The organism is Mesorhizobium sp. M0772 (genome assembly GCF_040320135.1).
Classification (GTDB): domain Bacteria; phylum Pseudomonadota; class Alphaproteobacteria; order Rhizobiales; family Rhizobiaceae; genus Mesorhizobium.
This window is the reverse complement of sequence record NZ_JAMYPB010000044.1, coordinates 1-56,876: the sequence shown is the minus strand read 5'-3', so window position 1 is coordinate 56,876 and position 56,876 is coordinate 1. Positions and strand designations below refer to the sequence as shown.

General features: G+C 63.2%; 50 protein-coding genes and 1 tRNA gene. 20 read left to right on the top strand and 31 right to left on the bottom strand.

Translation table 11 applies throughout. From position 1 onward, the window contains the following. Window positions 1-178: 178 nt before the first annotated feature. The gene (locus NKI06_RS24110) at window positions 179-1,228 is read right to left on the bottom strand and encodes a threonine aldolase family protein (RefSeq protein ID WP_023686416.1); all 1,050 of its coding nucleotides are present in this window, start codon (window positions 1,226-1,228) and stop codon (window positions 179-181) included. A 509-nt stretch (window positions 1,229-1,737) separates the two neighbouring features. On the opposite strand from NKI06_RS24110, the gene gltB reads away from it, so the two are divergent. Continuing rightward, window positions 1,738-6,489: a glutamate synthase large subunit gene (gene gltB / locus NKI06_RS24105; protein WP_352987437.1), complete on the top strand. Its 4,752-nt coding sequence runs from the start codon at window positions 1,738-1,740 to the stop codon at window positions 6,487-6,489. Window positions 6,490-6,629: 140 nt separating this feature from the next. Next, window positions 6,630-8,084: a glutamate synthase subunit beta gene (locus NKI06_RS24100; protein ID WP_023710939.1), complete on the top strand. Its 1,455-nt coding sequence runs from the start codon at window positions 6,630-6,632 to the stop codon at window positions 8,082-8,084. Here NKI06_RS24100 and NKI06_RS24095 read toward each other — a convergent pair. After that, window positions 8,081-9,286, bottom strand: a complete 1,206-nt coding sequence (locus NKI06_RS24095; protein ID WP_023820653.1) for an SGNH/GDSL hydrolase family protein — start codon at window positions 9,284-9,286, stop codon at window positions 8,081-8,083. The two genes, NKI06_RS24100 and NKI06_RS24095, sit on opposite strands and share 4 nt — an antisense overlap. Before the next feature lie 102 nt (window positions 9,287-9,388). Continuing rightward, window positions 9,389-10,612 (bottom strand): lytic murein transglycosylase, encoded by a 1,224-nt coding sequence (locus NKI06_RS24090; RefSeq protein WP_352987435.1) that lies wholly within the window; start codon window positions 10,610-10,612, stop codon window positions 9,389-9,391. A 206-nt stretch (window positions 10,613-10,818) separates the two neighbouring features. Here NKI06_RS24090 and galU point away from each other — a divergent pair, with 206 nt between their 5' ends. After that, window positions 10,819-11,724, top strand: a complete 906-nt coding sequence (gene galU, locus NKI06_RS24085) for a UTP--glucose-1-phosphate uridylyltransferase GalU (RefSeq protein ID WP_023714035.1) — start codon at window positions 10,819-10,821, stop codon at window positions 11,722-11,724. On the opposite strand, the gene NKI06_RS24080 is transcribed toward galU, so the two are convergent. Then, window positions 11,725-13,509, bottom strand: coding sequence for an outer membrane beta-barrel protein (locus tag NKI06_RS24080; RefSeq protein WP_352987434.1), 1,785 nt, complete (start codon window positions 13,507-13,509; stop codon window positions 11,725-11,727). It abuts the gene before it with no gap. A gap of 150 nt (window positions 13,510-13,659) precedes the next feature. Here NKI06_RS24080 and NKI06_RS24075 point away from each other — a divergent pair, with 150 nt between their 5' ends. After that, a complete protein-coding gene (locus tag NKI06_RS24075) occupies window positions 13,660-14,655 on the top strand; it encodes a KpsF/GutQ family sugar-phosphate isomerase (protein ID WP_023671954.1) in 996 nt (331 codons plus the stop codon). An 87-nt stretch (window positions 14,656-14,742) separates the two neighbouring features. Here the strand turns inward: NKI06_RS24075 and NKI06_RS24070 are convergent, their stop codons facing one another. The 12 genes from NKI06_RS24070 to NKI06_RS24015 all read right to left on the bottom strand — a co-directional run bounded on the left by NKI06_RS24070 (window position 14,743) and on the right by NKI06_RS24015 (window position 29,043). Next, window positions 14,743-15,207 (bottom strand): NfeD family protein, encoded by a 465-nt coding sequence (locus tag NKI06_RS24070; RefSeq protein WP_023671953.1) that lies wholly within the window; start codon window positions 15,205-15,207, stop codon window positions 14,743-14,745. 37 nt (window positions 15,208-15,244) lie between these two features. After that, entirely contained in the window at window positions 15,245-16,195 is a 951-nt protein-coding gene (locus NKI06_RS24065) for an SPFH domain-containing protein (RefSeq protein WP_352987432.1), read from the bottom strand. Between the two features lie 157 nt (window positions 16,196-16,352). Then, a complete protein-coding gene (hemH, locus tag NKI06_RS24060) occupies window positions 16,353-17,417 on the bottom strand; it encodes a ferrochelatase (protein WP_352987431.1) in 1,065 nt (354 codons plus the stop codon). Window positions 17,418-17,573: 156 nt separating this feature from the next. After that, on the bottom strand, window positions 17,574-19,601 hold the full coding sequence (locus NKI06_RS24055) for a bifunctional metallophosphatase/5'-nucleotidase (protein WP_023695712.1): 2,028 nt from the start codon (window positions 19,599-19,601) through the stop codon (window positions 17,574-17,576). Window positions 19,602-19,797: 196 nt separating this feature from the next. After that, complete coding sequence (locus NKI06_RS24050; RefSeq protein ID WP_023683250.1) at window positions 19,798-20,175, bottom strand: Omp10 family outer membrane lipoprotein; 378 nt, start codon at window positions 20,173-20,175, stop codon at window positions 19,798-19,800. 188 nt (window positions 20,176-20,363) lie between these two features. Continuing rightward, a complete protein-coding gene (locus NKI06_RS24045) occupies window positions 20,364-21,809 on the bottom strand; it encodes a homospermidine synthase (RefSeq protein WP_023828222.1) in 1,446 nt (481 codons plus the stop codon). Between the two features lie 127 nt (window positions 21,810-21,936). Further along, complete coding sequence (locus NKI06_RS24040; RefSeq protein ID WP_352544935.1) at window positions 21,937-23,175, bottom strand: hypothetical protein; 1,239 nt, start codon at window positions 23,173-23,175, stop codon at window positions 21,937-21,939. A 2-nt stretch (window positions 23,176-23,177) separates the two neighbouring features. Further along, window positions 23,178-24,101: a heme-dependent oxidative N-demethylase family protein gene (locus NKI06_RS24035; RefSeq protein WP_023751326.1), complete on the bottom strand. Its 924-nt coding sequence runs from the start codon at window positions 24,099-24,101 to the stop codon at window positions 23,178-23,180. 52 nt (window positions 24,102-24,153) lie between these two features. Continuing rightward, complete coding sequence (locus tag NKI06_RS24030) at window positions 24,154-24,816, bottom strand: aminotransferase class IV family protein (RefSeq protein ID WP_031192935.1); 663 nt, start codon at window positions 24,814-24,816, stop codon at window positions 24,154-24,156. Continuing rightward, window positions 24,765-25,910, bottom strand: a complete 1,146-nt coding sequence (locus tag NKI06_RS24025) for an aminodeoxychorismate synthase component I (protein ID WP_352987430.1) — start codon at window positions 25,908-25,910, stop codon at window positions 24,765-24,767. The genes NKI06_RS24030 and NKI06_RS24025 overlap by 52 nt, the downstream gene beginning before the upstream one ends. Window positions 25,911-26,073: 163 nt before the next feature. Next, window positions 26,074-26,790 carry a helix-hairpin-helix domain-containing protein gene (locus NKI06_RS24020; protein WP_352987429.1) on the bottom strand — a complete coding sequence of 239 codons (717 nt, stop codon included), beginning with the start codon at window positions 26,788-26,790 and terminating at the stop codon, window positions 26,074-26,076. A 414-nt stretch (window positions 26,791-27,204) separates the two neighbouring features. Next, window positions 27,205-29,043 (bottom strand): M3 family oligoendopeptidase, encoded by a 1,839-nt coding sequence (locus NKI06_RS24015; protein WP_352987428.1) that lies wholly within the window; start codon window positions 29,041-29,043, stop codon window positions 27,205-27,207. A 145-nt stretch (window positions 29,044-29,188) separates the two neighbouring features. On the opposite strand from NKI06_RS24015, the gene NKI06_RS24010 reads away from it, so the two are divergent. The 3 genes from NKI06_RS24010 to NKI06_RS24000 all read left to right on the top strand — a co-directional run bounded on the left by NKI06_RS24010 (window position 29,189) and on the right by NKI06_RS24000 (window position 33,137). Further along, window positions 29,189-30,727, top strand: coding sequence for a sigma-54-dependent transcriptional regulator (locus NKI06_RS24010; protein ID WP_023671940.1), 1,539 nt, complete (start codon window positions 29,189-29,191; stop codon window positions 30,725-30,727). Between the two features lie 389 nt (window positions 30,728-31,116). Then, entirely contained in the window at window positions 31,117-32,943 is a 1,827-nt protein-coding gene (gene mepK / locus NKI06_RS24005; RefSeq protein ID WP_352987427.1) for a peptidoglycan L,D-endopeptidase MepK, read from the top strand. Between the two features lie 120 nt (window positions 32,944-33,063). Then, window positions 33,064-33,137, top strand: a tRNA-Gln gene (locus NKI06_RS24000). A 137-nt stretch (window positions 33,138-33,274) separates the two neighbouring features. On the opposite strand, the gene NKI06_RS23995 is transcribed toward NKI06_RS24000, so the two are convergent. Next, window positions 33,275-33,913: a 2-dehydro-3-deoxy-phosphogluconate aldolase gene (locus NKI06_RS23995; RefSeq protein ID WP_352987426.1), complete on the bottom strand. Its 639-nt coding sequence runs from the start codon at window positions 33,911-33,913 to the stop codon at window positions 33,275-33,277. 174 nt (window positions 33,914-34,087) lie between these two features. Here NKI06_RS23995 and trhO point away from each other — a divergent pair, with 174 nt between their 5' ends. Next, complete coding sequence (gene trhO / locus NKI06_RS23990) at window positions 34,088-35,014, top strand: oxygen-dependent tRNA uridine(34) hydroxylase TrhO (protein WP_352987425.1); 927 nt, start codon at window positions 34,088-34,090, stop codon at window positions 35,012-35,014. A 23-nt stretch (window positions 35,015-35,037) separates the two neighbouring features. Here the strand turns inward: trhO and NKI06_RS23985 are convergent, their stop codons facing one another. Next, window positions 35,038-35,307 carry a YybH family protein gene (locus tag NKI06_RS23985; protein WP_352987424.1) on the bottom strand — a complete coding sequence of 90 codons (270 nt, stop codon included), beginning with the start codon at window positions 35,305-35,307 and terminating at the stop codon, window positions 35,038-35,040. Window positions 35,308-35,602: 295 nt separating this feature from the next. Here NKI06_RS23985 and NKI06_RS23980 point away from each other — a divergent pair, with 295 nt between their 5' ends. Both NKI06_RS23980 and NKI06_RS23975 read left to right on the top strand, forming a co-directional pair. Further along, window positions 35,603-36,340 (top strand): tellurite resistance TerB family protein, encoded by a 738-nt coding sequence (locus tag NKI06_RS23980; protein ID WP_023671935.1) that lies wholly within the window; start codon window positions 35,603-35,605, stop codon window positions 36,338-36,340. Between the two features lie 333 nt (window positions 36,341-36,673). Continuing rightward, window positions 36,674-37,435, top strand: coding sequence for an SDR family oxidoreductase (locus NKI06_RS23975; RefSeq protein ID WP_023671933.1), 762 nt, complete (start codon window positions 36,674-36,676; stop codon window positions 37,433-37,435). Window positions 37,436-37,447: 12 nt separating this feature from the next. On the opposite strand, the gene NKI06_RS23970 is transcribed toward NKI06_RS23975, so the two are convergent. Then, window positions 37,448-38,632, bottom strand: coding sequence for a pyridoxal phosphate-dependent aminotransferase (locus NKI06_RS23970; protein WP_352560377.1), 1,185 nt, complete (start codon window positions 38,630-38,632; stop codon window positions 37,448-37,450). A gap of 83 nt (window positions 38,633-38,715) precedes the next feature. On the opposite strand from NKI06_RS23970, the gene NKI06_RS23965 reads away from it, so the two are divergent. The 4 genes from NKI06_RS23965 to denD are packed head-to-tail and all read left to right on the top strand — an operon-like array spanning window position 38,716 to window position 41,655. Next, a complete protein-coding gene (locus NKI06_RS23965; protein WP_352560378.1) occupies window positions 38,716-39,402 on the top strand; it encodes a GNAT family N-acetyltransferase in 687 nt (228 codons plus the stop codon). Between the two features lie 14 nt (window positions 39,403-39,416). Continuing rightward, window positions 39,417-40,394 (top strand): cation diffusion facilitator family transporter, encoded by a 978-nt coding sequence (locus NKI06_RS23960; protein WP_352987422.1) that lies wholly within the window; start codon window positions 39,417-39,419, stop codon window positions 40,392-40,394. A 58-nt stretch (window positions 40,395-40,452) separates the two neighbouring features. Further along, a complete protein-coding gene (locus NKI06_RS23955) occupies window positions 40,453-40,659 on the top strand; it encodes a hypothetical protein (protein WP_023683268.1) in 207 nt (68 codons plus the stop codon). A 12-nt stretch (window positions 40,660-40,671) separates the two neighbouring features. Beyond that, complete coding sequence (gene denD, locus NKI06_RS23950; protein ID WP_352987421.1) at window positions 40,672-41,655, top strand: D-erythronate dehydrogenase; 984 nt, start codon at window positions 40,672-40,674, stop codon at window positions 41,653-41,655. Window positions 41,656-41,665: 10 nt separating this feature from the next. Here the strand turns inward: denD and NKI06_RS23945 are convergent, their stop codons facing one another. From NKI06_RS23945 to NKI06_RS23930, 4 genes are all read right to left on the bottom strand, one after another. Then, window positions 41,666-42,826, bottom strand: coding sequence for a nickel/cobalt transporter (locus NKI06_RS23945; RefSeq protein WP_502900611.1), 1,161 nt, complete (start codon window positions 42,824-42,826; stop codon window positions 41,666-41,668). A gap of 8 nt (window positions 42,827-42,834) precedes the next feature. Beyond that, window positions 42,835-43,503, bottom strand: a complete 669-nt coding sequence (locus tag NKI06_RS23940; protein WP_023671926.1) for a DUF1007 family protein — start codon at window positions 43,501-43,503, stop codon at window positions 42,835-42,837. Between the two features lie 89 nt (window positions 43,504-43,592). Beyond that, a complete protein-coding gene (locus NKI06_RS23935; RefSeq protein ID WP_352987438.1) occupies window positions 43,593-44,492 on the bottom strand; it encodes a LysR family transcriptional regulator in 900 nt (299 codons plus the stop codon). 2 nt (window positions 44,493-44,494) lie between these two features. Beyond that, entirely contained in the window at window positions 44,495-45,694 is a 1,200-nt protein-coding gene (locus tag NKI06_RS23930; RefSeq protein ID WP_352594678.1) for an amidase, read from the bottom strand. Between the two features lie 539 nt (window positions 45,695-46,233). Between NKI06_RS23930 and odc2 the strand changes: the two genes are divergently transcribed. Together odc2 and NKI06_RS23920 are read left to right on the top strand one after the other, a co-directional pair. Continuing rightward, window positions 46,234-47,367 (top strand): ornithine/lysine decarboxylase, encoded by a 1,134-nt coding sequence (gene odc2, locus NKI06_RS23925; RefSeq protein WP_352594680.1) that lies wholly within the window; start codon window positions 46,234-46,236, stop codon window positions 47,365-47,367. Between the two features lie 147 nt (window positions 47,368-47,514). After that, window positions 47,515-48,186 carry a GNAT family N-acetyltransferase gene (locus NKI06_RS23920; protein WP_352987420.1) on the top strand — a complete coding sequence of 224 codons (672 nt, stop codon included), beginning with the start codon at window positions 47,515-47,517 and terminating at the stop codon, window positions 48,184-48,186. A gap of 69 nt (window positions 48,187-48,255) precedes the next feature. Here the strand turns inward: NKI06_RS23920 and NKI06_RS23915 are convergent, their stop codons facing one another. From NKI06_RS23915 to flhA, 8 genes are all read right to left on the bottom strand, one after another. Continuing rightward, window positions 48,256-48,540 (bottom strand): SCP2 sterol-binding domain-containing protein, encoded by a 285-nt coding sequence (locus NKI06_RS23915; RefSeq protein ID WP_023683274.1) that lies wholly within the window; start codon window positions 48,538-48,540, stop codon window positions 48,256-48,258. Window positions 48,541-48,734: 194 nt separating this feature from the next. Beyond that, window positions 48,735-49,283 carry a hypothetical protein gene (locus NKI06_RS23910; RefSeq protein WP_023683275.1) on the bottom strand — a complete coding sequence of 183 codons (549 nt, stop codon included), beginning with the start codon at window positions 49,281-49,283 and terminating at the stop codon, window positions 48,735-48,737. A 28-nt stretch (window positions 49,284-49,311) separates the two neighbouring features. Beyond that, window positions 49,312-49,728, bottom strand: a complete 417-nt coding sequence (locus NKI06_RS23905; protein ID WP_023671919.1) for a hypothetical protein — start codon at window positions 49,726-49,728, stop codon at window positions 49,312-49,314. 13 nt (window positions 49,729-49,741) lie between these two features. Then, entirely contained in the window at window positions 49,742-50,314 is a 573-nt protein-coding gene (locus NKI06_RS23900; protein WP_023671918.1) for a rod-binding protein, read from the bottom strand. Next, window positions 50,292-50,537 (bottom strand): hypothetical protein, encoded by a 246-nt coding sequence (locus NKI06_RS23895; RefSeq protein ID WP_023751317.1) that lies wholly within the window; start codon window positions 50,535-50,537, stop codon window positions 50,292-50,294. Before NKI06_RS23895 ends, NKI06_RS23900 begins: the two co-directional genes overlap by 23 nt. A gap of 67 nt (window positions 50,538-50,604) precedes the next feature. After that, window positions 50,605-50,988 (bottom strand): hypothetical protein, encoded by a 384-nt coding sequence (locus NKI06_RS23890; RefSeq protein WP_023817282.1) that lies wholly within the window; start codon window positions 50,986-50,988, stop codon window positions 50,605-50,607. Between the two features lies 1 nt (window position 50,989). Beyond that, a complete protein-coding gene (gene fliR, locus NKI06_RS23885; RefSeq protein WP_352987419.1) occupies window positions 50,990-51,742 on the bottom strand; it encodes a flagellar biosynthetic protein FliR in 753 nt (250 codons plus the stop codon). Next, window positions 51,739-53,826, bottom strand: a complete 2,088-nt coding sequence (gene flhA / locus NKI06_RS23880; RefSeq protein ID WP_023671908.1) for a flagellar biosynthesis protein FlhA — start codon at window positions 53,824-53,826, stop codon at window positions 51,739-51,741. Before flhA ends, fliR begins: the two co-directional genes overlap by 4 nt. A gap of 123 nt (window positions 53,827-53,949) precedes the next feature. Between flhA and NKI06_RS23875 the strand changes: the two genes are divergently transcribed. From NKI06_RS23875 to NKI06_RS23860, 4 genes are all read left to right on the top strand, one after another. Next, on the top strand, window positions 53,950-54,249 hold the full coding sequence (locus tag NKI06_RS23875; protein WP_352666916.1) for a putative quinol monooxygenase: 300 nt from the start codon (window positions 53,950-53,952) through the stop codon (window positions 54,247-54,249). 523 nt (window positions 54,250-54,772) lie between these two features. Continuing rightward, on the top strand, window positions 54,773-54,955 hold the full coding sequence (locus tag NKI06_RS23870) for a hypothetical protein (protein WP_352987418.1): 183 nt from the start codon (window positions 54,773-54,775) through the stop codon (window positions 54,953-54,955). A 70-nt stretch (window positions 54,956-55,025) separates the two neighbouring features. Beyond that, window positions 55,026-55,679 (top strand): helix-turn-helix domain-containing protein, encoded by a 654-nt coding sequence (locus NKI06_RS23865; RefSeq protein WP_352987416.1) that lies wholly within the window; start codon window positions 55,026-55,028, stop codon window positions 55,677-55,679. Window positions 55,680-55,716: 37 nt separating this feature from the next. Next, on the top strand, window positions 55,717-56,793 hold the full coding sequence (locus NKI06_RS23860) for an extracellular solute-binding protein (RefSeq protein WP_352987415.1): 1,077 nt from the start codon (window positions 55,717-55,719) through the stop codon (window positions 56,791-56,793). Window positions 56,794-56,876 lie beyond the last annotated feature (83 nt).

Here is a 56,876-nt window from a genome sequence, read left to right as displayed (position 1 = left end):
TCGCATAGGTGCAGATGCCGAGGGCATAGGCGCCGTCGTCCAGCCAGTTCGGCTCGTCCGACCAGGCGCGAACGCCGTCAACGCGGCCATCGTAGAAGCCGAGCACGTTTGGCGCCGGGCGAACCAGCCGCATGGTTGAGCCGAGAGGTGGCTTTGTCATTGGCGCGGTCTCGCGGGTTCAGGCGATCATCTGGCCGAAGCGATCGACCTCATCTGAAGTCGTGGCAAAGCTGGTGACGAAGCGATAGAGCAACTCGTCCTCGCCGACATGGCCGTCGAAGCCGTGCGGCCTGTGCCAGTCGTAAAAGGCTGCGCCGACGGATTGCAGCCTTTCGGCTTCCGCCTTTTTCATCACCGCGAACACCTCGTTGGCCTGCGGCAACCAGGCGAGCTTCGCCGTTGCCGAATCCTCGATCGCAGCCGCCAGGCGCGCGGCCATGGCATTGGCATGACGGGCCGTGTCCAGCCACAGGCCGTCCGTGAAGTAGGCGTCGAACTGCGCTGCGATGAAGCGCGACTTGGAGAACAGCTGTGCGGCGCGCTTGCGCAGGAAGGACAACTCCTTGGCGCGGTCTAGATCGAACAGCACCACCGCTTCGGCGCACCAGCAGCCGTTCTTGGTGCCGCCGAACGAGACGATGTCGACGCCGCGCTTCCAGGTCATTTCGGCCGGCGTCGTCTCAAGCGCGACCAATGCGTTGGCAAAACGGGCGCCGTCCATATGCAGCGGCAGGGAAAAGCGTTTGGCGATCTCCGAAATGGTGGAAATGTCGTCGAGCCCGTACACTGTGCCGACTTCGGTCGATTGGGTGATCGAGACGGCCGTCGGGCGTCCCCAATGGACGATTTCGGGTGCGAAACGGGCGACGGCGCGTTCAAGGTTGTGCGGATCGATCTTGCCCAGGGCGCCGTCGACAGCATGGAGACGCGAGCCGCCGCTGAAATATTCCGGCGCGCCGCATTCGTCCTCGATGATGTGCGATTCGCGGTGCGCAAAGGAAATGCCGCCGGGCTTGTTGTAAGCGGCCAGGGACAGCGAGTTGGCCGCCGTGCCGGTAGCGACGAAGAACACCGCGACCTCGCGTTCGAAGATCTCGCTGAAACGCTGGTAGACGGCCCGGTCGAGATCGCCATCGCCATAGGCGGTCGAAAAGCCGCCAGCATTGGCTGACAGCCCGGCGGCAATGTTGGAATGGACGCCCGCCCAGTTGTCGGATGCAAAGAACATCAGGAAAGTCCCTGCCTGGTTGAGAAAGTCTGGTTGCGACAAGAGCGCGACCATGGCCGTTTCGGGGTTTGACGCGCAAGGGCCAAGGGCTGAAAAAGCGGTAAAGCCAAAGGCGATCACGAAGGAGTGCCGGGACCGAAATTTCGTTTCAACAGCGCCCGACGTAATTTTCTGTCGCCAAACGTCCAAGAATTTGGTGAATCGGTCTTGTGTGCGCCCAGGATTTCTGCCATAAAAATTTAGGACAGTAGTGCTGTCTTATTTTGTCGCACAAGTCAGGCTGGATTGGCGTATCATTTGGGCCACTCCGGCCGTTGCCGCGAGCGACGGGTAGACGGCTCGGCTGTGGCCTGTACGATACCGGATACGAACCGGCGGTGCACCGCACGGTCCGCCAAGGATTTCGAAAAGACGTGCCGCAAGAATGAGAGCGGAAGCCAGTCGCTTCCCAAGGTAGACCAGCGCCCCAAATGCTAGACGTGCAAGGGGCCGGATCGGAGGACAGGACGATGACGGAACTGACGCCATCTGCGATTATCGGCCAGGCCGCGCAGACGAAAGCGGCAGCCGTTAAAAATACCGTTCTGACCAAAGAAGGCCGAACCACCAACGGCCTGACCGGCAACGGTATGGCCGCGCAGGGTCTCTACGATCCGCGCAACGAGCATGACGCGTGCGGCGTCGGCTTCATCGTCAACATGAAGAACGTGAAGTCGCACCAGATCGTCAAGGACGGGCTCTTCGTGCTCGAAAACCTGACGCATCGCGGCGCTGTCGGCGCCGATCCGCTGATGGGCGACGGCGCCGGCGTGCTGGTGCAGATTCCCGATCATTTCTTCCGCGAAGAGATGGCGGCCCAGGGCGTCGAACTGCCGGCGGCAGGCCAATACGGCGTCGGCCACTGGTTCATGCCGCAGGATGCGGCACTGCGCGCCCATATCGAAGAGATCATCGCCGAATCGGCGCTGTCAGAAGGGCTGCCGCTTTTAGGCTTTCGCGACGTGCCAGTCGACAATTCATCGCTGTCGAAGGCGCCCGATATTGCGGCCTCCGAACCGTTCCATCGCCAGGTCTTCATCGGCCGCACATCGGACATTCCAGATGACGAGGAATACGAGGCCAGGCTGTACCTGCTGCGCAAGGTGATTTCCGGCCGTATCTACGCCGAGAACAACAACAAGGATATCGGCGCCTACTGTGTGTCGCTATCGGCGCGTACCATTGTCTACAAGGGCATGTTCCTGGCCTACCAGGTCGGCGCCTATTACAAGGATTTGTCGGATCCGCGTTTCGAGACCGCGCTGATCCTCGTCCACCAGCGCTTCTCGACCAACACCTTCCCGTCCTGGAAGCTGGCGCACCCCTACCGCATGGTCGCGCATAATGGCGAGATCAACACGGTGCGCGGCAACAACAACTGGATGGCGGCGCGCCAGGCCTCGGTCGATTCCGAACTGTTCGGCAACAACATCTCGAAGCTGTGGCCGATCTCCTATGACGGCCAGTCCGACACGGCGTGCTTCGACAATGCGCTCGAGTTCCTGTTCCAGGGCGGCTACAGCCTCAGCCATGCCATGATGATGCTGATCCCCGAAGCGTGGGCCGGCAACAAGCTGATGGATGCCGACCGCAAGGCTTTCTACGAATACCATGCAGCCCTGATGGAGCCGTGGGACGGGCCGGCCGCGGTCGCCTTCACCGACGGCCGCCAGATCGGCGCCACGCTCGACCGCAACGGGCTGCGGCCGGCGCGCTACATCGTCACCGACGACGACCGCGTCATCATGGCGTCAGAGGCCGGCGTGCTGCCGGTGCCGGAGGAGAGGATCGTCAAGAAGTGGCGGCTGCAGCCCGGCCGCATGCTTCTGATCGACCTCGCCAAGGGCCGCATCATTTCCGACGAGGAGATCAAGTCGGAGATCGCCACCAGGCATCCCTACAAGACCTGGCTCAACAACACGCAGCTGATCCTCGAGGATCTGAAGCCGGTGGAGCCGCGCGCGCTGCGCAAGGATGTCAGCCTGCTCGATCGCCAGCAGGCTTTCGGCTACACGCAGGAAGACACCAAGCTGTTGATGTCGCCGATGGCGACCACCGGCCAGGAAGCCGTGGGTTCGATGGGCACCGACACGCCGATCTCGGCGATGTCGGACAAGTCGAAGCTGCTCTACACCTATTTCAAACAGAATTTCGCCCAGGTCACCAACCCGCCGATCGACCCGATCCGCGAGGAGCTGGTGATGAGCCTGGTGTCGTTCATCGGGCCGCGGCCGAACATCTTCGACCTGGTCGGCAATTCGCGCCGCAAGCGGCTCGAAGTGCGCCAGCCGATCCTGACCAATGGCGATCTGGAAAAGATCCGCTCGATCGGCCACACCGAGGACCGTTTCGACACCAAGACCATCGACATCACCTACGGGTCGAGCGAGGGCGCGGCCGGCATGCAGGGCGCCGTCGAGCGTCTGTGCGAGCGGGCGGAAGCCGCTGTCGCCGGCGGCTACAACATCATCATCCTGTCCGACCGCCAGGTCGGTCCCGACCGTATCGCCATTCCGGCACTGCTGGCGACGGCTGCCGTGCACCACCATCTGATCCGCAAGGGTCTGCGCACCGCGGTCGGCCTGGTCGTGGAATCCGGCGAGCCACGCGAAGTGCATCATTTCTGCTGTCTCGCCGGCTACGGCGCCGAGGCGATCAACCCCTACCTTGCCTTCGATACGCTGCTCGACATGCACAAGCGTGGCGAACTGCCGGCTGAGGTTGACGCCTACGAGGTGGTCTCGCGCTACATCAAGTCGATCGGCAAGGGCATCCTCAAGGTGATGTCGAAGATGGGCATCTCCACCTATCAGTCCTATTGCGGCGCGCAGATATTCGACGCCATCGGGCTGAAGTCGGATTTCGTCGAGAAGTACTTCACCGGCACAGCGACGCTGATCGAAGGTGTCGGCCTGGACGAGGTCGCGGCCGAGACGCTCAGCCGCCACACCGACGGTTTCGGCAACGATCCGGTGCTGCGCAACAGCCTCGAGGTCGGCGGCGAGTACATGTACCGCATGCGCGGCGAAGCCCATATGTGGTCGCCCGACGCCGTCGCCACCTTGCAGCACGCCGTGCGTCAGGGCTCGTGGGAGACGTTCAAGGAGTATTCCGCGCAGATCGACAGCGAGACGGCCCGTGCTCAGACCATACGCGGCCTGTTCAGGATCAAGCTTGCGGAAGAGACCGGCCGCAAGAAGGTGGCGATAGAGGACGTGATGTCGGCGGCCGATATCGTCAAGCGCTTCTCGACCGGGGCGATGTCGTTCGGCTCGATCTCGCGCGAGGCACACACGACGCTGGCGCGCGCCATGAACCAGATCGGCGGCAAGTCGAACACCGGCGAGGGCGGCGAAGAGGCCGACCGCTATCTGCCGCTGCCCGGCGGCAGCAAGAATCCCGAACGTTCGGCGATCAAGCAGGTCGCCTCGGGGCGGTTTGGCGTCACCGCCGAGTATCTCGTCAATTCCGATGTCATGCAGATCAAGGTCGCGCAGGGCGCCAAGCCCGGTGAGGGCGGCCAGCTGCCCGGCCACAAGGTCGACGCCACCATCGCCAAGGTCCGGCACTCGACGCCTGGCGTCGGCCTGATCTCGCCGCCGCCGCATCACGACATCTATTCGATCGAGGATCTGGCGCAGCTGATCTATGATCTGAAGAACGTCAACCCGGCGGCCGACGTATCGGTCAAGCTGGTGTCGGAAGTCGGTGTCGGTACGGTTGCGGCCGGCGTCGCCAAGGCACGCGCCGACCACATCACCATATCGGGCTATGATGGCGGCACCGGCGCGTCGCCGCTGACCTCGCTCAAGCATGCCGGCAGCCCGTGGGAAATGGGCCTAGCCGAGACGCACCAGACGCTGGTGCTGAACGGGCTGCGCTCGCGCGTTGCGCTGCAGGTCGATGGTGGCTTGCGCACGGGGCGCGACGTCATCATCGGTGCGCTGCTCGGTGCCGACGAGTTCGGCTTCTCGACCGCGCCGCTGATCGCGGCCGGCTGCATCATGATGCGCAAGTGCCACTTGAACACCTGCCCGGTCGGCGTCGCGACGCAGGACCCGGTTCTGCGCAAGCGTTTCAAGGGCACGCCCGAGCATGTCATCAACTTCTTCTTCTATGTTGCGGAAGAGGTGAGGGGGCTGCTGGCCGAGATGGGCTACACCCATATCGACCAGATCATCGGCGACAGCGACCTGCTGGAAAAGCGCGAGATGATCCAGCATTGGAAGGCGCGTGGGCTCGATTTCGGCAAGATGTTCTTCAAGCCGGACGCGCCGCATGAGGCGGTGCACTGGACCGAACGGCAGAAACACCCGATCGACGATGTACTCGATCGCAAGCTGATCGAACTGGCGAAGCCCGCGCTCGAAAGCAAGCAGCCGGTCAAGATCGAGGTCGACATCCGCAATGTCGATCGCTCCACGGGCGCCATGCTGTCGGGCGAAGTCGCCAAGCGCTTCAGGCACAAGGGCCTGCGCGAGGACACGATCCAGGTGAAGCTGACCGGCACCGCCGGCCAGTCGTTCGGCGCCTTCCTGGCGCGCGGCATCTCGTTCGATCTCGTCGGTGCGGCCAACGACTATGTCGGCAAGGGCCTGTCGGGCGGACGCATCGTCATCCGGCCGCCGGAGGAGTCCAGGATCGTCGCGGCGGAATCGATCATCGTCGGCAACACCGTCCTCTATGGCGCGACCGAGGGCGAGGCCTATTTCGCAGGTGTCGCCGGCGAGCGCTTCGCGGTGCGCAATTCGGGCGTCGCCGCCGTCGTTGAAGGCGTCGGCGATCATGGCTGCGAATACATGACCGGCGGCATCGTCGTCGTCATCGGCCAGACCGGTCGCAACTTCGCTGCCGGCATGTCGGGCGGCGTGGCCTATGTTCTGGATGAGGCCGGCGATTTCGCCGCGCGCTGCAACATGGCGATGGTCGAGCTGGAGCCGGTTCCGGAAGAAGACGATCTGATGGAAAGGCTGCTGCATCATGGCGGTGACCTCGACCACAAGGGTCGCGTCGACGTCTCGGGCGACATGACCACCCATGACGAGGAACGGCTTTACCAGCTTATCTCGAACCACGTCCATTTCACCGGTTCGGTACGCGGCCGCGAGATACTCGACGACTGGACGACCTTCCGGCCGAAATTCCGCAAGATCATGCCGGTCGAATACCGCCGCGCGCTGATCGAGATGGAACGCATGCGCATGGGCGTGGCGGCGGAATAGGTTTTTCGACTTGCCGGGAGGCGCAGGCTTCCCGGCGGAACTTTCAGCGACAGTTTGACCTCGGATGCAAGGTTGCCACGGCTGCCTCAAGGGGTTAACGGGTGCGAAAACCGCACCATCTGGACAGCAGGAACTGGACTATGGGCAAGGTAACAGGCTTTCTCGAAATCGACCGGCAGGTGCACAAGTACCAGCCGGCCTCCGACCGCATCCGGCATTTTCGTGAATTCACGCTGCCGATGTCGGACAAGGAGGTCGAGAAACAGGCCGCGCGCTGCATGGATTGCGGCATCCCGTTCTGCCACGGGCCGACCGGTTGCCCGATCCACAACCAGATCCCGGACTGGAACGACCTCGTCTACAATGGCGACTGGGACAATGCGATCCGCAACCTGCATTCGACCAACAATTTCCCCGAGTTCACCGGCCGCATCTGCCCCGCGCCCTGCGAGGAAGCCTGCACGCTGAACCTCGAGGACATTCCGGTTGCCATCAAGACTGTCGAACAGGCAATCGCCGACAAGGCTTATGAAACCGGCCATATCCGGCCTTATCCGCCAGAGAAGAAGACGGGCAAGCGGGTCGCTGTCATCGGCTCCGGCCCGGCAGGGATGGCGGCGGCGCAGCAGCTTGGCCGCGCCGGCCACGAGGTCAGCGTTTATGAGCGTGAGAGCCGTCCCGGCGGGCTGATGCGCTACGGCATTCCCGACTTCAAGATCGAGAAGCACTATATCGACCGCCGCATCGAGCAGATGCAGGGCGAGGGCGTGACCTTCCATTGCGGCGTCAATGTCGGCGTCGACAAGCCGGTGGCAGAGTTGCTCGCCGGATACGATGCGGTGCTCTATTGCGGCGGTTCGGAATCGCCGCGTCCGGCCAATATTCCGGGCGACGATCTCGGCGGCGTCTATGACGCCATGCCCTATCTGGTGCAGCAGAACCGTCGCGTCGGCGGCGAGCCGATCCAGTCGGTGGCCTGGCCGTCGCATCCGATCATCGCCGGCGGCCAGCATGTCGTCGTCGTCGGCGGCGGCGATACCGCGTCCGACTGCGTCGGCACCGCCTTCCGCCAGGGCGCGGTGCGCGTCACCCAGCTCGACATCCGCCCGCAGCCGCCGGAGAAGGAAGACAAGCTTTCGGTCTGGCCCTACTGGGCGACCAAGATGCGCACCTCGTCCTCACAGGCCGAAGGCGCGGAGCGCGAATTCCAGGTGGCGACGCTAGAATTCATCGGCGAGGACGGCCAACTGACCGGCGTCAAGTGCTGCGAGGTCGACGAGAAGCGCAAGCCTATCCCCGGCACCGAATTCGTCATCCGTGCAGACCTCGCCTTCATCGCCATCGGCTTTGCCGGCCCGGCCGCCGTGGGCGTCGCGAAAGAGCTGGACGGTGAGATGAAAATCACCACCGACAGCCGCCGTTCCCGCAATGTCGAAGCCAACGATCGCGACTACAAGACCAGCGTCGACAAGCTCTACGCCGCAGGTGATGTGCGCCGCGGCCAGTCGCTGGTTGTGTGGGCGATCCGCGAAGGCCGCCAGGCCGCGCGCTCGATCGATGAAGCGCTGATGGGGTCGACGGTACTCCCCCGTTAACGGTTGATCGCCGTCGTCGTATCCGTCGCGGCAGCGGCCTTGGGCGGCCAGGAGAAGTCGTCGGCGCGACCGGGCGAGGCCTCGGGCGCCTTGCCTTCGAGGATTAGTTTTTCGCCGGGCAGATCCGGATTGGCTTTCGGCGCCGCCGCCGCACCGAGAAGCTCGGTCCCGCCGTCGAGCGCCGGATCGTTGAGCAGCATCGGAACGGTGCGGTCGACCACGATCGGGGCGGCGGGCAGCGACGGCGCCTCGACCGGGGCGCCGGCCGGTGCGGCAGCCGTCACCACGCTTCCTGGCGCTGCCAGGCCGAGGATCTTGGCCAGCGGCTTTTCGGTGTAGAAGGCGAGCTTTCGCTTGCCGGCTTTCGAGACGTTGATGCCGTCGTCGGAGCGCAGCCGCACGGCCTGGCCGTTAATGTCGGGGCCGGTCGAGACAAAGGCGCCGTTCTCGTCGACGAACCCATCCCAGACATCGACGAATTCGCCGCCGTTCTTCTCGGCAGCCGAGTGGTAGATGTCGTTGAAGGCGAGCATGTCGGAGGTCATCTTCGGCGTCTTGAAGGCTGGCATGCCGACCCACAGATAAGGCACCTTGGTCGCCGCCAGTGCCTTTCCCAAGGCTTCGGTCCGGCGTTCGTATTCCTTGGTCCAGTTCTCGGAGCGCGGCTGCTCGCGCACATCGTTGACGCGCATCTGCTGGCGGTCGTTGGAGCCGAGCATGACGACGACCACGGAGGGTTTTTCGGTCTCGACCAGCGATTTGACCTGTTCGGGCCAATTGTAGACATCATCGCGCACGAAACCCGAAGAACCGTTGGCGCGCTCGACGATCCTGACGTTGGCATTGTCGGCAAAGGCTGTTTCGAGGCCTTCGGCCAGGCCGTTGGCCATGAAATCGCCGATCACCAGAACGACGCGGGCATCCGGTGTCTTCTCGACAATCGGAGCGGAAGGTTCAACGGGTGCACGGGGCTTCTTCTTGACCTTCGGCTTTGCCTTGCGGACGTCGAGCGGCGGCTCGATGCGTTCGCTGCGGCGCGGGAACAGAAGGTCGCGCAGCGACCAGCCGCGGTTCTGCGGTTGTTCCTGCGCCAAAGCCGGTGTGTGGAAACTGCCGGCGACCCCCGTCGCCAGGACAACGATGGCCAGAACGAGGATCGGCAAGCGGAAAACGATCACACGGATACGCGCTGCCGAAACCAAGCACCCTCTCCATCCCTTGGTGCATGGCCCTCGCAGCGGATCATGCACACATCAATGCTACGGCATCCTTGTGCGCCGCAATGCGCGGCGCTGCCGATGGCTCTATTTCTTTCTGAGCCATTTGAGCACTTCCATGCTCGGATACCCGTCCTGGGTCAAGCCGACCGTTGCCTGATAGGTCATGATGGCGGTTTTCGTGCCGTCACCGATCTTGCCGTCGAACTTGCCGTCGTAAAGTCCGTGCTGCGAAAGCCGCTTCTGCAACTCCTGCCTTTCCTCGAAGGACAGTTTGGTGAAAGGCCGCTTCCAGTCCTGCACCAGACCATTAGAGCCGGCGATTTCGTCGGCAAGAAGGCCGACGGCCAGGGCATATTTGTCGGCGTTGTTGTAGGCCTTGATGACGGAGAAGTTCTTGATCATCAGGAAGGCCGGTCCGCCGCGGCCGTCCGGCACTTTCAGCGTCGCCTTGTCGGTTGCGTTCTTGAACGGCTTGCCATTGGCCCTGGCGACGCCGAGCGCCTGCCACTGCGCCAATGTCTTCGAGCCGGCCGGCAGTTTGCCCGCCGGAATGGTGACCTCGTAGCCCCAGGTCTTGCCGCCCTGCCAGCCATTCTTCTTCAGCAGATTGGCTGATGTCGCCAACGCATCGGGGATCGAATTCCAGATGTCGCGCTTGCCGTTGCCGTCCATGTCGACGGCATAATGCTGGTAGCTGGTCGGGATGAACTGGGTCTGGCCCATGGCGCCGGCCCAGGAGCCCATCAGGTGGCTTTCGTCGATGTCGCCGGTCTGCAGGATTTTCAGCGCGGCGACCAATTGGGTGCGGGCGAATTTCGAACGCTTCGGGTCGCCATAGGCGAGGGTTGCCAGCGAGCGGATGACATTGCGCATGATGTCGTCGCGCTTGAGGCTCTCGCCATAATTCGATTCCATCGACCAGATGGCGAGCAGGATGTAGCGGTCGACGCCGAACCTCGCCTCGATCCGTTCCAGCCACGGCTTCCATTTCCTGGCCATCTGCTGGCCGACGGCAACGGACTGGTCGTGGACGCGGTTGTCGAAATAGTCCCAGGCAGGTGCGGTGAATTCGGGCTGGGTGCGTGCCTTTTCCAGCACCACCGGGTCGGGTTCATTGATGCCCCGGAACGCCCGGTCGTAGACCGCGCCGGAAACGCCGCCCGCCACGGCGGTGGCGCGGAAGCCGGCGACCCATTGCCGAAACCCGGCATCGGCGAAGGCCGGTCCGGCCGGCATCAGCAAGGCGAGCGAGAGGCTGGCCGCCGTCAGCACGCTGGTAAAGAGTTTTGCGGCACTGCGAACGGACATATTTTCCCCTTTCTTTATCTCAGGAAAGACATTCATCGCCGAACCGGGTTAGCAATTGGTTTACCATAGGCGGCGCCTGGAACGAAAAGACACCTGGATGCTTTACCGGTTGATGTTTCCCTCAATGGCCCGATAATCCACAATTCCGGCGCGAAAATGTCGCGAGGCGGGATTGCCGGGCACGCCCTCAAACGGATAATTGACGCATGAAGCGAGTTCGCAAGGCAGTTTTCCCGGTCGCCGGTCTCGGCACACGGTTTCTCCCGGCCACAAAGGCCATCCCCAAGGAGATGCTGACCGTCGTCGACCGGCCCGTCATCCAGTATGTCGTTGATGAGGCGCGCGAGGCCGGCATCGAACATTTCATCTTTGTCACCGGCCGCAACAAGGCGGTCATAGAAGACCATTTCGATATCCAGTTCGAGCTCTATGATACGCTGGCACAGCGCGGCAAGGACGAGCAGTTGGCCCGCCTGCAGCGGCTGCAGCCGGCGCCTGGGCAGACCTCCTTCACCCGCCAGCAGGTGCCGATGGGGCTTGGCCATGCCGTCTGGTGCGCCCGTGAACTGGTCGGCGACGAACCCTTCGCGCTGTTGCTGCCCGACATGATCATGCAGTCGGAGAAGAGCTGCACGAAGGCCATGGTCGAGCTCTACGAGGAGACGGGCAACAACATCATCGCCGTGCAGGAATGCGATCCGGCCGAGACCCACAAATATGGCATTGTCGGCCGGGGCGAGGACACGCATCACGGCTTCCGCATCACCGAGATGGTCGAAAAGCCGAAGACCGGCACCGCACCGTCCAATCTCTACATCAACGGCCGCTACATCCTGCAGCCCGAGATTTTCAAGATCCTGGAAAGCCAGGAAAAGGGCGCCGGCAACGAGATCCAGCTCACCGACGCGATGCTGAAGCTGGAAAAGCAGCAGCCCTTCTTTGGCTACCACTTTCAGGGCCGCACCTTCGATTGCGGCTCGCCGGAAGGGTTCGTCGAGGCCAATGTCGCCTTCGCGCTGTGGCGCAGCGACATGAACGAGAACATGGCCGGCGTCATCCGCACGCTGCTCGATGAGATGAAGCCGTCCGAGCGTCGCGGCGCTGCTTTTTAGCTACCGCTGCAGCTTCAGCCCCAAGTAGATGCTGTTGGCGGTGTAGTTGCGCCCGGGCAGATTGCTGGTCAGCTTTTCGGTGCGGGCGCGGCTGGTGAGGCCGACATAGCGGTTCAGCCACCAGGTCAGCCCGGCCTCTGCACTCAGCGTCATGTCATGGCCGTCGGAGCCGGTGTAATTGCGCCAGTCGAGCCCAAGGGCTGCGTTGCCGGTCAGGTCGGCGCGGATCTGCCGCTCGCCGGTGAGGCGGCCGGAATAGAGGATGTCGCCGCTCTCACCGGCATTCGTTGTGCCTTCGACCGTGGTTCGCCCGGTGAGGCTGATGATGGTACCGCGCTCGGGCGACCATTTGAGGTCGGCATTGATGGTGGCTCCCGAAATCGCCTCCAGGTTCTTGTCGTCGATCGCCTCCCTCAGCCAGCCGGCCGAGAACTCACCTTTGAGCTTCTCGCCCATGTCGACTTCGACACCGGCGCGTGCGCCAAGCCGGGTCGAAGAGCGCTCGAAGCCCTTGTTGTCGATCCGTTGGTCATATACCCGGCGGCCGAGCTCAATCTCGGCAAAGGGCGTCAGAGCCGGGGAAATTTCATAGCCGGTCCGCAACGTTGCGGTGTAGAGCGTGTTGTCCTGATCCTTCTGCGACAACACGGTGCCGTCCGTTAGCTTGGCGTCGCCATAGATGTCGTGGGAGACTGCGCCGGTCAGCGCAAAGCGCATCTTGCCGACGTCCTTCTCGACGCCGAGGCTGCCGTCGACCGTCTGGCGGATCGGCTGCGATTTGACGCCGGCAATGGCGTCGGGCGCGGAGGCCGATTCCGGTGCAATCTCGTAGCCGAGCTTGGCGATGGCGCGCAGTTCATTGTCGAGGTCGACATTGTACGTGCCTTGGATACGGCCGCGTGCCTCATTGATCTTCTGGCCCGAAATGGTGTTGCGGAAATTACCGTAGCCGTCGATGACCGCCGAATTCTCGCGCCAATCGGAGGCGGCGGAGAAACGCAGCGCCGTTTCGGACAGCACCGCCGACTTGCCGCCAGCGCTGGAATCGGCGTTCGACGTGACGGCAACGCCCTGCTCGAGCGCCGGCCGCAGCAGGAACGAGCCGACCTTGATGCCGGTTGCCGCGTACGGGTCGTCCTCGAGCTTCTTCTTCAGGCCCTCGATGGCGTCGGTGCGCTCGGCGCCGGGGTCGAGCTTTCGTCGGTCGACGCCGTCGACGGTGAGGACACGGCGGTTGGCTATGTCCTGATCGGCGTCGCCTGCCGCAGTGCCGTCCGGAGTCGTTCCGGTGGTGGTCTGGTCCGTGGCTTTGCCAGGCTTCTTCTTGTCGGCAGCCTTGGTTTTGTCCTTGGCCTTGTCTGCATCCGCGTCGGCGCGTTGCTTTGCCGTCGACGGGCGGCGTGGCAGGACGGTTGGCGGCTTGTCGGCGAACGAATCGTCGATGGTCGCCGGCGGGTCGAAAATGCTGTTTGCGCCGGCCTGTGACGGGTCGGTGTCATCAGGCAAGGCGCCATCGCTGGCCGGCACATAAGCGGTTGGCGTGTTTCCCGTGGGGGCGGTGTCGGCAGGGGCGGGCTTGACCTGCGTGTTGGCCTTGCTCAATTGCCTGGCCCGGCGCTGCTGGTCGGACAGGATCGCCGATTCCGAAACTTCGCCGCGCAGCTCGGTCTCCTGGGCATGAAGCGCAGTTGGCCGCAGCAAAGCGAGCACGCTCGTCGCCAGAAGCAGAGCGCAAAACGCTCTGCCCGTTCGACCTTTTTTCTCTTGAGGTTGGGCCCGCGACATCGTCACCACTGCTTGCGCGGCGCAAGCGCGCCATACTTACCGAACCGTAAACGGGGATGGTTAACGGAGGGTTGAAGGGGTGCCTGTCGGACATGGCTGGACGGCAATTCTGTTGGACAGGCGAACGGCAAAGCGCTAATCGCATCAGCCATGCATGCGGGATCCCAAGAAAAGAAGCCTTTGGAGGCTTCGATCGCCTCGGCGCTGAGAACGGTAGCCACGGAACAGGCCGGCGTGGCGGCATTGGCCGCCGCGCTGGAGAACGAACTGGCCGAACCTTTCGCCCGCGCCGTCGACATGGTGTCGCGCATCAATGGCCGCGTCATAGTCACCGGCGTCGGCAAAAGCGGCCATATCGGCACTAAGATCGCGGCCAGTCTGGCTTCGACCGGCACGCCTGCCTTCTTCGTCCATCCGGCGGAGGCCAATCATGGCGACCTTGGCATGATCGCCAGAGACGATGCCATCATCGCCATGTCATGGTCCGGCGAGAGCAGAGAATTGATGGGCATCGTCGCCTATTCCAGGCGCTTCTCGATCCCGCTGATTGCGATTACCGCGGGCGCGGCCTCGGCGCTGGCGCGCGCGGCCGACGTGGTGCTGCTCCTGCCGTCCGTGCCGGAAGCCTGCCCGCACGGCCTGGCGCCGACGACATCGACCCTGCTGCAACTGGTGGTCGGCGATGCGCTGGCTATCGCGCTGCTCGAAGCGCGCGGCTTCACGCCCGACCATTTCCGCACATTCCACCCCGGCGGCCAGCTCGGCGCCAATCTCACGCAGATCCACGAGATCATGCATGTCGGCGAAAGGCTGCCGCTGGTGGCTTCCGGCACGGGCATGCGCGAGGCGATCCTCGAATTGTCGAACAAGGGCTTCGGCTGCGTGGCGATCGCGACGGCGGATGGCGCGTTGGTGGGCATCATCACCGATGGCGACATCAGGCGTCACATCGGCAGCAATCTCATGGAAATGAGCGTCGATCAGGTGATGACGAAAAAGCCGAAGACGGCCACACCGGACACGCTGGTGGCGACGGCGCTGCAGATTATCAACAATTCGGCCATTACGAGCCTGATGGTGGTCGAAGGCAGGCGGCTCGTGGGACTGGTTCATCTGCACGACCTGCTGCGCATCGGCGCCGCCTGAAAAAATCAAAGGACGCGTCGCGTTCGGGAAGCCCTAGGCGACGCGGCCTGATTTTCCGGATCGAAAGCGCCATGCGCTTTCGAAATGTCAAACTGCCTCGACGGTCAGTTCCAGATCGGTGTCGGCCGAACTGACGACGCGCACCTGCGTGCCGGCCGGCAGGTCGGGACCGGAGACGCGCCACAGTGTGTCGCCGAGTTTGATGCGGCCGCGACCGTCCTTGATCGGCTCGGCCAGCGTTGCCATCCTGCCGACCAACTGCGCGCCGCGCCGGTTGAGCAGCGGCTGGTCGCTAGGGGTATTACGCCCACCAACCAGCTTCTTTCCGGCAAAGGCCGAGACCAGCGACAGGGCCAGGAAGGCGAGGACCTGGACTTCCCAGGCCCAGAAGCTTGCGTCCCAGACGAGCAGGGAAATCACACCGATCACCAATGCGGCGATGCCGATCCACAGCATGAATATTCCTGGCGCGATGACCTCCATCACCAGGAGGACGAAGCCCAGAACCATCCAGTTCCACGGACCAAGTTCGGAAATGATGCGGTCGAACATGGGAGTGCGCTCCTATGATCTCAGTTCTCAGCTAGCCTCAATTCTCGCTTGGGCGAACCACCGGAGGGCGGGCGGCCTGCCTGGCGGCGCCGGGGGTGCCTTCGCTGCGGAACACCTCCCTGGCGATCTCGCTTATGCCACCGAGCGTGCCGATCAGCGCCGAGGCTTCCATCGGCATCAGCACGACCTTGCTGTTGTTGGCGGTGCCGATCTTGCCCATCGCTTCAGTGTATTTCAGCGCCACGAAGTAGTTGAGTGCCTGCACGTCGCCCTTGGAGATGGCTTCCGATACAACCTGGGTGGCTCGCGCTTCGGCTTCGGCCGAGCGTTCGCGCGCCTCGGCGTCGCGGAAGGCGGCTTCCTTGCGGCCCTCGGCCTCGAGGATCTGCGACTGCTTGAGGCCTTCGGCGGCGAGGATCTGCGCACGCTTGTTGCGTTCGGCGGTCATCTGACGGCCCATCGATTCGATGAGGTTGGCCGGCGGATTGATGTCCTTGATCTCGACGCGGGTGATCTTGATGCCCCACGGATGCGCCGCTTCGTCGACGACGCGCAGCAGCCGTTCGTTGATGGCGTCGCGGTTCGACAGCAGTTCGTCGAGGTCCATCGAACCCATGACGGTACGGATGTTGGTCATCGTCAAATTGAGGATGGCGTTCTCCAGGCCGGCGACCTGGTAGGCGGCCTGGGCCGCATTGAGGATCTGGTAGAAGGCGATGCCGTCGACGCCCACAATGGCGTTGTCGCGCGTGATGATTTCCTGGCTCGGAACGTCGAGCACCTGCTCCATCATGTTCATCTTGGCGCCGATTCGGTCGACGAACGGCACGATCAGGTTGAGGCCGGGGCTTAGTGTTTTGGTGTAACGACCAAAGCGCTCCACCGTATAATTATAGCCTTGCGGGATTGTCCGGATGCCTTTGATAAGAAGCACCAATACCAGAAAGGCAAGCGCACCAATCGCAATACCGAAACCACTGAAGTCCATTTGAATCTCCCTCAGATGCCGGCCATGGCGTTGATTCCATGCAACCGACTTCACCAAACACTTAGGTGTGTTTCAATAATGTTACAATCAGGTGATCGTTGATTATTAGTGCATGGAATAGCGCAACTGCGGCGATCGATCGCGCAACGTGGCGGCCTCAGACCCAGCCCGACAGCTCGCGCCGCACCATCGCCTCGATCACCGCCATGCCTTCTGCACTGTCGTTGAGGCACGGGATGTGGGCGAACTTCTCGCCGCCGGCGTGATGGAAGGTCTCGGCCGCCTCGCGGCCGATTTCGTCCAGCGTCTCGATGCAGTCGACGGAAAAGCCTGGGTTGACGATGGCGATCGATTTCACGCCGTCCTTCGCCAGTTTCTCGACCGTCTTGTCGGTGTAGGGCTGCAGCCATTCCTGGGCGCCGAAGCGCGACTGGAAGGTGATGATCAGCTTCTTTTCATCCCACCCCAGTCGTTCACGCAACAGCCGTGTCGTCTTCTGGCAATGGCAGTGATAGGGATCGCCCTTCTCGAAATAGGGCTTCGGGATGCCGTGATAGGAGGTGATGACCACCTCGGGCTCGAAGTCTAGCGTTGCCAGATGCCGTTCGATCGAATGGGCGAGCGCCTCGATGTAGACCGGCTCGTCATAGTAGGGCGGAACACTGCGCACGGCAGGCGCGCGGCGCATCTTCATCAAGGCGCGAAACAGCTGGTCGTTGGCGGTCGCGGTGGTGGTCGCGGAGTATTGCGGGTAGAGTGGGAACGACAGGATGCGGTCGCAGCCTTGCTCGACCAGCCTTTGAGCGACGCTCGCGGTCGAGGGGTTGCCGTAGCGCATCGCCCAGTCGACCACGACATCGGGTAGGTCGATGAGCGCTGCGGCCAGCTTTTCGCCCTGCGCCCGGGTGTAGGTGCGCAGCGGCGACTCGTTCCTCTCGCGGTTCCATATCCTGGCGTAATTGGCCCCGGACTTGTTCGGTCTCGTGGTCAGCACCAAGCCGTAGAGGATCGGATACCAGATCGCCTTGTTGAGCTCGATGACCCGCGGATCGGACAGGAATTCGCGGAGATAGCGCCACATCGGCTTGAAATCGGTGCCGTCCGGCGTGCCGAGATTGACCAACATGACGCCGATCTTGCCTGCCTTTACCGGCGGATGTCCGGCCGGTAGCGGGTCGAGCGCTTTCGCGGCTCTGGGGTCGACAGGCGTGGAAAGCGTCATGAAGGTCTCCCGACACCGCGAAAACCGACGATGTCGGGCGAACCTAGCGATGCGGAGCAAGTTTTCAATGCTGCGTCTGGCCGCACCTTACCTTGAAAGCCAAAAACCCGTCCGGTTACCCGGACGGGTTTTGCTGGTCGTGAGTGCGAAGCGAGGTTACTTCGCCGGAATGGTCAAGGTCGCGCCGACAGGAAGCCGGCGTGGTTCGTAGCCTTTGTTGGCCTCGGAGATCACCTTCCACTTGGCGCCGTCGCCGTAGGCCTTCTTGGCGAGATCCCAATAGGTATCGCCGGCGACGATGACATGGCTGGCTTCGGCCGGGGCGGCGTCAGCCGGCTTTGCCGGAGCAGGTGCGGCTTCGGCCGGTTTTGCCGGTTCGGCCGGAGCCGGCGTTGCCGGGGCGGTTTCCGCCGGGACAGTCGGCGGCGTGGTGGTGATGTCGCCGGAGCCTGCCGGCAATGCGGGCATCGCCGGCTCCGCCGGTGCAGCCTCGGCCGGTTTTGCCGGTTCCGCTGGAGCAGGTGCCGGTTCGGCTGGTTTTGCCGGCTCGGCGGCCGGGGCAGCCGCTACGGTTGCGGCAACCTCGGTGATGCGGCCGTCGAGCTTGGGCGTGTAGGGCCGGTGCGCGGCGAGATAGTCGGCGACCACCTGTTCGAGGCCCGGGCCGTAATCATAGGCGTTCTTGGCCTTCTCGGCGAAGACCTTGTAGCCGTCGCCGCCCTGGCGGACGTAATTGTTGGTGGCGACCAGATAGTCCTTGTCCGGATTGATCGGCGCCCAGGCACCGTTCTGCATCACCTCGACCGACTTGACTCGGCCGGCATTGGGCGCGACCGACTTGTCGAAGGAGTATTTGAGACCTGCCACCTGCGGGAAGCGGCCGCCGCCGTCCTCGACCTGGCTGACGCCGTTTTCCAGCCCGGCAACCAGATCCTTGCCGGAAATCTGGAAGGTCGCCAGCGTGTTCTGGAACGGCAGCACGGTCAGCACCTCGCCCATGGTGACGGTGCCCTTGTCGATCGAAGCCCGCAGGCCGCCGCCATTCGAGACGACGATCTCGACGCCCTGTCCCTTGACGCGGTCGAGGATGGCGTCGGAGACGAGGTTGCCCATCGCGCATTCCTTGGTGCGGCAGCTTTCGCGGCTGCCGTCGATGGCCTCGGTGGTCTCGGCCACTTCCTTGTTCTTCAGCGCCTCGATCGGCGCACCGAGTTCCTTGATGCGGGCAAGAACGGCCGGATCGGGAGTGATCGACTTGTCGAGGAAGATCGGGTCGCCGCTGGCTTCCTTGACGTTGCCATTGTCGTCGAACACGACCTTGAATTCGCCGAGATATTTCGAATAGGACGCGGCCTGCACGACAGGCACCTTGGAGCCGTCGGGGTTGTCGACCATCGTCGGATAGGGGCCTTCCGCCTTCGGGTCGGTGTTGGACAGAAGCGAATGGCTGTGGCCGCCGACCACCACATCGATGCCCGGGATCTTGGCGATGACATCGCGCTCGCGCCTGTAGCCGATATGGGTGACGGCAATGATCTTGTTGACGCCTTGCGCCTTCAGCTTCTCGACCTCGGCGGTGATCGACTTCACGTCGTCCTCTATGGTAATGTTGGGGCCGGGAGAGGCGAGTTCCGGCGTGTCGTTGGTCACGGCGCCGACAATGCCGATCTTCTGGCCGCCGACCTCAAGCACAATCGACGGCTTGATCTTGCCTGCGGCGCCGGACTTGTCGTTGGGCACGACATTGGCGCTGACGATCGGGAACTTCGCCTTGTCGAGATAAGGCACCAGCGCGCTCTCGCCATCGTCGAATTCGTGGTTGCCGAGCGTCACCGCGTCGGGCTTGATCTGATTGAGGAATTCCTCCTCCGCCGTGCCCTTGTAGGTGATGTAGAACAGCGATCCCTGAAAGCTGTCGCCGGCATTGAGCAGCAGCACGTTCTGGCCTTCGAGCTTCTTGCGCTCCTGTGCGATCGCGGTGACCAGCCGGCCGGCGCCGCCGATGCACTCACCCTTGGTCTCTTCCTCGGCCGAGCAGGTCGACTCGTATTTGTTGTTGCCTTCGATGCGGCTGTGCCAATCGTTGAAATGCAGGATGTTCAACGTGTAGTCGGCAAAGGATGGTGCGGCCGACAGGCCGAGTGTCGAGGCAGAGAGGGCGGCAATGGCGGCGAGCTTCTTCATCTTCGTCTCCCGGATATGATCAAAGGCGTTTAACGCTCTTGCCCGACTGCAGGATAACAGCCAGCATTTCGGGTATGTTCACATCGCGGTTGTGGCGATGCAAGAAGAATCAGGGCGGATAACCGGCATCGGTTTGCCGGCATAAAAAGGCGGCGGCATCGCGCCGCCGCCATCCGCAAAGCCGCATGGGAAAGGTTCAGCCGCGCCTGGTCAGCACGAAGTTCTGCCCGGCGGAGCTGGTGCAATTCAGCTGGTTTATGGACACCAGCAGGCAGTTGAAAGCGATTGGCTGCTGCCGGATAAGCGAGGTTCCGTTGATCTCGACCGAGGTGGCGCCGGTCTTGGTGTAGCTGCCGTCAGCGAATTTCTCACCGGTCTCCGCCGAAACGGTGGTGAAGACGCCGCCGTTCAATGTCGAGACCGCCTTGCCTTCGGCGTTCAGCCATGAGCCTTCGACGCCTCGCGCCTGCGATGAGATCGGTGGCCCGTCGGAGCCGCCGGTGGTGCAGGCGGCAAGCATCGTCGCAAGAGCGCCCGCCGCGCCCGCAGAAAGAATTTTGCGCGCAATCGTCATATCAAATCCTCTCCTGACGCATCGGCCCAATCGTCAAACGACGTTTTGGAGAACACGATGTGCGTGGCCTCAAGTTTCCAGAGCCGTCCCTCGTGCGTCCAAATGGATGCACACTGCTCTCGTCCGCATCCCTTCAATCGCCCGATTTCCGGGCGATTGCAAGGCAGTGAGGCAGGGGTATGGAACCGCTATCGAACGAGGATGTTGCGGAATTGCCACGGGTCGCTTTTGTCGAGGTCCTCGGGAAACAGGCCCGGACGGTTATCGAGCGGCGTCCAGTCGGTGTAGTAGCCCTTGACTGGTCCGAGATACTGGGACTGCACTTCCAGGCAGCGCTTGTAGTCCATCTCGTCGGCCTCGACGATGCCGGCTTCCGGGTTTTCCAGCGCCCAGACCATGCCGGCGAGCACGGCCGAGGTGACCTGCATGCCGGTAGCGTTCTGGTAGGGCGCCAGCTTGCGGGCTTCGGCCAGCGACAGCTGCGAACCGTACCAGTAGGCGTTCTTGGCATGGCCGTAGAGCAGCACGCCAAGCTCGTCCACGCCATCGACCAGCTCGTTTTCGTCAAGCACATGGTGGACCGGCTGCGGCTTGCCGGCAGCGCCGAACATTTCGTGGAGTGACAACACGGCGTCGTTGCAGGGGTGATAGGCATAGTGGCAGGTCGGGCGGTATTGCACCTTGCCCTTCTTACCGCGCACGGTGAAGAAGTCGGCGATCGAGATCGCCTCATTGTGCGTCACCAGGAAACCGTATTGCGCGCCCGGCGTCGGGCACCAGGAGCGCACGCGGGTGTTGGCGCCGGGCTGTTCGAGATAAATCGCAGCCTTGGAGCCATGCTTGTGCTCCTTGCCGTTCTTCGGCATCCATTTCTCATGCGTGCCCCAGCCGAGCTCGGCCGGCTGCAGCCCTTCCGAGATGAAACCCTCGACCGACCAGGTGTTCCAAAACACGTTCATCGGCTTCGGCTTCTTGGTGCGCTGGGTGTCGCGCTCGGCGATGTGGATGCCCTTGACGCCGGCCTTCTTCATCAGCTTCGCCCAGCCGTCACGGTCGTCCTGCGCGGGTTCGGAAAACTCGAGGCCGAGGTCGCCGGCAAGGTTCAGCAGCGCCTGCTTGACGAACCACGAGACCATGCCCGGATTGGCGCCACAGGTCGAAACCGCGGTAGCGCCGCCGGGCTTGTCGTGCTTCTCCTTGATCAAGGCTTCGCGCAGCGCGTAGTTGGTGCGGCTGGCATTGTCGGCCTTGGCGTCGAAATAGAAGCCGAGCCACGGCTCGACGACGGTGTCGATGTAGAGCACGCCGAGCTTGCGGCAGAGCCGCATCAGGTCGACCGAGCCGGTATCGACCGACAGATTGATGCAAAAGCCCTGGCCGCCACCATTGGTCAAAAGCGGCGTCAGCAGTTTCTTGTAGTTTTTCTCGGTCACGTGCTCCTGCACGAAGGCGATGCCGCGCTCGTCGAGCAGCTTGCGGTCGGTGTCGAGCGGGTCGATGACCGTCATGCGCGACTTGTCGAATTTGAAATGGCGCTCGATCAGAGGCAGCGTTCCCCGTCCGATCGAACCAAAGCCGATCATCACGACAGGGCCGGTGATTTCACCGTAAACGGGCCAGTTTTCATTCGCCATTTTATCGAGCACTCCTTCAAGCAACGCGCCAAAACGGCCGTTCGACCGCCGCGCGACAAACCATAGATCATTGTCACAATAAAGCGAAAAGCAGGGATAAGGTTAGTTCCCGACGGCGCAGATGCGCCTACGGTTCGAGCAGTTTCGCGAATTCCGGCGTGAGCAGCGCTTGTGCTTCGGAGTCCGGGATTTCAACGAGATCGCCGGCGCAAGCCTGGATGACGTTGGGCAAACCTTGCAGTCCGAAGACCAGAACCTGCCTGTCGCCATCGCGCTTCAGGCTGGCGCCGAGATAGTCGCCGATCAAATCGTCGATGCCGCATTCGGCCTCGTAATCCACCTCGGTCTGGTCGCTTGGCTTCTTGCGCTTCTCCTTGACGAAGGTGGCCAGCGAGGGGCCTGGCTTGCCGTCGACCGTATCGGAAAACATGTCCTGAAGGGTAAGCAAGGCGCCACGGCGCACGTCCATGACATAGGCGTCGGAATAGTTGTTCGGATGCGCACCGCCGCAATAGAGGCTGCCGGATTCCGACCAGCTCATCAGCTTCGGCGTCAATGACGTAACTTTGGACGTCGTGTCTTCATAGCCGCCAAGCGAATCGTCGTCCATGCCCTCCATCGGCGGCCCGTCGTGGAAACCGGCATATTGCAGCGCCGCGCATGTCAAGGCGCTGAGGCTGTCATGCCAATGGCGGTTCTGCAGCAAGGCATTGGCGGCTTCGATCGGCGCACTGCCGGCGAGATCGACGATGCGCGGCCTGGCGAATTTGGTGCGCGGATCGGTGACATAGTTGTAGGCTGCATCCGGCCAACCTTCCTTGGCGTCTGCCTTGGGCGCGAAATCCAGCTTGAGATAGTCGTAGGGCGATGCCGCCATGGTGATCGGCGCATCGTCGCCCGAGAATGTCATGTCGGTGAAATCATAGAGATCGCGTGGCGTCGTCGCCGGCGTCTCCGTCTGGGCACGGCTGGCGATCCTTGTCAGCTTCAGCGGCAGGGTCTTTTTGGCAGTCCAGGTGCCTTCCAGCGTCTTGCCCTTGTCGGCGGAACTCAACCGCCAGACGGCGCCGATGGGTGGAGCCTGGCCGTCGCCGCACTTCTTGGCATCGCAGGCTTCTTCCTCGGCCAATTGAAAGGTGGCGCCCTTGCTCGACTTCGCCTGCAGAGGAATATCGACGCCCTTGGAGCGGTAGAAATAGCGGCCCGCCAGTGCCTCTCCAGCCGTCGCCGGATCACCGGTAAACTCGACGACGATGTCGATGTTGCCGAGCTTCCCCGCATAGGTCACCGGTTCCGCATGCGCTGTTGCCGGCAACGCCAGCAATGCACCGAGCAGGACGGCTAGCTTCAGAACATGTCGGATCATCGTCACTCCTGAGCCATGGTTTGCAGGCGTTGCATCAGCCGGTCACGGTCTGATGTCATCCCCTTATAGTCGAGTTGAGCCTCATCCAGCGCCTGCAATTGCGCCGCGAAAGAGGCGGCAAGCGTTGCCCGGTCGGGATGCCGCGCCAGCACTTTCAGCGGGTCGAGATGGATGCGGATGGTGAACAGGATGTCGCGCGACAGAGGCAGTTTGCGCAGCGTCTGGCGCTCGACGCGGATGAAGGCGTGGGCGTTGACGTCGCCGTCGGGAAATCGCGAGGGGCGGTTGGTGGCACGGTCGATGCGCTCGACATTGGAGAGCGGATGATAGAGCGCGTCGCCGGCCTGGATCGACCAGTTGAAGCGTTCGACGGCCTGGCCCTGCAGGCCGTCGAACATGCGGTTGATGAGCTCCGCCGGCCTGGTGCCCGGACCGAAGCCCGGCACCGGTGCGTGGATCTGCTGCAGCGGCCGGCCGAACTTCTCGACCAGCGACCAGGATGACGGGAAACACAGCGAGCCGGCGGCGAGCCGCCAGCCGGTGTCGTCACGGCGCATCAGGATCAGGTCTTCCTGGACGAGCAGCGACGCTGCGACCAGCGGGGCATCGTGGAAGGTGGCGTCAGAGTCGGCTTTGGCGCCAATGACCTCAACCCCGGCATTGGTGCGCCGGTACATCCCGGGAAATGTCGACAGCAGATGTGCTTCGATGAGGCCGCGCACTTCGCGCTGGGTGTCGCGCGTGCCGTCTTCCTCGACAAACACCTTGTCGGGAATTTCGGCATAGAGCCGGCGCTTTTCGGCGAGATGGTCGAAGAGATACCGGTCGACCTCGATCCACTTGTCGAGCTCGAGCGGCTTCAGCCCGATGGTGAAGAGCTTTGAGGAGCCATCATAGGGCGTGTGCGTGGGCTGACGAGAATTCATGCTTCGCTAGAAAGTGTCCAATGCCGGCGGTTATTCTCGCAGCCGCTTCGTATCAGGCCAATGTTGCCGGGATCAAGCCGCGCAGAGAATTGCCGACGAACAGTGTTTTGGCGGATTTCAACTCGTCATAGCTGTGGATCGCCTCCTGGGCGCGCCCTTCGTCCAGCAGCTCGGCGCGCAATACGCCAGGCAGCAGGCCGCAGTCGAGCCTGGGTGTCATCAGCATGCCATCACCGAAATCGGCGAAGACGTTGGTGATGGTGCCTTCGCAGATTTCACTGCGCTCATTTGCGAGCAACACTTCGTCGGCCTGGGTGATCAGATATTCGGAGCGGGCGTGAGTGTAGACTTGCCGCCGGCCGGTCTTGTGGCGCAGCAGCGTGTCGGTGGAGGAGAGCCGGACCCGCGCCAGTCGCAGCCGCCAGACCTTGTCGGCGGCGAGTGGCTCGTAAGGCTGAACAGAAACCGTCACCTCGCCATTGCGCTGCAGGACGAGCCGGGTGCGCAGCGCCGTCTGCTGCGCCCCGATAGTATTCGCCAGCACCTCGCCGATCCGCTGCGGATCGCAGGCAAAGCCGAGTTCTTCCGCCGACCCGTAAAGGCGTGCGAGATGGCGTTCGAAACGCAGAAAGCCCTGGCCGGGCTCCCAGCGCATCGTCTCGATCAGCTCGAAATCGGCGGTGTCCCCGTCGCGAAGCGCGCCTTCAGCAGACACTCCTGATACTCCTCTTGCGCGGTCGAATCGAAGACGACGCCGCCGCCGACATTGTAAACTGCCTCGCCACTGGAAAAGAGCGATATAGTGCGGATCGCCACCGAAAAGCGCATCATGCCGCCAGGCGCGATCCAGCCGATGGCGCCGCAATAGACGTCGCGCGGTGTGTCTTCCAGCTCGTGCAGGATTTCCATCGCGCGGATTTTCGGCGCGCCGGTGATCGAGCCGCAGGGAAACAGCGCGCCAAAGATTTGGCGGATGCCGAGATCAGGCAGAAGCTTCGCCCGCACACGGCTCACCATCTGATGGACGGTCGGGTAGCTCTCGATGCGGAACAGTTCCGGGACTTCCAGCGTGCCGACCTCGCTGATCAGCGAGATGTCATTGCGCAGGAGATCGACGATCATCCGGTTCTCGGCCTGGTTCTTTTCGTCGCTGCGCAAGAAGGACTTCAACCGCGCGTCCTCGGCCTTGGTCGCGCCGCGCGGTGCGGTGCCCTTCATCGGATGGGTTTCGATCATGCCTAAGGCATTGATCTCGAAGAACAGCTCGGGCGAACGCGATAAGACGATGGGATCGCCGAGCGAAATCAGTGCGCCATACTTGACCGGCTGGCGTCCTGTCAGTGCGTCGAAGGCAGCAACCGGATCGCCCGACCATTGGGCACGGACCGGAAAGGTCAGGTTGCCTTGGTAGCAGTCGCCCTTGCGGATGTGGTCGTGAAGGCGCGCGAAGCGTTTGGCGTAGTCCTGAGCGGACCAACTGGCCCTGGCGTCGAAGATGGGGCCATTGGTGGCCGGCGCATCGTTGCGCGGCACGGCCTCTTCGACCGGAGCATCGAACACACCCAGACAAACCAGTGGCGCGCGCCGGCCTTCAGGCAGCAGCGGCACCAGTTTCGGTTCGAGCAGATAGCCCGCTTCGTAGGAGAAATAGCCGGCCAGCCATTTGCCGGCATCGCTCGCCGCCTGCGCGGCCACCAGCGCCGGCAGAAAATCCTTGGCATCATAGGCAATGATGATGTCGGCCTGGTGGTCGAAGACCAACTGACGGCCGCTTTCATCGTTGCGGAAAATGGCAGAGGGCAGGGGCATGGGGCTCGGGTACTGCGGTCGATGACGCCAGAACCGCTCTATATGGGGGCCGGGCGGCGTGCAATCGAGGGAGCGGCGTCGCAGGGCGCAAAGACAGTGGCGAATGCAAAAACAAAGACGGCGCCCGAGAGCGCCGCCTTCTGGTTATGTTGCCGATGACAGATCAGCTGTTGTTGGCGGTCCCGGCGCTCGGGAATTGGCGTGCGAACTCCTTTTCGTCGCCGGCGGCAAGCAGCTTGGCCTGCTCGACCCACTTTTCGCGGGCGATGCGGCCGTCGAAATTCAGCGTGTCCTCGATGCGCTTGACATCGGCCGCGGTCCAGCCGGCGATCTGCGCGTAGGTCGTGATGCCAAGGCCCTTGAGCAGTTTGTCGTTGACCGGGCCGATACCGATCAGGCGGCGCAGATTGTCGGCCTTCCCAGCTGCCGGGGCGGCCTTCTTCGGGACGGCGGCGGGCTTTGAAGCCGCGGCTTTGGGCGCGGCCTTGGCGGCGGCAGGTTTGCTGGCCGCTGGTTTTGCGTCCGCGGATTTGGCCGCAGCTGGTTTGGCCGCGGCGGGTTTGGCGGGGGCCGGTTTCGCGGCCGGGGCGGACTTGGCCGTTGCCGCTGTCGACACCAGCGCGGCCGGCGCCGAACTGGAAGGCTTGGCGGATGGAGCCGATGTTTCACGCAGCCGGCGTTCGAGATCGGCGCGGGTCTTGCCGCAGGCGTCGAGTTCGCCGGTCAGGCGGTCGGCGTCGGCGCGCAGTCTGTCCCGCTCGCTGCGGGTGCGGTCGAGATCGCCGCGCAGGCTGTCAAGTTCGCCGCGCAGCCGGCCCCAGATAAACCAGCCAACCAACACACCTACAAGGAACGCCAGGACAATGTAAAAGAAGGTCATCGTCTCTCTCCAGTCGGATCCGTCCGCCGCCGTCCCAAGTCATGACCTTGGCAGATCGGATCATCCAATGTGGTTCGGCGGCTCAGGGAACAGCCGGTCTGTCGTCGAGTGTCGGCGTTCGGCTTTGCCGCCCATTGCCAACCGTCGCTGTCGCATTCGTCAGACCGCTGCCATGGGCCGGGATGCTGTCCGGCCTTAAGCCGCGCGCCCGGCTGAGCTTCGGTCGGAAAGCTATCATACGGCTTCGGGAAAGCTAACGGAAAATTTCGCCGGAGAGTTATTCAAGAACAGGTATTTAGAACAAGAACAGCGCTGCCGTCACATGCATCCCGGCTAAACTGTTCTGCGATTCTGCAAAGTCGAGGCCGCTGCTGAACCTGCCACTCTGCGCCATCGGTCCAATGGGTGCGCGCATTAACTGTCGAGCGCTTCCAACTCGTCGATCAGGCCGCCGATCACGCCAAGCCCGATCTGCCAGAAGGCGGGGTCGGTGGCGTCGAGGCCGAAGGGCGCGAGAAGCTCCGAGTGATGCTTGGTGCCGCCGGCGCGCAACATCTCGAAATACTTGTCCTGGAAGCCATGCTCGGCGTTCTGGTAGACCGCGTAGAGCGAGTTCACCAGGCAGTCGCCAAAGGCATAGGCGTAGACGTAGAAGGGGGAGTGGACGAAGTGCGGGATGTAGGTCCAGAAGACCTCATAGCCCTCGCGCAGCTTGATCGCCGGCCCCAGGCTTTCGGCCTGCACCTCGAGCCAGAACTGGCCGAGCTTGTCGGAGGTCAGTTCGCCGTTCTTGCGCTCTGCATGCACCTTGCGCTCGAACTCGTAGAAGGCGATCTGGCGCACGACCGTGTTGATCATGTCCTCGACCTTCTGGGCGAGCATCGCCTTGCGCTCGCGCTTGTCGGTGGTCTGGTCGAGCAGCGAACGGAAGGTCAGCATCTCGCCGAATACCGAGGCCGTCTCGGCCAAAGTCAGCGGCGTCGAAGCCATCAGGGCGCCCTGGCCGCCGGCCAGCACCTGATGCACGCCGTGGCCGAGTTCATGCGCCAGCGTCATCACATCGCGCGGCTTGCCCATGTAGTTGAGCAGCACGTAAGGGTGCGCCGAAGGCACGGTCGGATGGGCGAAGGCGCCGGGCGATTTGCCGGGCCTGACCGGCGCGTCGATCCAGTTGCGGTCGAAGAAGACGCGGGCGATCTCCGCCATATCGGGGGAAAAGCGCTGATAGGCCGACAGCACGGTGTTCCTGGCGTCGTCCCAAGGGATCACGGCCTGCGGCGTCTCGGGCAAGGGGGCGTTGCGGTCCCAGTGGTTCATCACCTCCATGCCGAGCCAGCGCGCCTTCATCGCGTAGTAGCGATGCGACAGGCGCGGATAGGCTTCGCGCACGGCCGACGCCAGCGCGTCGACCACGCTGCGCTCGACGCGGTTGGCGAGATGGCGTGAATCGGCGATGTCCTCGAAGCCGCGCCAGCGGTCGGAAATCTCCTTGTCCTTGGCCAGCGTGTTGGTGATCAGCGTGAAGGTGCGCAGGCTCTTGCGGAAGGTTGCGGCCAGCGCTTCGGAGGCGCGGCGGCGGACCTCCCCATCGGCGTCCTGCAGGCGGTTCAGCGCCGGCTCCAGCGTCAGTTCCTCGCCGTCTATGTCGAAGCGCAGATCGGTCATCGTCTCGTCGAACAGCCGGTTCCAGGCACCGCGTCCGGTGATCGATTTCTCATGGAACAGCTGCTCGACCCGGTCCTCGAGCTGGTAGGGCTTGTCCATTCTGAGGTCGAGCACCCAGGGGCGGTAATGGGCAAAGCCGGCGTCGGCGGCGAGGGCTGTTTCTAGCGCCTTGTCGTCGATCAGGTTCAGCTCCAGCGCGAAGAACAAAAGATGCGCGCTGGCGTCGGTCATCTTCTCCTGGATGTCGCCATAGAGCTTTGCGCGCTGCGGATCGGCGGTGTTGCCGGCATAGATCAGGCCGGCATAGGAGACGATGCGGCCGATCAGTTCCTCCAGCGCCTCATAGGCTGTCAGCGCCTCGCCAAGCCTGCCGGCGCTGCCGCGCTCGGCCTCCGCAGCCAGCGTGCCCTTCCAGCGGTTCTCGAAGGCGACGGCATCGGCCGCCGCCTTGGCAAGGTCGCGCTTCAGTTCGGGCGCCTCCATGCCGGAATAAAGATCGGCGAGATTCCATTCCGGCAGGTCGCCGAGTTCCGCCGCGCCCTGACCGGACGCTACCGCCGCAAGCTGCCGACCGAGAATCCTGCTCATCAACAATTACCTTCTGGAATCAAGGGGAAAGGACAAGCCGGTCAAATCCTAAGGAATTCGTTCACCGGGTTTTTTGAAACCTTGTTTAGAACCCTGTGCCAAGATGATCCATGGGAATTTCCCAGGCGGGCAACTCAAATCAGTCATGACAGGTTCCATTCTTATAGTCGATGACGATCCCGTGCAGCGCCGGCTGCTCGAGGCGGCGGTGACGAAATTCGGCCACAGCGCCATCGTTGCCGATGGCGGCGAGGCCGGTCTGAGCGCGCTTGACGGACCCAATGCGAGGGATATTTCGGCAGTCATCCTCGACCTTGTCATGCCGGGCCTCGACGGCATCGGCGTGCTGAAGGCGATGCGCGAGCGCGGCATCACTGTTCCCGTCATCGTGCAGACTGCGCAGGGCGGCATCGAAACGGTGGTTTCGGCGATGCGCCACGGCGCTTTCGATTTTGTCGTCAAGCCGGCGTCTCCCGACCGGCTGCAGACCGCGGTCGGCAACGCGCTCAAGGTCGAGGCGGTCGAGGACGAGGTCAAGCGCACGTCGCGGCGTCGCGGCGGCCACCTGACCTTCAAGGACATGATCACGCACAGCCCGGCGATGGACCGGGTGATCCGCCTCGGCCAGAAGGCTGCGGCCTCCAACATCCCGATCCTGATCGAGGGCGAATCGGGCGTCGGCAAGGAATTGGTGGCGCGCGCCATCCAGGGCAGCGGCGAACGCCGCACAAAGCCGTTCGTCACCGTCAATTGCGGCGCCATCCCCGACAATCTGGTCGAATCGATCCTGTTCGGTCACGAAAAAGGTTCGTTCACCGGCGCCACCGAAAAGCACACCGGCAAGTTCGTCGAGGCGCATTCGGGCACCCTGTTCCTGGATGAGATCGGCGACCTGCCGCTCGACGTGCAGGTCAAGCTGTTGCGCGCCGTGCAGGATGGCGAGGTCGATCCGGTCGGCGGCCGTTCCACCGTCAGGGTCGACATCAGGCTGATCTCGGCCACGCACCGCAACCTTCTGCAGCAGGTCAAGGACGGCAAGTTTCGCGAGGACCTGTTCTACCGGCTCAACGTTTACCCGATCGTCGTGCCGCCGCTGCGCGACCGCCGCGACGACATCCCCTATCTGGTCAAGCATTTCATGGACAAGGTGGCGCCGGCGGGCAATCGCCTGCACGGCATCTCGGATGCCGCACTGGCCATGCTGCAGGCCTATGATTGGCCGGGAAACATCAGGCAGCTGGAAAACGCCGTGTTCAGGGCCTCGGTGCTTGCCGAAGGCGATGTGCTCACGACTGACGAATTTCCGCAGATCCGGGCGCAGGTCGACGGCACCGTCAATCTCGACGCCGATGCGTCCTTGTCGGACCCCGGCATGGCCTTGAGCACCGGATCGCAAGGCGATGGCGCGCAGACTGATGATGCCGGTACTGCAGCTGCCGAGCTCGCCCCTCCGGCCAGGTTGCTTCAGCGTTTCGGCACATTGAGGGCGCTGGACGAGCGTGGCAATGTGCGTGCGCTGGCCGATGTCGAACTCGAAATGATCAAGCTCGCCATCGACCATTACAACGGCCAGATGAGCGAGGTCGCACGGCGTCTCGGCATCGGCCGCTCGACGCTCTACCGCAAGCTCAAGGAATACGGCATCGACCCGGAAACCGGCCGCCTCGACCGCCTTGCCTCCTGAACGCCGAATTCCACAGCTTGCCAACGCAAGGCCGGGACCAGCTTGCCATGCCACATCCGGCGCTGCATAAGGGTTGGGGCGGGAATATGGCTGATGCGGACAGCGTTGTTCACGCATTAAGGCCAGCGGTAACAGATCGTGTAGCGGGAAAAGGCTGAATCTTGATCTAAACCAGCAGTTTACCAAGAAATCCTGTGTATTATTTTTGACGGGATATCGCCACGGTGTTACCGCATTTCGGCTTCAATAAGCGATGATTAACCATTAGGATCGATATTCGGATGTGAGAACCACGCATCCGTTTGGACAAATCCGGGGACAAACGGCAGCCTGCAAGGCCTTTTGATTTGAACAAAGTCGAACGACACAGAAACGGGCGGCGCGATCACATGGGCGTCTGGCCGAGATGGCTGGCAGCGTTGATCGTTGCGTTCGCTTTCCTCGCCGCAACTGCTGCCGGCGCCAGCGCTGAAACGCGCTCGCTCAAGCTCTATCACCTCCACACGCACGAAAAGGCCGAGATCGTCTACAAGCGCAATGGCCGCTACGATCCGGCAGGCCTCAGGAAGATCAACATCATCCTGCGCGACTGGCGTCGCAACGAACCGACCAAGATGGATCCGCGCCTGCTCGATCTGGTGTGGGAAGCTTACCGGCAGGCCGGCGCCACCGACTACATCCAGGTCGTTTGCGGCTATCGCTCGCCGTCGACCAATTCGATGCTGCGCAGCCGCAGCCGCGGTGTCGCCAAGGAAAGCCAGCATATGCTGGGCAAGGCGATGGACTTCTACATTCCGGGTGTGCCGCTGAAAAAGCTGCGCAACATCGGCCTGAAGATGCAGGGCGGCGGCGTCGGCTACTATCCGTCGTCGGGTTCGCCCTTCGTCCACATGGACGTCGGCAATGTGCGGCATTGGCCAGGCATCAGCCGCCAGGAACTGGTCAGCCTGTTCCCCAATGGCAAGACGCTGCATGTGCCGAGCGACGGCAGGCCGTTGCCGGGTTATGACCAGGCGCTCGCCTCCTACAAGGCGCGCAAGGGCGCCGGTTCTCCTGCCATCATGATGGCCAGCGCAGGCGGCAGCACCAAGAAATCCGGTGGCTTCCTGTCCGCGTTCTTTGGCGGTGGCGGTGAAGACGAAGCCGACGACAGCGCCGATGTCGCTACCGCCGCGCCGCCGCCGAGAAGCGTGAAGCCGGTGCTGGCTGCCACGAGCAACAACAACAGCAATCTGCCTGGCATCGCGATCGTGTCGCCGCAGAACGCCAAGCGCGCCAACATTCCGCAGCTTGCCGACGACAGCGCTGACGATTCGGAGCCGCAGGACACGCCGGAGACGATCATCGCCGCGCTGCCCGCCAAGGAAGTGCCGCTGCCCGCTTTCGCACCGCGGCCGAAGGCCGATGTCGGCGCGCAACAACCTGAGACCGTGCCGTTCGGCGTGGCCGATGCCACCACCGAACAGACGGCGGCGACGGCGCAGGCGCCGGCCAATGTGCCGTTCGGCACCGCCGATGCGAGCAATGCCGACCAGGGGGCCGATCAAGCTGCCGCTCCGGCGCAGGTCGCGGTCAACGTCCCGTTACCGACCTGGCGTCCCGACCGCTCTTCGCCACCGGCTGAGCTTGCGCCGCAGGACAAGGGAGTGCTGCTGGCGCTGGCCGATACGGCTGCCCACAAGCAGACCGCAACCGACGCGTTCTCGGTGCTGCCGTCGCAGCGTCCGGACGAGGTCAAGGCGGTTCTCGAACAGGCCAGCGCCGCCGATACAGCCAGTGCTACCGACGACTATCAGGTTGCGTCGCTCGAGCCTCGCTCGGCGTTCAACGATCCGTCAGGTGTCGATGCCGCATCGCCGCGCGGCGCTATTGCTGCCCGTCCCGCCGGTACCGATCCAGCCTCGGTGATCGGCGCCGGCGTCAAGACGACACGCAAGGAAGCCAGGGCTTCGGCCCGCGACCTGAAGCCAGGACCGAAGGCAGTGGTGGTGGCAGCCGAACCGCAGGCGGCGCGCTGGGCGCTGAGCAGCGGCGACAACATCGCCACCGTTTCCAGCCCGACGACAGCGCCGCGCTATGCCTACAACATCGTGCATACGCCGCCGAGCGAGGTCTACACCGCAGGCTTCCAGGCGGACAACCAGATGGCCGATGCCAACCGCTTCACCGGCAATGCCGTAAAATTCCTTTCGGTCGCCCGCTTCCAGACGAAGTAGGGCGTGACCCGGTCAATATCGAAATCGAAGCCGCGCTGGGCAAGCCGTGCGGCTTTTGCTTCTAGCGAGATATCGAGCACTGGCTTCCATCGCAACAGAATGCTAACCACCAAACTGCATTCCCGCTTCGTCTAATGGTAGGACAGCGCCCTTTGAAGGCGTGAATCGTGGTTCGAGCCCATGAGCGGGAACCAAAATCTCAACGCGTGCAAACCCGGTCGGCGCAGCTGGCGGGTTTTTGTGCCGAGTGCAATTCCGGGAACACTGTGATTTTCCCGGGAAAGCGCGGAGCGCTTCCCTTGGGAATTGCGCAAAGACAAAGTAGCGGAGGTTATTTTCCGAGCTTGCTCGCGGTCTGTGCGAGCGCCTCGATCTCATCCCACTTGCCGGCCTTGACCAACTCGTCCGGCGCCACCCACGAGCCGCCGACGCAGATAACGTTGGACAGGCTGAGATAGTCGGCGGCGTTCTTGGCCGAGATGCCGCCGGTCGGGCAGAATTTCACGTCGGCCAGCGGCGAGGCAAAGGCCTTCAGCGAGGCGATGCCGCCGGATTGTTCGGCCGGGAAGAATTTCAGGAACCGCAGGCCGGCCTCGCGGGCAGCCATGATCTCGCCGGGCGTGATGGCGCCGGGCAGCAAGGGAACGTCGCTGTCCTTGGCCGCCGCCAGCAACTCGCGCGTGATGCCGGGGCTGACGATGAACTTCGAGCCAGCCGCCGCTGCCTGGTCGAACTGCTTGGCATCGAGAATTGTGCCGGCGCCGACAATGGCGCCCTCGACCTCACCGGCCACGCGGCGGATCGCTTCCAGCGCATCGGCGGTTCTCAACGTGATCTCGATCGCCGGCAGGCCGCCGACGGCCAGGGCCCGGGCGAGCGGGACGGCGTCCGCGACATTGGCGATCTTCAGCACCGGAATGACCGGCTGGCCATTGAGCAGCGACAGGAGCTTTTCGGTCTTGCTGGGCATTGGCTTGTCTCTCCCTGGGTGATTTCAACCGATTAGCAGAAGGCCGATTCCGAGTCCACGAAACCCGGCCTGCCGCGATGTCACATGTCGGCCAACGAGCCTGCTGGCGAATACCGACAAGGTGTCTTTAGCTCTGCCTTGAATCCGCTTTGACCACGGTCTAGTGGCTTGGCGATGACCAACCGTGAACCCGTGCGCGTCGGCGCGCTCTACAAATTTGCGAGGCTGGGCGACTTCAACGCGCTGCGAGAATTGCGCACGCCGCTTGCCGCCTTCTGCTGCGGGCGCGGCATCAAGGGCACGCTGCTTCTGGCGCGGGAAGGCATCAACGGCACGGTCGCCGGCAGCGAAACCGACATAGCCGACCTGATCGCTTATCTCGAGGCCATCGAGGGTCTTGCCGATCTCGAGGTCAAATACAGCACTGCCGCCGAAATGCCGTTCCATCGCATGAAAGTGCGGCTGAAGCGCGAGATCGTCACCATGGGCGTCGAAGACCTCGACCCGGCGACGGGTGCGGGGACCTATGTCGCGCCGGCCGACTGGAACGCGCTGATCTCGGACCCCGGCACCATCGTCATCGACACACGCAACGCGTACGAAGTGTCGATCGGCACGTTCGAGGGCGCGGTGGACCCGCGCACGTCGAGCTTTCGCGAATTCCCGGCCTGGGTGGAAAAACACCGCGACCAACTCGACGGCCGCAAGGTTGCGATGTTCTGCACCGGCGGCATCCGCTGCGAAAAGGCGACGGCCTATGTGAAGTCGCTCGGCTTCGAGGATGTGTTCCATCTCAAGGGCGGCATCCTCAGATATCTTGAAGAGGTCCCGGCCGAAGACAGCCTGTGGCAGGGCGAGTGTTTCGTCTTCGACGAGCGGGTCTCGGTGTCGCATGGGTTGACCGAAGGCGAGGCCGAACTCTGCCGCGCCTGCCGGCATCCGCTGACGCCTGAGGACCGGCTGTCGCCGCATTTTTCCACCGGCGTGTCATGCCCGCATTGCTACGAGGCACGCTCGGATGAGGATCGCACCCGCTATGCGGAGCGCCAGCGCCAGGTCGAACTTGCGCAGGCGCAGGGCAGGGGACATATCGGCAGTTAAGTGCCGCCGACGCCCTGACTGGATCACCACGCGACGGAATAGCGGTCGATCACCCACAGCCATGTGCCATCTCTCTGCCGGCGCGCGACCTCTGAGATTATCGAGCCGTCGGCAAGCCTGGTCGACGTCAACGCGAGGTCGCCGTTGATGGCCGCCGGGCGCTGCTCGCCGCGCTGGAATTTTCGCCCGCTCTCGGCAAAGGCTTCGAACAAAGCGCGGATCGCCTCGTGGCCACGCGTCAATTCGGCTGCTCCGGTGTCGATGACGGCATCGGGTTCGAACAGCGCCACCATGCCCCAATGTCTCCCGCCCATTGCCGATCAATTAGCAGGCGCTCCAGGTCCTGGGGATCTCGTGCTTGGTCGCGGTCTGGCTGATCGGTCACGGCAAAACTCCTCCCTCGCCGACGTTGCGGCGACACTAACCGAAGCCGAGGCGGGTTTCGACACATCGAATTTGATTTGCGGCATTGCCGGCGCCGATAGCAAAGCGCCGGTCCGTCATTGTAATGTCAACAATCGGGACCTACGTCTGCAACGTCCAAAACCTGCCCGTCCACGTTGGCGCGGGCCCTTTTCTGGAGGCACCATGTTCGACCCCAAGAAGCTTCTCGACGATCTGCTCGGCTCGCAAGTTCCCGGCACAACCGGCACCGTTCGCGACAAGGCCGGGCAGGCTGTGCAGATGGCCAAGGACAATCCGCTGGCCGCCGGTGCGCTGGCCGCGGTGCTGCTTGGAACCGGCACGGGACGGCAGGTCACCGGCACGGCCGTGAAGCTCGGCGGACTGGCTGCGATCGGCGGTCTCGCCTACAAGGCCTACCAGAATTACAAGGCCGGCAATGCACCCGAGCAGGCGCCGGCGGCCGGCCAGCCGGAATTGCTGCCGCCGCCCGCCGACACCGGCTTTCATCCTTCACAGGCGCCACAGGGGGAGGACGAGTTCACGCTGACCCTGGTGCGGGCGATGATCTCGGCGGCCAAGGCCGATGGCCATGTCGATGACGCGGAACGCCAAAAGATCGCCGGCAAACTCAGTCTGGCCGGCATCGGCACGGAAGCGGAAAAGTTTCTGATGGCCGAGCTGGACAGCCCGCTCGACCTCGATACGCTGGTCGCAGGCGCCAAGACCGATGAGCAGAGGCTCGAGCTCTACACGGCGTCCCGACTGACGATCGACCCCGATACGCGCGCCGAACGCGGCTATCTCGACCTGCTCGCCGGCCGGCTCGGCCTGCCGGATGCGCTCGTCGATCATGTCGAGGCGACGGTGTCGGCGGCCAAGGTGCCGGTTCCGTCAGGCACGGCGCCGAACCCGCGCTGGTAGACAACGCAGCCGCGGCGGGAAAAGCGTTAACTTCTCGTTTACCGAGGAAGCGCATGATTTTAGTTAGTCGGATCGGCTTTTCCTCCTCCCAAGCCCGGTTCAGATCAGGGGGCGGTCGCCAATGACCGCCCTTTTTGTCGGACCGATCACATAAAGCGCGTGGCGCTTCATGTTTTTGTCCGGATGCATGTCGTTCTCTCAGAACCGGGGCCACTTTTGAGCGACATGCATTAGTGTCCGGCTTGCCATGATCGCCCTCATTTGCGATGGGTCGGTGCATTCGGATGCACCCCGATCTGTGCCGGGGATGCGCGGCGCGCAGGAGCAAAATCCATGACAGCCCTCACAGAGAAAACCGCCATCGTCACCGGCGCCGGCACCGGCATCGGCAAGAGCGTCGCCACGGCGCTGCTCAAGGCGGGCTGGAACACGGTGTTTTGCGGCCGCCGCAAAGCGGTGCTCGACGCCGCCATTACCGAAGCCGGGAAAGCGGACGCCAAGGCGCTGGCAGTTGCCTGCGACATCAGCAAGGCCGGCGAAGTCGATGACCTGTTCGAGACGGTGGCCGCAGCCTTCGGCCGCGTCGACCTGCTCTTCAACAATGCCGGCATGAGCTACAAGTCGACGCCGATCGACGAGATCCCGGTCGAGGTCTGGAACGATATTGTCGGCGTCAATCTCACCGGATCGTTCCTATGCGCCCGCGCCGCCTTCGGCGTCATGCGCAAGCAAAAGCCAATGGGCGGCCGCATCATCAACAATGGCTCTGTGTCGGCCTATGCGCCACGGCCGGGCTCGGTGCCCTACACCGCGACCAAGCACGCCATATCGGGGCTGACCAAGACGCTGGCGCTCGACGGCCGGCCCTATGACATCGCCTGCGGCCAGATCGACATAGGCAACGCGCTGACCGATATGGCGCACGCAATGACGGTCGGCGTGCCGCAGGCCAATGGCACCATCGCCGCCGAGGCGGTGATGGACGTCCAACGCGTCGCCGACGCCGTCGTCCACATGGCCAGCCTGCCGCTCGACGCCAACGTGCTGTTCATGACCGTGATGGCGACCAAGATGCCGTTCGTGGGGCGTGGGTGAGCAGCCGAAGGCCTACTTCTTCAAAAACGCCTCGATCCGCTCCAGCGCTCGCAAGATGTTCTCTTCGGAATTGGCGTAGGAAAGCCTGATGTAGCCTTCGCCGAGAATGCCGAAATCGGGGCCGCCGATCAGCGCCACGCCGGCATCTTCGAGCAGCGCCGAGGCAAGTTTCTTCGCCTTCCAGCCGGTCTTCGAGACATTGGGGAAGGCATAGAAGGCGCCCTTGGGCGTGATGCAGGAGACGCCGGGCAGCGCGTTCAGCCCCTCGACCACGATCTTCCTGCGGTTGTCGAAGGCGCGCATCATCTTGTCGACATCCTCCTGCGGGCCGTCGATGGCGGCGATGCCGGCGAACTGGCTCGGCGCGTTGACGCAGGACCAGCAATTGACCGCCAGCTTGCGCACCTTGTCGTAGAGATGCGCGCCCTTGTGGCCATTCGGCCAGATCGACCAGCCCATGCGCCAGCCGGTCATCGCCCATGTCTTCGACCAGCCGTTGAGCACGATCAGCCGGTCGCGAATTTCCGGAAAATTGAGCAGCGAAAAATGCGTCTCGCCGTCATAGGTCATGACGTCGTAGATTTCGTCGGAGAGGATAGCGACCTGCGGATGCGCTTGCAGTCCCTTTACCAGCTTCTCGATCTCGGCGCGCGGCGTGACGCCGCCGGTCGGGTTGGCCGGTGAGTTGAGGATTAGCAGTCTGGTCTTCGACGTGATCAGCGCCAGCGTCTCTTCTGCCGAGAAGGCAAAGCCGTTCTCCTCGCGGATCGGCACCGGAATGGGCGCGGCGCCGGTGAACTCGATCATCGAGCGGTAGATCGGAAAGCCTGGGTCTGGATAGAGGATCTCGGCGCCGGGTTCGCCGAACATCAAGATGGCCGCGAACATGGTCGGCTTGCCGCCGGGCAGGATCATTACATTCTCGGGCGAGACTTCGACGCCGGTAGTGGTCAGCGTGCGCCGCACCACCGCTTCGCGCGTCGCCAGCAGGCCATTGGCCGGGGTGTAGCCATGGTGGCCGTCGCGCAGCGCCTTGATCGCGGCCTCGACAATGTGCTGCGGCGTTTTGAAGTCGGGCTGGCCGATGCCGAGATTGACGATGTCGCGACCCTGTTGCGCCAGCGCCGTCGCCCGCGCCAGCACAGCAAAGGCGTTTTCTTCGCCGAGGCGGTCGAAGGCCGAAATCGTGTGGAGCATTTTTCCCGTCCGTGTGGTTCTTGCTGTTGGGTCGCGTTTTTGTGAGCGTCTGCTCACAAAAGTCAAACGGATTGGAGTTTTTGGTGTCGGAAAATCTTACGGACTGGCAGCCGCGCCCGCGGCCGGAGCGCAAGGCCATCGACGGCCGCTATGTCCGGCTCGAACCGCTGAGCGCTGAAAAGCATGGCGACGGCCTCTACGAGGCGTCATCCGTGCCCGACATTGACGGCCGCTTTGCCTGGCTGCCCGACTATCCGCCGGAAACCCGCGCCGCCTTTCAGCCATGGCTGGATAAGGTCGAGGCCAGCGAGGATCCGCTGTTCTTCACCGTCATCGACAAGGCCAGCGGCAAGGTCGCCGGACGCCAGACGCTGATGCGCATCGATCCCGCCTATGGCGTGATCGAGATCGGCAACATCTATTGGGGCCCGCTGATTTCGCGAAAAGCGGCGGCGACCGAGGCGCAGTTCCTGTTCATGAAGTACATTTTCGATGGGCTCGGCTATCGCCGCTACGAGTGGAAATGCAACAACCGTAATGAGCCGTCGAAGCGTGCGGCGGAACGGTTCGGCTTCAAGTTCGAGGGCATTTTCCGCCAGCATCTTGTGGTCAAGGGTGAAAACCGCGATACCGCGTGGTACTCGATCATCGACAAGGAGTGGCCGGCGCTGCGCAAAGCCTATGAGGCATGGCTCGATCCGGCCAATTTCGATGGCGAAGGCGGGCAGAAGCGGCGGCTCGAGGATTTCCGCGCCGAGTTCGGCGCGTAGCAGGAGTTTCGGCGATGGCGCACAGCCATGATCATGGTTCGCATGCCGGCCACAGCCACGGCGCCGGTCACGTGCATGGCTCGACCGACAAGAAACGTGTGCTGATCGCAGCCTGCCTGACCGCCGGCTTCATGGTCGCCGAAGTGCTTGGCGGCCTTTTGACGGGATCGCTGGCGCTGCTGGCGGATGCCGGCCACATGCTCGCCGATTCGATCGCGCTCGGCCTTGCCTGGTATGCCTTCCATCTTGGCGGACGGCCGGCGACCGTGCGCCTCACCTATGGCTTCGGCCGGGTAAAGACGCTGGTCGCCTACACCAACGGCATCGCCATCTTCGCCATTGCGCTGTGGATCGTCTACGAAGCCTGGGGCCGGCTGATGACGCCGGCGCCGGTGCTGGGCGGGCCGATGCTGGTGGTGGCGATCATAGGGCTCCTGGTCAACATCGCCTCGTTCTTCGTGCTGCATGGCGGCGACCGCGACAGTCTCAACATGCGCGGCGCCATCCTGCATGTGCTGGGCGACCTGCTCGGCTCGGCGGCGGCGATCGTGGCGGCGCTGGTCATTCTGGCGACCGGCTGGACGCCGATCGACCCGATTCTGTCGGTGCTGGTCTCCGTGCTGATCCTGTCCACCGCGTGGTCGCTGATGCGCGAAGCCGCTCATGTGCTTCTCGAAGGCGTGCCGGCAAGCCTCGACCGCGACCTCATCGCCAAGGACATTGCCGGCACCGTCAAAGGCGTGCGCGAAGTGCATCACATGCATGTCTGGTCGCTGGACGGGTCCAGCAACATGGCGACGCTGCACGCCTGCCTCAATGATGGCGTCGATGCGCACCAGGCGGTCAGCGCCATCAAGAAGCGGCTCGCCGCCGAACACGGCATCAGCCACGCCACGGTTGAACCGGAATTCGGCCAGTGCGCCGACAGCCGTGACGAGCACGATCATGACCACGACCATGGTGCGCCACCGCATCACGGCCATTATCACTGACAGGGAATTTCATGGCATTGGCATCCGAGTTGACGAGTTCCCAATGTGGCGGGACGGCATGATGGATCGCGACACGCGAAACGCGCTGATTGCCGCAGCCTGGATCATGCTGCTGTTCGGCATCGCGGCGTTCTATCTGCCGACGGTGATGCTGGCTGTCGGCAATATCTCGACCGTACTTGCCGGCATCGTCGGCATCGCCTTCGTGCTGGCATTCTTTCTGGTGTTCTGGTTGCGGGGCCGCAGCCAGAACAAGGGCAAATAAGAGGCTTTCGAAATGCGCATCCTGATTACTGGCGCGGCCGGCATGGTCGGCCGCAAACTTGTCGACCGGCTGGCCAAGGACGGCACGCTCAACGGCCGCAAGATCACCGGGCTCGACCTGCACGACATCGTGCCGCCGCAGGCGCCGGCGATGGATGGCATCAGCATCGCCACGCATACCGGCGACCTTGCCGACGCCGGTGCTGCCGAGAGCCTGGTCGCCTCACGCCCCGACGTCATGTTCCATCTCGCCGGCATCGTGTCGGGTGAGGCGGAAGCCAATTTCGATCTCGGCTACCGCGTCAATCTCGACGGCACACGGGCGCTGTTCGACGCCGTGCGGCTGGCGGGCTTTGCGCCGCGCCTCGTCTTCACCTCGTCTATCGCCGTGTTCGGCGCGCCGTTCCCGGATGTGATCCCGGACGATTTTCATCCTACGCCGCTAACCTCCTACGGCACGCAGAAGCAGATGAGCGAAGCGCTGCTGGCCGACTATTCCAGGCGCGGCTTCTTCGACGGCATCGGCATAAGGCTGCCGACCATTTGCGTGCGGCCCGGCAAGCCGAACAAGGCGGCGTCAGGGTTCTTCTCCGGCATCATCCGCGAGCCGCTGAGCGGCCATGAGGCGATCCTGCCAGTGCCGCGCTCGGTGCTGCACACCCATGCCAGCCCGCGCTCGGCGGTGAACTTCCTGATCCATGCCGCCGGGATCGACAGTGCCGCCGTCGGGCCACGCCGCAACCTCACCATGCCGGGCGTTGCCGTCACCGTCGGCGAGCAGATCGAGGCGCTGGAACGCATTGCGGGCACCAAGGTCGTGAAGCTGATCCGCGAACAGCCGGATGAGACCATCTGGGCGATCGTCAAGGGTTGGCCGACGCGCTTCGAGGCGCGCCGTGCAAGGGACCTCGGCTTCAGCGCCGAAAACAGTTTCGATGAAATCATCCGCGCTCATATCGAGGATGAGTTGGGCGGAAAGATCGCGGGTCAGGCCTGACCCGCCGAGGTCATACAGTTCCGGACAGGCTCGCCGACAACAGCAACAGCCCGAACAGGAAGACGAACGCGGCGCCGCCGATTTCGGCGAATGTGTGGATACGGTTGCCCATGCGGCCATCGCCGGCGAAATAGACCGCCCAGTTCTTGGCTGTCACAGCGATCGTCGCCAACGCCGAGACTGTGATGGCGGTGCCGATAGACATCGCCAGCACCGACAGCAGGCCGCCGAGCCACAGGCCGTTGAGCAGCGCGAAGCTGAGCACAATCAGCGCGCCGGAGCAGGGGCGGATGCCGACGGCGGCTACAGCCGACCAGGCCGTGCGCCAGTCGAAGCGATCGCCCGACAGCAGCGCCGGATCAGGCGCATGCGAATGGCCGCACGTGTCGCAGACCTCGCCGGCCGGTTGATCGTGAGCGGCGTGATTGTGATGAGCGTGGTCGTGATGGGAATGATCGTGTGTGTCGTCGTCGTGCGCGGCGTGATCGTGATGATCATGCGAATGGTCGTGATGCACATGCAAGGCATGCGCCTGCGCCGCGTGGCTGTGACCGGCATGCGAATGGCCGCCATGGCCGGCGTGGGCTGCCGACAGGCTGTAGGCGGGCGCCCTGCCGAACCAGCGCTGGACCGTGGGCCCAAGCTTGCGCCACAGCAGCCAGGCGCCGAACAAAGTGACGAAGACATAGCTCATGATCTCCATGAACCAGGCTGCGTCGGTCATCGAGATCGCGGTGCCGCGCAGGACGAAATAGGCAAGCAGCATCACCAGGATCGCGGTCAGGCCCTGCAGCAGCGCCGAGACGAAGGACAGCAGGATACCGCGCCTGAGCGCCACTTCATTGGCCACCATGTAGGACGAGATCACCGCCTTGCCATGGCCGGGGCCGGCGGCGTGGAAAATGCCGTAGGCGAAGGACAGGCCGATCAGCAGCCACATCTTGCTGCCGTCCTCGCGCATTGCTTTCATCGCCGTGGCCAGTGCGCGGTAGAATTCCTGCTGGCGCAGATTGATCCACATCAGGATGTGGGCGAACGGGCCGGTCGTGGGCGCCATGCCGTCATTGACACCGATGCCGAGTGAGCTCTGGGCATGGGCCTGCCCGAGAAAGTGCGTCATCAGCAGGGCAGCGGCCACGAGGCCGAATGCCAAACGCAGGGACGGTTTCATCACCGGATCTATCCTTCTGGCGGGCAATTCAGTTCGAGCTTGGTGGCGAAGATCTTGCTCATGTCGGTGCCTGTCGGGTCGTTGAAGAACGCGTCCGTCAGGGTCTTCTGGTTTTCCTTGATCGCCTCGTCTGGATCCGGCCGGATGACGCTCTTGGTGCAGTTCGAGGGCAGGCCTTCCACGGTGATGTTGCTATCCTCGGTGAAGTCGATCGCTGTGTAGAAGGTTGGATCGTAGACGCCGAAATCGATCTTGCCGGCGAGCTTGATCGGCACCTTGGGTTCGGATTCGAACAGGATGATCAACTGGTCGTTGTCGAAATTGGCCATCAGATGCGGTGGCGGCGTCATAGGCACGTCCTTGCCGTCGACGGTGACGAGCTGGAAATAGTTGAATTCGGCCAGCGAGGCATGAACGGTGTCGGCGACATCCTTCAGCTCCTTGTCGTCAAGCTTCAGGTCGGAGTTCTTGTCGAACTCCATCATCACCGTACTCGAAAACAGATCATCGAAACGCCAGAGGTGACGCAGCGCTTTCACACTTTGGTGATCCGGCGAGAGGATCACGTCGAGGCGGGCCTCGGCGAAGACATGAGGATGCGCGCCAGCCGCTCCGACGGAGGCAAAAGTCGTCGCCAGGGCCGAAGCCAGCATGATTGCGTGCCGTTTCAGATGCATTCTCGGTCGCTGTTCCATCGGCCTCGGAGAGATTTCGAGAGGTTACCAGAAACGGGGCGAAATTGGGACCGCGGCACGGCAGGACCGGCTCAAGCGCTCTCGCGGTTCCTGAACCATTGCACCAGGAAATCGACGAAGACACGGACCTTGGCCGGCAGATAGCGGCGGTGCGGGTAGACGGCGAAAATGCCGCTGCCCGACTGGATGCGGTCGTCGAGCAAGGACACCAGCAGCCCGGATGCGAGGTCGGGCGCGGCGATGAAATCCGGCAGGATGGTGAAGCCCAGACCGGACACGGCGGCGGCTCGCGCAGCCATCGGGCTGTTGACCTCGATCGGACCCGATACGTTGACACTGACTGACTCCTCGCCATCGCCCCTGAAGCGCCAGTTGGCGAGCGAGCGGCCATTGGTGTCGACGATGCAGGGCAAGTTGGCGAGATCCTGCGGGCGCGTCGGCTTGCCGTGCTTGGCGATCAGCTCCGGCGAGGCGCAAAGCTTGATCGAAAACGGCCCCAGGCGGCGGGCGATCAGCGATGAGTTCTCCAGGCGCGAGATGCGCACGGCAAGATCGAAACCTTCCTCGACCAGATCGACAAAACGGTCGTCGAGATGGATGTCGAGCACGATGTCGGGATGCTGTCTGGCGAAGTCGATGAGCGACTGGCCTATCGGCGCGTCGGCGAAGGTGCGCGCCGCGGAGAGCTTGATCCTGCCGCGCACGTCGCCGGAGGATTCGCGCACGGCGTCGGCCAGGCTGTCGACCTCGCGCACGATTTCCGAAGCGCGGCTGTAATAGGTATGGCCGGCCTCAGTCAACGAGAACTGCCGCGTGGTGCGGTTGAGCAGCAGCGCGCCGAGTTCGTCTTCGAGTTCGCGCACATATTTCGACAGCAGCGCCTTGGAGCGACCGATCTTGCGCGCGGCCGCCGAAAAGCCTTCGGCCTCGACGACGTCGATGAAGGCGCGCATGCGGGTCAGTGTATCCATCATCAAGCCTTTCGTGCCGCATCGAGAATTCGCCGGCCGAGCCGTATCAGGGCAATGTCGCTGCCGGGAGGACCGAGCAGCGAGAGGCCGAAAGGGGCGCCGTCAACCGAGCCCAGCGGCAGGGTGATTTGCGGAAAGCCTGAAAGACCCGAAAGGCACAAAAGATGCAAGGCCCTTTCGCGGTAGGCCTGGAGCTGCTGCGGCTCGCTTTTGACCAGAGGTGCGGGGCCTGGAACGGTAGGCAGGACAAGAAACCCGTCCTGGCCGAGCAGCGCGGCTAGCTCGGAGCGGAACGTCAAGCGGCGCACCGCCTCGGCCCGCGCGGTCTTTTCGTAGATTGTCCGGCCGAAACCAAAGCGCTCCTCGACGCCCGGCCCGAGATCGCGCTCGCCCGAAATGATCCAGGCGCCATGCTGCTGCCAGGCCTCGGCGGCCTGGAGGCGGCGAAAGCACCAGTAGAGCTCGTCGGGGAAGGAGGCGAAGCTGTACTCTACCGGCGCCGGCTCACCGACAAGACCGGCGGCCAGCGCTCTCATCCTGGCATATTCGGCTGCCTCGGCGGGGCCGGCCACGAAAGCGTCCAGCCAGCGGATCGAAAGCGGCCGGGTGAGCGGATACGGATGCGGGTCGCGGCCGAGCAGCAATTTGCCGATCGTCTCATAGGTTTCGATGTCGTCGGCGAACCATCCGAACGTATCGAAGCTCGGCGCCAGCTTCATCGTGCCTTCGAGCGAGATGCGGCCATGCGTGGTGCGCAGCCCGATCAACCCGCAAAAGCTCGCCGGGGCGCGGATCGAGCCGCCGGTGTCGGAGCCGGTGGCGATATCGGCAAGCTTGCCGGCCACCGCCGCCGCCGAGCCGGAGGACGAGCCGCCGGTGACGCGATCGGGAGCGGCCGGGTTCACCGGAAACGGAAAATGCGCGTTCTGGCCCATCAGCGAGAAAGCGAACTCGTCGGTCTGCGTCTTGCCAATGAAACGCGCGCCGGCGTCGAGAATCATCTGCACGGCCGGTGCCGTGCTGGACGCGGCATGCGCCTCGTCGAACTTCACCGGATTGCCGCAACCGGTGCGGTAGCCGGCGACGTCGTAAATGTCCTTTACCGCCAGCCTGAGCCCGGCCAGCGGCCCCAGTTCCGCATTGGCGACCGGCATGCGGCGCAGGTCAAGAAAGGCGTTGAGCGGGCCGTGTGTGCCTGGCATCGTTCGATATCCGTATACAGTAGGCCAGCATTGTTCGATGCCGGAAATTTTACAACCTGGGATACGATTTTTATTGATTGTGAAATCTTTCGATCTTATATCGCGCTTGCCCAAAGTCGCACGTGCCTGTGGGTGTCCGCCGATCCTCGAATGGTGAGGGAAATCGGTAAGGTAACTGGAGCTAACCCCTCCAGTCGGTCTAGCGGCCAACCGCCAGCCCGAGGACACCTTGAAGCAACGACGGTGCGGGCCTTTCTGGTGTTCTGCCGGTCGTCCAAAGACCGGGGTTACTGAAGAGGCACACCTTCATTGCCGGCAGTGCGGACGGGTCTCCCATCCAAGCCAAGGCAGACAAAGCGAACCGAGGCCGGGCAAGGCCAAGGTTCACCGCCGCGAGACGGCGTTTCATGGTTCCGGGGTCTCCACCGGCTGGTTCCATGAATTTCCGTCCCGCCTTTGTTTGACCGCGTGTTCGCGAGGCCGAAAGCCCGCGTCCCGCAGCTTATTGCGCGCCGCAAGGCGTTGATGGAGAGACCCCGATGGCCACCCAGCGCATCCTCGACTTCCTCGCCACCCGACGTCCGTCCGGCCCCTGCCTCGTCGTCGACCTCGATGTCGTGCGCGACAATTTCCGTGCCTTCGAGAAGGCGCTGCCCGATTCCAGGATCTACTATGCGGTGAAAGCAAACCCGGCGCCGGAGATCCTGCGCCTGCTTGCTGCGATGGGCTCGTCTTTCGACACCGCTTCCGTTGCCGAGGTCGAGATGGCGATGGACGCTGGTGCGCCGGCGGACCGTATCTCCTTCGGCAACACCATCAAGAAGGAGCGTGACATTGCACGCGCCTACCAGCTCGGCATTCGGCTGTTTGCCGTCGATTGCGTCGAGGAGGTCGACAAGATCGCCCGCGTCGCTCCCGGCGCCCGCGTGTTCTGCCGCCTGCTGACCGACGGCGAAGGCGCCGAGTGGCCGCTGTCGCGCAAGTTCGGCTGCGTGCCGGCGATGGCCGTCGACGTGCTGCGCCATGCCAGGACGCTCGGCCTCGACGCCTATGGCGTGTCGTTCCATGTCGGCTCGCAGCAGACCGACCTGACGGCGTGGGACCGTGCGCTGGCCGACGCCAAGAAGGTGTTCGCCACGCTCGCCGATGAAGGCATCGTCCTCAAGATGGTCAATATGGGCGGCGGTTTCCCGACGCGCTATCTGCGTGACGTGCCGGCGGCCCAGGCCTATGGCCAGGCCATCTTCTCGGCGCTGCGCAAGCATTTCGGCAATGCGATCCCTGAGACCATCATCGAGCCGGGTCGCGGCATGGTCGGCAATGCCGGCGTCATCAAGTCGGAAGTCGTGCTGATCTCGAAGAAGGCCGAAAACGACAATGTGCGCTGGGTGTTCCTCGACATCGGCAAGTTCGGCGGTCTGGCCGAGACGATGGACGAGGCGATCCGCTATCCGATCGTCACCCGCCATGACGGTTCGGAGACCGCACCTTGCGTGCTCGCCGGCCCGACCTGCGATTCGGCCGACGTGATGTACGAGAAGACGCCGTATCCGCTGCCTCTGTCGCTGACCATCGGCGACGATGTGCTGATCGAAGGCACCGGCGCCTACACGACCACCTACTCGGCGGTCGCCTTCAACGGCTTCGAGCCTCTCCGATCCTACGTGATCTGACGGCTTCGGCCTTCAGATCACCCCAGGCGGACGTTTGCGTCCGCCCGGGTTCGCCTGTGGAACAAGCTCCGCTCGTGAAGGATCGCGGAAATGGACATTGTAAATTACATTGACGGTGCCGTGGGAATCTCCCCCCTTGAGGGGGAGATGGCAGGCAGGCCAGAGGGGGTCGTCTCGCGTGAAGCGCCGGCATCCCTCGTCCACGACGCGGTGTCGCGTCAGGTCGTGCCGACCCCCTCTGTCGCCTTCGGCGACATCTCCCCCTCGAGGGGGGAGATTGCCCGCGCCATTGTTGTCGTCGCCGAAACTGCGGCAGACATCGCATCGCGTGAAGCGTTGCTCGATCGCGCCATGGGGCCGATGCGGCGCAAGAAATCGTCGGAGAAGCTGCGGCGTGGCCGCCGGCCTTCCGAAGGCCTCGCCTTCGTGGCGCGTGATGCGGCGGGCGCGGTGATCGGCACTGTGCGGCTGTGGGATGTAAGGCTTGGCGAGGGTGGCCCGGGAGCACTTCTGCTCGGACCGCTCGCCGTCGATCCGGCGCTGAAGAACGCCGGCATCGGCTCGGCGCTGATGCGCCATGCTTTGGCCGAGGCCGCGCGTCTCGGCCATGCCGCGGTGCTGCTGGTCGGCGATGCGCCTTACTATGGCCGCTTCGGCTTCTCGGCGGAGAAGACCGGCGCGCTCGCCATGCCTGGTCCGTACGAGCGGCACCGCCTGCTGGCGCTGGAACTGATCGATGGTGCGCTCGACGGCGCGCATGGCACGCTGAAGGCTGCAGGTCGCAAGCTCAAGGCACAGAGGCTGTCGCTGGCCGCCTGATTGTCCAAAAACAAACGCCGCCGGTCCTTTGCATTTCAGCGAGGGCGGCGTTTTGTTGTTGCGAAGGGCTCAGCCGATCAGTTGGCTGAGCGCCATGGCGACCGACATATCGCCTTCGACCTTTATCTTGCCGGACATGAACGCCATGGTCGGGTTGAGGTCGCCGGCGATCAGCGAATCCAGATCGTCGAGCGACAGCTTTATGGTGCAGTCGGTCGGCGCGTCGGTGGTCGAGACGGTCGCGCCGTCGATGACGATGACGCCGTTGCTGCCGGTATCGAACTTCACGGAATGTTCGAACCCGGCGCTCGCCACGCGCGACCTCATCTTCTCGGCAATATCCTGAACGCTCATGACTGTTCTCCTGGTCTCGTTGCGTTTTGCCGCGCTTCAGTGACCGGCCTCCGCCGAAGTCACTGTCTCGCGCGTACCGCGATCTGGTCGCTTGGCGCATATAGCTTCGAGTTGACGTAAACGTCAACGCGCGATGCGTCATCTCGTTTCAGTCGGAAGGAATGCGGCAGAGAACATTCACCCTGCGACGAAGGTTAGTGTTCAGCAGCGGGCTTCGCCGCCTCGGCCTGGGCCGATTCCGCCGGGGCCGGTTCGGTCGGCGTGGCCGGATCCTTGCGGCGGCGCATGGCGTTGTCGCGGATTTCGTCCTTGGTCAGGAAGTTGACCTGGTCGATCAGCACTTCATGCACCAGGTCGGCGCCGACGCGGGCGTTGACGGTGTCGCGTATGGCCTTGCGGAAGGCATCGAGATCGATGGTTTCCTTCTTGGTGAAGTCGATCTGAGGATTGGAGTAGAGATAGGAATAGACCTGATCGGTCATCAGCGCTTCGGCCGGGATCGACATCTTCTTTATCTCGGCCGGCTCGACCGTGTAGACGAGCTTGGTGAGGAAATAGCCGTCGATCTTGGAATCGCGGATCAGCGGCACCGAGATGATGTCGGTCTTGACGTAGTCGAGGCCACCCAGCATCGGTTTCGGCGTCTCGCCGACGCCGCGCTCACCGGCCGCCTGGAACGAATAGAACACCGCGCCAAGCGTGGCGGCGCAGATCCAGATCGCGGCAGCGATGAATTTGATCACCGGTTGTTCCCGCCTGTTGCCGAGATCATCAGCTCGCCCAACCGAATTCGCCGGCCGAATAGGTGCCGTCGGCTTCGGCGCGCTGAATGGCGTTCTTCAACAGCGTGGCGACTTCGTTGACCGCGTTGAGGTGGGCGAGGATTGCAGCCTCGTTTTTCGCGAGCTTCTGGCGCAGCCGCGCCAGACTGTCGCGATGCTGTTCCAGGAATTCGATCTCGTTGGCGCCCTTCATGGCGCGGGTCAGCTCATAGAGGTAGCGGCTCTTGCGGGCGTTGGAGGCCTTGAGATCATAGCTGGTGTCGTTCTTCAAACCGGCCGTCTCTTCCTCGACCGCTTCCTCGATGCGGCCGATGATGGCGGCAAGGTTGCCCGGCCGTGCAAACGGGATCGGCGCTTCGGACGTACGCGCCGGCAGGTTGGAAGAGTATTTTGAAAAATCGGCCATTGAAAATCCTGGTCTAGATCTTGATTTCGGTTTTGATGGTCGTCTCGTCGCCGGTCATCGACCGTGCGGCCTTGCGCTGCAATTCCTCGACCAGCGAGGTGGACAGCCGGGTCTGCTGGTCGATCTCGGTCTTGTGCGGCCCGGTTGACACCGGGCCGATCGGCACGGTGCGCTTGCCGTCCTTGTAGTGGTCGGCGAGCAGCGATTTGGCGATGCCGATCCCGCCGCGCTCGGCCATGACGTCGGCGACACGCTCGGCAAGCTGCGATTTCCACATGTCGCCGGCCAGCCCCTTGCCGTAGACGCCCTCGGTGTCCTTGGGCAGCATGTTTTGGATGAAGGTCTGCAAGACCATCGCCTCGAACTTCTTGAACTTGCTGGCGGGATCGGCATTTGCGGCGGCCTTGTCGGCGGTAGCGCGCGACAGGATCGAGCCGGCATCTACCGAAGCAGCCATGTCGACAGAAAAATTACCGCCAACGCCGTTGGCCCGCTTGGCCAGCGCGGCACGGGCAGCCTCGATATCCGCCGGGTCGACGGCTCGGGCAACATCGAGAACGATGTCACTGGGTGGAGAAATCGCCAAGAAAGTCCGCCTCTTTGCCGGGTTTCCTGAGCGACCATGCCGCAACAAGCTTGTGGCAGGCTTGCCGGCTCGAAATCCTTCGCCGGATGCTAGGCATTGCTATCAGCAGCGGCAACTCCGGCTGGGTCGATGCGATCTGGTCGTTTGCGGTGGGCGCTGCCGGCGTCGCCATGGTCAGATCGTAGGTGGCGTAGGCGCAGAGGCCGAACACGGCGCCGTACACCCAATACAGCCCGCCGCACGGAACGAAACCGAACGCCGTCCGCAGGTGACCCGGCTCTAACTTCCGATTATTCCTGCCCTCGCCTCTGCGCGACCAGATCGAGCCGGTCGCGGTCGGAGCGTTCGCGTTCGTCCTGTCGGCGCACGTCCTTGTAGGCGCGCTCGACCATGTTGGTGCGCGCCGTCGCAGTGGCGATGAGCGTGACCTCCTGCCTGGCGCTTTCCAAGCTCGCTTCCTGCCGGACCAGCGCATTCGCGATGCGGCGATGGTAGAGGTCAGGGAACAGCACCGCCATCGACTGGTCGGCGTCGAAATGCTGGACAAGTTCCCTGGCCTCGGTTTCGGCGGTTGCCGCTGCCGCCAGGAAGGCCGCATGGCGCGTCTCGTGCAGGGCCTTCAGCTGCTCCTGCACCTTGACCAGTTTCTTCAGCCGTTCCTTGCGCGTGCTCATCTCACCTCGCCAGCGTCAGGTCGACAAAGCCGTCGACGAACAGCGACAGCATGGTCCCGATGGCGAAATAGAAGATGATCATGCCGCCGGCGATGACGAAAGGCAGCGAGATGAAGTAGACCGGGATTTGCGGCGTCAGCTTGTTGACGAAGCCGATCGTCAAATTGACCAGGATGGCATAGGCGATGAACGGGCTGCCGAGCCGGATGACCAGGAAGAAGGCGTCCGACACCGTGTCGGTGAGATCGACCAGGGCGGCCTGCGGATTGAAGAAGACGTTGACCGGCGCCACCGTGTAGGAGGCGACCAGAGCGCGGATGATCTCGTGGTCGAAATCGAAGACGAAGAGCAGCAGCAACGCTGAAAACGAGATGATGGCGGCGAGGGCCGCCTGCGGCTCTGGCTCCTCGATGGCGGGGCCGCCGGTGCCGCCATAGCCGATCAGCATGGCGATGGCCGAACCCATGAAGCGCAGCGCCTCCATGTAGAGCCTCGTCATCGCGCCGATCAGCCCGCCGACCAAAAGTTCGGAGATGATCATCGGTGTCAGCACCTGCGGACGCGCATCGACGAAGGGAAAGATCTTGTCCCACAGGAAGGCGAGCAGGCCACCGGTGGCGGCGATCGACACGAACAGCCGGACCTGGACCGGCACGCGGGCGCTGGACAGACCCGGCACCAGCATGAAGCAGGCGCCGATGCGACAGAAGGCGAGGAAGGCGGCGATGACGACGCCTTGCGACAGGATGTTCACGAGATCGTCCCGAGCACCTTGATCTCGACGCCCTTGGCGATTTCGACATGGGAGAGAACGGGAAGCGTCGTGAACAGGCGCTCGATGATCATGCGCACATAAGGCCGCGCATCGGGCGCGGTGACGAGGACAAAACGCTCGCCGGCCTCGAGATGCTTGCGGATCGCCTTGGTCGCGTCCTGGCCGAATTCCTCCAGCTGGCGCGGGTCGATGTCGAACTCGCGCACCTCGCCCTTGGCGTCGCGCTTGAGGCTCTGGTGGAAGGCGAGGTCCCAGCGGTTGCCGAGCCGCAGCACCTTGAGCATGCCGCCTTCGGAGAGATCGCCGCAGATCTGCTGGGCCATGCGGATGCGGACATGCTCGACGATCTGCTCGGTGCGGCGCACATGCGGCGCGATCTCGGCGATAGCCTCGATGATCAAATGCAGGTTGCGGATCGATACGCGTTCGGCCAGCAGCAGTTTCAGCACCGCCTGCAGGCCGGGGTAGGAGATGTGCGAGGTGCATATCTCGTCGGCCAGCTTGCGGTATTCCGGATCCTGGCGCTCGAGCAGCGCCTTCATGTCCTTGTAGGACAGAAGCTGCGGCAGGTTGTTGCGGATCACCTCGGACAAATGGGTGAGCAGCACCGACATGTTGTCGGCAAAGGTATAGTTCTCGCGCTTCAGATCCTCGGCGAAGGTTTCCAGCACCGAGAAGGCGCGCATGCCGAAGGCCGGCTCGCGGATTTCCTCGCCGGGAACGTCGGGCAAATCCCGGTTCCCCAGCAGCACCATGATCTCGCCGACGCGCATCTGATATTCGGCGACGACGGTGCCGTGGACCTTGATCTGATAGCTTTTCGGCGGGATGCCGAAATCGTCGGCGACGCGCACTTCCGGCACGACGAAGCCGTATTGCGTGGCAAATTTCTTGCGCATCTTGGCCATGCGGAACACCAGTTCCTGATGCGACACCAGCAGCCGCGTCGACAGCTGCTTGCCGATCAGAAGCTCGATCTCGGCGGTGGTCAGCGAAGCCTTGACCGAGTTCTTCTCTTCCTCGACTTTGTTCGCCTTCTCCAGATCCTTGATCGCTTCGGCGGCGGCAGCCTCGCGGTTGGCGCGCATCGGGATGACGTAGCCAAGACCGGCCATGCCTGCAGCCAGCGTGAAGAACGGGAAGAACGGCAGGCCGGGCATCAGGCCGAGCAGGACGAGCAGCGAGGCCGCGACATAGAGCGCGCGCGGATGCGCGCCGAGCTGGCCGAACACCGCCTGGTTGGTCGAGCCGCGCGTGCCGCCCTTGGACACCAGCAGGCCGGCGGCGAGCGAAACGATAAGCGCCGGGATCTGGGTGACCAGGCCGTCGCCGACCGACAGCTTGATGAAGACATCGGCGGCTTCGCCCATGCCCATGCCGTGCCTGATGTAGCCGATGGCGATGCCGCCGACGATGTTGATGGCGGTGATGATGAGGCCGGCAATGGCATCGCCGCGCACGAATTTCGAGGCGCCGTCCATCGAGCCGAAGAAGGACGATTCTTCCTCGAGTTCTCTGCGGCGCAGTTGCGCTGTCTTGTCGTCGATCATGCCGGCGGACAGGTCGGCGTCGATCGACATCTGCTTGCCGGGAATAGCGTCGAGGGTAAAGCGGGCGCCGACTTCGGCAATACGGGTGGCGCCCTTGGTGATGACGATGAAGTTGACTACGATCAGGATCATGAAGACGATCAGGCCGATGACGAAATCGCTGGCCATCACCAGTTTGGAGAAGCCGGCGATGACATAGCCGGCGGCGTGCGTGCCCTCATTGCCATGCGACAGGATCATGCGCGTGGTGGCGATGTTGAGCGACAGCCGCAACATGGTGGCGATGAGCAGCACGGTCGGGAAGGACGAGAAATCGAGCGGCCGCTGGATCCACAGCGCCACCATCAGGATCAGCACCGACAATGCGATCGAGAAGGCGAGGCCGATGTCGATGAGGAAGGCCGGGATCGGGAGGAACAGCACGGCCAGGATGATGACGATGCCGATGGCGAAGAAGACATCGCGGCCGTTCTTGGCCACTGTTCCTGTCGCTAAGCTTTCGCTGACTGCCATGTCGTCCCCAATCACAAGCCTGCCGAGCACGCGACAGCCCTTCGAGCCTAACCGGTCAAGCTTGCGCGAGGGTGGGAGGACTGGTTACTTGCCAGGACGACAGAGGCCTTGAGGAGAGAGATCATGCTGGTGATCATCGGCACCATTCGCCTGCCGGCGCAACGGCTCGACGAGGCAAGGCCGGCCATGCGGCGCATGATACTGGGCAGCCGTGCGGAGCCCGGCTGCATCGAATACTCCTACGCGCAGGACGTGCTCGACGTCGGGCTCATCCATGTAACCGAGGTGTGGAGCGACAGGGCCGCGCTCGACGCGCATTTCCGCTCGCCTCACATCGCCGATTGGCGGGCGAGCTGGGCATCGCTCGGCATAGGCGAGCGCAACCTCATGCTCTATGAGGCCGGCCAGCCGAAGCCGATCTGAGGACCGGGCACAGTCAAGAAGGCGTGGGCCCAAGAAAGTCTAGCAGGCGTTGACCTGTCTGCAGGACCATCCGCCGCCATCGGTATCGTGGCAGTCTTCATAGCTGCCGTAGCAGGTGTTCGTCGAATTGCGATACCAAGGGTAGCCGCCAGGACAGCAAACATCTTGTTGTGCAGTCTGGATAAATTCCTTTGCCGGCCGGCTTTGGTTTTCCGGATTGCCTCCCGCCAAAAAAGAGACATCGGGTGTGACACAACAGACCTAACCGGCATATCCATGCTTGAATTGCTCACCGCAGACGAGCTCAAAAAAATCATGCCAACAGCTAATGAAAAAAATCCCCGCGCACTCATGTTCTCCTCCTTGAGGGAAATAGAGACGGGCAAAAATAACACAGCTGCGTCGATTGCGTAAGCGATCGCTCATATACCTCGACACGCTCGCGGGGAATTGAAGCGGGGCGGCAAGCCTGACTGCTCCTCAGCGCCAGAATGGCGCCGCAAGCAGCCGGCATTATGTCGGCGTGCTGATCGTCGCCGAACTGCACAGCGATCCGTCCGATGGTGAGACGCCGGTGCTGGCGCCGGCCAAATTCCGGCATGCGGTGCTGGTGCCGACCATGAACGTCCGGTCCACCGCCGAAACCATCCAGCGCGCCGCGGGCGCGACCTGTCGGGCGAAGAACAGGCCTCAGCCGGCATCTTAAATCTCCCTACTCGGCGCTTGCCACGTGTACAGTGTCACTGTACAAATCGTTCAGTGGGAGAAGAGACAGGATGAGCACCGACCAGGCTCCGGTCAAGAATGGCGTCGCCTCGACGGCGACGCATGCCCATCAGATGTTGGGCCAGCGGCTGAAGAGCCTGCGTCTCGGCCGGCGGCTTTCGCTGCGCGAACTCGCCGAGCTGACCGGGACCAGCGCCAGCTTCATCAGCCAGCTAGAACGCGGCCTGACCGGCGCCAGCACCGCTTCGCTCAACCAGATGGCCTCGGCGCTTGGGGTGAGCGTGGCGATGCTGTTCGAGGACAGCGTCGCCGGGCAGCACGGAGTTCTGCGGCGCAGTGAGCGGCCGAGCCTGCCGCCCAGCGACGGCTGCCGCAAGATGCTGCTTTCGCGTCCCCCTTTAAGCGACATGGAAGTCTATGTCGGCGAGTTCGAAATCGGCGGCTCGACCGGCCCAGCGCTCTACACCCATGGCGACGCGCTCGAGATGCTCGTCGTGCTGCGCGGCATCGTCGAGGTTTCGCTCGGCGATGTCAGGCATGTGCTGGAAGAGGGCGACAGCATCGAATACGCCACATCGACCGCACATCGCTCAGAGAACATCGGCAGTGGCCGAGCCGAGGTGATGTGGATCATTGCGCCACCGACTTCGATGCGCGCCGAACTCGATCAATATAGGGCCTGGAAACCGCTCGCAGCCAGGTAGGTTCAATCCATGCGGGTCAAATGGGAGAACAATAATCATGCTGAAAACAAGACATCTTGGCCTTGGCGCCGTGCTGGCGCTCGGCGTTCTGGCAACCGCAGCGTTCGCGCAGGAAAAGCCTGTCGCGGGTGAGGTCAAGGAAGGCTCGCTCAAGGGAAAGACGCTGACGCTCGTCTCCTATGGCGGCATCTACCAGGACGGCCAGGCCGCCGCGCTCAAGGAGTTCGTCGAAAAGTCCGGCGCCACGCTGCTCAATGACGGGCCGACAGAGATCGCCAAGCTGCAGGCGCAGGTCGAATCCGGCAACGTCACCTGGGACGTCGTCGACACCGCCGACCTGCCGCCTTACGTCTATTGCGGCAAGCTGTTCCAGAAGCTTGATTTCAGCAAGCTTGACGTCTCCAAGGTGCCCGAGGGCCAGGTCGGCGAATGCTCGGTGCCGGCGATGAACTACGGCGTCGTGCTGATGTACAACAAGGAGAAGTATGGGGATAACCCGCCCAAGAGCTGGGCCGATTTCTTCGACACGGCAAAATTCCCGGGCGTGCGCGCGCTGGATGGTTCCGGCGATCCGACCGGTGGCCTGCTGGAGCAGGCGTTGAAGGCGTCGAGCGGCGATCCGAAGGCGATGACGGTGGCCGACATCGACAAATCCATCGACGTGATCCGCAAGCTCGGCCCCGACACGATCTACTGGAAGACCGGCGCTGAATCGCAGCAACTCGCCGAGTCCGGCGAGGCCGACATGCTGATGATGTGGACGGGCCGTGCCATGACGGCGGTGAAGAACGGCGCCAAATATGCGCCGGCCTGGCAGGACTGGCTGGTGGTGATGGACCAGATGACCATTCCGGTCGGCGTCAAGGATACGGATGCGGCTTATGCGCTGCTCAATGCCTATCTCGGCAAGGGGCCGCAGGAGATCCTGGCGCAGCAGACCTCCTATACGCCGATCAACAATGACGCGCAGCCAAAGGTCGATGCGTCGGTCGCCGCCTTCCTGACCAACACGCCAGAGCGCCAGAAGCAGGGTTACAAGCAGAACATCAAGTTCTGGGTCGAGAACTTCCCGGTGGCGCAGGAGAAGTGGTCGGCGCTGATGGCCGGCAACTGAACAGCCGAGTGAGAGCCAGGCCGTGTGCGGGGGCCCCACCCACCACCCCCCCCCCCCCCCAGTGGGGCCCCGCGGGGCCCGGG

Bases quoted from the DNA above. Each gene is read 5' to 3' on its own strand.
- flhA (WP_023671908.1), bottom strand. From the start codon at position 53,826: ATGGCAGTCAGCGAAAGCTTAGCGACAGGAACAGTGGCCAAGAACGGC.
- NKI06_RS23980 (WP_023671935.1), top strand. From the start codon at position 35,603: ATGTTCGACCCCAAGAAGCTTCTCGACGATCTGCTCGGCTCGCAAGTT.
- NKI06_RS23860 (WP_352987415.1), top strand. From the start codon at position 55,717: ATGCTGAAAACAAGACATCTTGGCCTTGGCGCCGTGCTGGCGCTCGGC.
- NKI06_RS24075 (WP_023671954.1), top strand. From the start codon at position 13,660: ATGCATGCGGGATCCCAAGAAAAGAAGCCTTTGGAGGCTTCGATCGCC.
- NKI06_RS24065 (WP_352987432.1), bottom strand. From the start codon at position 16,195: ATGGACTTCAGTGGTTTCGGTATTGCGATTGGTGCGCTTGCCTTTCTG.
- denD (WP_352987421.1), top strand. From the start codon at position 40,672: ATGCGCATCCTGATTACTGGCGCGGCCGGCATGGTCGGCCGCAAACTT.
- NKI06_RS23995 (WP_352987426.1), bottom strand. From the start codon at position 33,913: ATGCCCAGCAAGACCGAAAAGCTCCTGTCGCTGCTCAATGGCCAGCCG.
- NKI06_RS23940 (WP_023671926.1), bottom strand. From the start codon at position 43,503: ATGCATCTGAAACGGCACGCAATCATGCTGGCTTCGGCCCTGGCGACG.
- NKI06_RS23865 (WP_352987416.1), top strand. From the start codon at position 55,026: ATGAGCACCGACCAGGCTCCGGTCAAGAATGGCGTCGCCTCGACGGCG.
- NKI06_RS24045 (WP_023828222.1), bottom strand. From the start codon at position 21,809: ATGGCGAATGAAAACTGGCCCGTTTACGGTGAAATCACCGGCCCTGTC.
- NKI06_RS23920 (WP_352987420.1), top strand. From the start codon at position 47,515: ATGGCAGGCAGGCCAGAGGGGGTCGTCTCGCGTGAAGCGCCGGCATCC.
- NKI06_RS23970 (WP_352560377.1), bottom strand. From the start codon at position 38,632: ATGCTCCACACGATTTCGGCCTTCGACCGCCTCGGCGAAGAAAACGCC.
- NKI06_RS24020 (WP_352987429.1), bottom strand. From the start codon at position 26,790: ATGACCTTCTTTTACATTGTCCTGGCGTTCCTTGTAGGTGTGTTGGTT.
- NKI06_RS23875 (WP_352666916.1), top strand. From the start codon at position 53,950: ATGCTGGTGATCATCGGCACCATTCGCCTGCCGGCGCAACGGCTCGAC.
- NKI06_RS23935 (WP_352987438.1), bottom strand. From the start codon at position 44,492: ATGGATACACTGACCCGCATGCGCGCCTTCATCGACGTCGTCGAGGCC.
- odc2 (WP_352594680.1), top strand. From the start codon at position 46,234: ATGGCCACCCAGCGCATCCTCGACTTCCTCGCCACCCGACGTCCGTCC.
- NKI06_RS24035 (WP_023751326.1), bottom strand. From the start codon at position 24,101: ATGAATTCTCGTCAGCCCACGCACACGCCCTATGATGGCTCCTCAAAG.
- NKI06_RS24110 (WP_023686416.1), bottom strand. From the start codon at position 1,228: ATGTTCTTTGCATCCGACAACTGGGCGGGCGTCCATTCCAACATTGCC.
- NKI06_RS23915 (WP_023683274.1), bottom strand. From the start codon at position 48,540: ATGAGCGTTCAGGATATTGCCGAGAAGATGAGGTCGCGCGTGGCGAGC.
- NKI06_RS24055 (WP_023695712.1), bottom strand. From the start codon at position 19,601: ATGAAGAAGCTCGCCGCCATTGCCGCCCTCTCTGCCTCGACACTCGGC.
- NKI06_RS24090 (WP_352987435.1), bottom strand. From the start codon at position 10,612: ATGTCCGTTCGCAGTGCCGCAAAACTCTTTACCAGCGTGCTGACGGCG.
- NKI06_RS24070 (WP_023671953.1), bottom strand. From the start codon at position 15,207: ATGTTCGACCGCATCATTTCCGAACTTGGTCCGTGGAACTGGATGGTT.
- NKI06_RS24100 (WP_023710939.1), top strand. From the start codon at position 6,630: ATGGGCAAGGTAACAGGCTTTCTCGAAATCGACCGGCAGGTGCACAAG.
- mepK (WP_352987427.1), top strand. From the start codon at position 31,117: ATGGGCGTCTGGCCGAGATGGCTGGCAGCGTTGATCGTTGCGTTCGCT.
- gltB (WP_352987437.1), top strand. From the start codon at position 1,738: ATGACGGAACTGACGCCATCTGCGATTATCGGCCAGGCCGCGCAGACG.
- galU (WP_023714035.1), top strand. From the start codon at position 10,819: ATGAAGCGAGTTCGCAAGGCAGTTTTCCCGGTCGCCGGTCTCGGCACA.
- NKI06_RS23905 (WP_023671919.1), bottom strand. From the start codon at position 49,728: ATGGCCGATTTTTCAAAATACTCTTCCAACCTGCCGGCGCGTACGTCC.
- NKI06_RS24025 (WP_352987430.1), bottom strand. From the start codon at position 25,910: ATGCCCCTGCCCTCTGCCATTTTCCGCAACGATGAAAGCGGCCGTCAG.
- NKI06_RS23945 (WP_502900611.1), bottom strand. From the start codon at position 42,826: ATGAAACCGTCCCTGCGTTTGGCATTCGGCCTCGTGGCCGCTGCCCTG.
- NKI06_RS24010 (WP_023671940.1), top strand. From the start codon at position 29,189: ATGACAGGTTCCATTCTTATAGTCGATGACGATCCCGTGCAGCGCCGG.
- trhO (WP_352987425.1), top strand. From the start codon at position 34,088: ATGACCAACCGTGAACCCGTGCGCGTCGGCGCGCTCTACAAATTTGCG.
- NKI06_RS24050 (WP_023683250.1), bottom strand. From the start codon at position 20,175: ATGACGATTGCGCGCAAAATTCTTTCTGCGGGCGCGGCGGGCGCTCTT.
- NKI06_RS23930 (WP_352594678.1), bottom strand. From the start codon at position 45,694: ATGCCAGGCACACACGGCCCGCTCAACGCCTTTCTTGACCTGCGCCGC.
- NKI06_RS24040 (WP_352544935.1), bottom strand. From the start codon at position 23,175: ATGATCCGACATGTTCTGAAGCTAGCCGTCCTGCTCGGTGCATTGCTG.
- NKI06_RS23960 (WP_352987422.1), top strand. From the start codon at position 39,417: ATGGCGCACAGCCATGATCATGGTTCGCATGCCGGCCACAGCCACGGC.
- NKI06_RS23985 (WP_352987424.1), bottom strand. From the start codon at position 35,307: ATGGTGGCGCTGTTCGAACCCGATGCCGTCATCGACACCGGAGCAGCC.
- NKI06_RS24015 (WP_352987428.1), bottom strand. From the start codon at position 29,043: ATGAGCAGGATTCTCGGTCGGCAGCTTGCGGCGGTAGCGTCCGGTCAG.
- NKI06_RS23955 (WP_023683268.1), top strand. From the start codon at position 40,453: ATGATGGATCGCGACACGCGAAACGCGCTGATTGCCGCAGCCTGGATC.
- NKI06_RS24080 (WP_352987434.1), bottom strand. From the start codon at position 13,509: ATGTCGCGGGCCCAACCTCAAGAGAAAAAAGGTCGAACGGGCAGAGCG.
- hemH (WP_352987431.1), bottom strand. From the start codon at position 17,417: ATGACGCTTTCCACGCCTGTCGACCCCAGAGCCGCGAAAGCGCTCGAC.
- NKI06_RS23975 (WP_023671933.1), top strand. From the start codon at position 36,674: ATGACAGCCCTCACAGAGAAAACCGCCATCGTCACCGGCGCCGGCACC.
- NKI06_RS23890 (WP_023817282.1), bottom strand. From the start codon at position 50,988: ATGAGCACGCGCAAGGAACGGCTGAAGAAACTGGTCAAGGTGCAGGAG.